Here is a 57,671-nt window from a genome sequence, read left to right as displayed (position 1 = left end):
TATTATAATAACATAAATTTACTTTAAATCTTTATAAAGTTGCATTAAGTGTAAAAAAATAATATAATTTAAGATATTAATAGTATGTAAAACATAATAAATGATAATATTTAATATTATATATTTCTAACAAATAAATTTATTTAGTTAACTTACAGATATTAATTTAATAAAGAAATCTAAGAATTTTATAGTATATTTTGTGAAAATATTTGGAGGGATAGGAAATGTCAAAAAAACCTGTTATGTTAATGATATTAGATGGTTTTGGGATTGCACCAAAATCAGAAGGAAATGCTGTAACTTTAGCGAAAAAGCCAAATTTAGATAAACTATTCGAAAAATACCCAACTTCACAATTACAAGCTAGTGGCTTAGCTGTTGGATTACCAGAAGGTCAAATGGGTAATTCAGAAGTTGGTCACTTAAATATCGGATCTGGTAGAATAGTATACCAAGAATTAACAAGAATTACAAAAGCAATAGCAGATGGAGATTTTTTTGAGAACGAATCATTAAAATTAGCTATGACTAATGCTAAAAAGACAGGATCGTCTTTACATTTAATGGGCTTATTATCAGATGGTGGAGTTCATTCACATATAGAACATTTAAGAGGTCTTTTAGAATTTGCTAAGAAAGAAGAAGTTCAAAATGTTTATGTTCATGCATTTATGGATGGAAGAGATGTGCCACCTTCATCAGGACAAGAATTCATTGAAAAAACTGAAAAGATGATGGCTGAAGTAGGGGTAGGTAAGATTGCAACTGTAAGTGGTAGATACTATGCAATGGATAGAGATAATAGATGGGAAAGAGTTGAACTTGCATATAATGCTTTAGTTTTAGGAAAAGGTGAAACTGCAAGTAGTGCAACTGAAGCTATAGAAAAATCATATCATGATAATAAAACTGATGAATTTGTATTACCAACAGTTGTAACTGAAAATGGTAATCCAACTGCAACTATTAAAAATGGAGATTCAGTTATATTCTTTAACTTTAGACCAGATAGAGCAAGAGAAATAACTAGAGCTATTAATGATAAAGAATTTGCAGGATTCAAGAGAGAAACTTTAGATCTTACTTTTGTAACAATGACTCAATATGATAAGACTCTAGAAAGAGTAAATGTTGCATATACTCCTCAAACTTTAAGTAATACTCTTGGAGAATATGTAAGTAATAAGGGCTTAAATCAATTAAGAATAGCAGAAACTGAGAAATATGCTCACGTTACTTTCTTCTTTAATGGTGGAGTAGAGAAAGAAAATCCAGGTGAAGACAGAAAAGTTATACCTTCACCAAAGGTTGCAACTTATGATTTGAAACCAGAAATGAGTGCATATGAAGTAACAGATGAATTACTAAATAGATTAGATAGTGATAAATACGACATGGTAATTCTAAACTTTGCTAATCCAGATATGGTAGGTCACACAGGAGTTGTTGAGGCTGCAGTTAAAGCAATCGAAACAGTTGATGAATGTGTAGGAAAGATTGCAAATAAAATTTTGGAAAAGAATGGATGCTTATTTATCACTGCGGATCATGGTAATGCTGAAACTATGATAGATTTTTCAACAGGAAACCCATATACAGCGCATACTACACATGAAGTACCATTTGTTTGGGTTGCAAATGATACTGAAGGTAATAAATTAAGCAACGGAAAACTTGCTGATATTGCTCCAACAATGTTAGTTCAATTAGGACTTGAAGTTCCTACAGAAATGACTGGAGAAAATCTAATAGTAAATAAGTAATTTTAATTAATAAAAAAGCTGCTTGAAATAATTTTTAAATTGTTTCAGGCAGTTTTTTATTTTAGAAAAAATATAATTTTTTGAAATTTCTTTATTAAAATCTGAGTTATCATTAAAAAAAGCCAATGTTATATACACTAAATTATAAGCTTAATTAATTAAAACTTATTATATATATTGCAAAAATAATTCTTTATGATAATTTTGAAAATATTGCAAGAATTTTATCAGTAATTGTGGATTTAAACATATATATGACTAAGTACAAATCTACTTAAATAAGGGAAGAAAAATAAGATTTTAAAGAAGGATTTACTCAGAATTGCATAAAATAAGCATAAAATTAATATATTAGTAAAAAAGATTTAGGATTGATAATATGAAAAAGAATTTTGCATATTCTGCTGATTTTGATGAGTATACAGAAAAATTATTTAGAGAGGCTAAGTATCTAGGTGAGGGAAACAATGGTGTGGTTTATGAGTTGCCAAATAAAAAAGCTATCAAAATATTTCTGAGGAAAAAGGTATGTAATGATGAGGGCAGTATTCTTGCTAAAACTAATGGGTCGAAATACTTTCCCTATATGTATAAGAGAGGAAAATTCTATGTGATAAGGGATCTTGTGGATGGAATAAGGCTTGATAAGCATATAAAGGAGAATGGGTTAAGTGAAAGATTAGTTAGAAACATATATGAATTATTATTAGAATTCAAGAGACTTAAATTTAAAAAATTAGATATCAGATGTAAAGATGTTTATGTCTCAGAGGATGAAAAACTTATGATAATAGATCCTAAAAAGGCGTACAGTAGAAAGGTTGATTATCCAAGACACTTAATGAAGGGATTATGCAAAGTTGGTGTATTGGATGAATTTTTTGAATGTATAAAGAAAATAGACGCAAAGAAAGCTGCATCATGGGAATTAAAATTTAGAAGATATTGTGGGGCAAAAAATTTATCGATATTAGATGATGATTAAATATATAAAGATATAGGAGAAGATAACTCAAAATGAATATTTAATGTAATGAGTTTTAAGTAAAACACTTATAAATTTTATGGCATTAGTATCATTTTGAGTAAATCTCTAATGGAATTTATATAAAAGATTATATGGGCTAATATGTTAAGAAGAATTGTATAAATTAAACAAATAAATTATGTTATGTAAGTTTGACTTTTGATCTAATTAAACCATATAAGTCAGTTTTATATTTACATAAAAAATAATATGAATATTCCTAAATTATTTTACCAATAATATTATGGTAAATGAAATAAAAAGCTTTTTATTTAGTAAATTATGTATTATAATTATATTGATAAGAATTCTCAATACAATTATAAAAATGAGGAGGTAATATTAAATGAAAGATTATTTAGAAATTGTAGATGTAGTTGCAAGACAAATTTTAGACTCAAGATGTTTCCCAACAGTAGAGGTAGAAATATATTTAGAAGATGGAACAATTGGAAGAGCAGCAGTTCCATCAGGAGCTTCAACAGGAATGTATGAGGCAGTAGAATTAAGAGATGGTGATAAAGATAAATTTTTAGGAAAAGGTGTTTTAAATGCAATTAGAAATGTAAATGAAATTATTGCAGAAGAATTAATTGGATGCAATGTGTTTGAACAAACTTACATTGATAAAATGCTAATTGAATTAGATGGAACAAACAATAAGAGTAAGCTTGGTGCTAATGCTATATTAGGAGTTTCATTAGCTGTTGCAAATGCAGCTGCAAATTCATTAGATATGCCTTTATATAGATATATCGGTGGAGTTAATTCAAAAGTATTGCCAGTCCCTATGATGAACATATTAAATGGTGGATCACATGCTGATAACTCTGTAGATTTACAAGAATTTATGATCATGCCAGCAGGATCACCTACATTTAGTGAAGCGTTAAGAATGTGTGCTGAAGTTTATCACACATTAAAGAAAATTTTAAATGATAAAGGTTATTCAACAGGTATTGGTGATGAAGGTGGATTTGCACCAAACTTAAAATCAAATCAAGAAGCTCTTGATGTAATAATTGAAGCAATAGGAAAAGCTGGATATAAGGCTGGAGAAGAAATCTTTATAGCAATTGATGCTGCTTCATCAGAATATTATAAAGATGGTAAATACGTATTAGAACATGAAGGAAGAACATTAACATCAGCAGAGATGGTTGATTTCTTTGAAGATTGGGTTAATAAATATCCAATTATCTCAATTGAAGATGGCATGGCAGAAGAAGATTGGGAAGGTTGGAAGCTTATAACTGAAAGATTAGGAAAGAAAGTTCAATTAGTTGGTGATGATTTATTTGTTACTAATACAGAAAGACTTGAAAAAGGTATTGATCTTGGTGTAGCTAATTCAATTCTTATTAAGCTAAATCAAATAGGTACATTAACAGAGACATTAAATGCTATAGAAATGGCAAATAGAGCTGGATATACAGCAGTTGTTTCTCATAGATCAGGAGAAACAGAAGATACAACTATAGCTGACTTAGTTGTAGCTGTAAATGCAGGTCAAATAAAGACTGGAGCACCAGCTAGATCAGAAAGAGTTGCTAAGTATAATCAATTGTTAAGAATTGAAGAAGAGTTAAATGATGTTGCTGAGTACAGAGGAAGAAAAGCTTTCTTTAATATAAAATAAATTATTATTAAAGATAATTTTTAAGTAAGAAGTAATGTTGCTTAAGGATAAATCATAATAAAGTTTATTAGGAAAAGTTATAGGAATATAGTTCTTATAACTTTTTTCTAAATTCTAAATAATTTGATCTTAATGTAATTTTTATTACATAAGTTGTAATAAGTAAATAAATGTGATATTATTAAACGTATGTTATTGATCATTATAGGAGGTGTTACCTATGCAAAATATATTATTAATTTTTGAAGGAATATTAGGCTTAGCTACTATTATAACTGTTTATATGCAACCTAGTAAAGCTGATGCGTTAAGTGGTTTAATACAAGGAGGCACAAAAGATACATTCTTTGCAAAAAATAAATCGAGAACTAAAGAAGTAATTCTTGTGAGATTAACAGTTATTTTTATGGCGTTGTTTGCAATTAATACAGTTTTATTAAATTTAATAAAATAATAACTATAAGCTACTTTACTTAGGTAGCTTTTTTTTATTTTTAAATTTTAGGATGTCCATATAATCATAGAAACTTATTATCATCATAAAATAATAAATTTAGTCAAATGGTTAATAAAGTGGTATATAAAACGTATTGACTAATTGCAACTATATGGAATATAATTAAATAAAAATAAATCGTAGTAATTTAATAGGAATAATATGAATAAATATTAATATAATTATAAAAGATTAATGCTATGAAGGGAACAAGTAAGTTAGTGGAAGTTTTTAGAGAGGAATTCTCAAAAGGCTGTGAGGAATTCTAAATTGAACCTAGTTGAATGCATCCTGGAGCACTAAGTTGAAGTTAAAAGTAGGCTTAGCAGGTGTGCCTGATATAGCACATAAAGATGTTGTTGAATAAAAATGCATTTAAGCATTAAGAATAACAATCAGAGTGGAACCGCGGAAATTTTCTGCCTCTGTTTTTTGCAGAGGTAGTTTATTTTTTTAGGAGAAATTTATATGCCAAATTTCTGGGGAAATATATGATTTGTAAATAATTATATATAGATAATTTGTATATATCAAATTGTGGAGGGGATTATATGGATATTAATAGTAAAGAAATTATGGAAAATAAAAAACTAGAGGAAATACTAAAGATGGTTGAAAAAATAAGATTTGGATCAATAACGTTAATAATACAGGATGGAGTAGTAATACAGGTGGACAAGAACGAAAAAATAAGAATGAGATAGTATTTTAGTTAGCATCTAGAGAAGTATGATTATATATTATGAGTATAAATATTAATGAGAGCTTTAAGCATAATAAACTCAAAAAAGAGATTGACAAATTTGAGTTTAGGGAATATATTATATAAAAACACAGCAATCTTATATGAATAAGAGGATATGGAAAAGAATAATATTTAAGTAAGTCTGACTGGAAAGCTAGAGGACATACTTCTAATTAATAGAAGTATGTCCTCTTTTCTTTTTTAAGAAAAATATTATTTTAAATAATTTAAGGAGGAAAGTCGTAATTATGGGAACAATTAATTTAAAAGAATGTTCAGTGACTATAAGGGAGACAAGGTTAGGTTCAATTACTGGCTTTAATGGATCAGCCAAGGAACTTGTCACATGTGCTCATGCGGGAAAATTGAAAGATAGTTCAAGAAAATTTTCTCAATGTATGGGATGTAACGCAGGTCATGCTTTTTGTCAATTATCTATGATAAGAGATGCAGTTGTTGTTAATCATGCACCTATAGGATGCGCAGGTGATTTCTTTGGATTTAATTTTACTTATAGAGTCGAACAGATGAAAAGAGAGCTTCCGGCTACAATAGGAAGATATTTTAGTACCTGCATTGAAGAAAAAGATACTGTTTTCGGTGCAGCTAAGAAATTAGAGGATACCGTAAGAGAAGCATATAAAAGAACCAAACCTAATGCAATCTTTGTTACAACTTCTTGTGCATCTGGGATCATAGGTGAGGATGTAGATGCGATAACTGAAAATTTGTCAAAAGAGCTAGGTATACCAGTTATATCATGTTCTTGTGAAGGGTTTAGATCTAAAATATGGACAACAGGCTTTGATGCTGCTTATCACTCAATTTTAAGAAAGTTAGTAAAGCCGCCTAGAAAGAAAACAAATAAAATCAATGTAGCTAATTTCTGGGGAAGTCATATTTTTGATGAATTTTTAAATAGATTGGGTTATGAAGCACAATATATTGTACCATTTTCAACGGTTGCAGAACTTGAGTATATTTCAGAGGCAGCAGCAACAATCCATATATGCCCATCCCTTAGCACTTATTTAGGGGCAGCTTTAGAACAAGAATATGGAGTCAAAGAAATAAAGTCTCCACCAGCCTATGGTATAGAAGGAACAGATATATGGATGAGAGAGATTGGTAGAGTATTAGGCAAAGAGGAAGAAATTGAAGAAATTATAAAAGAAGAGCATGAAAGGGTACTACCTAAACTTGAAGAATATAGATACAAACTAAAAGGGAAGACAGCATATGTAACAGCGGGAGCGGCTCATGGCCATGCAATAATAGCAATGCTTAGAGAGCTTGGGTTAAATGTTCAAGGGGCAGCAATATTTCATCATGATCCTCTATATGACAATAAAGATAAAACTTCGGATGCTTTAGCTCAAACAGTCAATATTTATGGTGATATCAAGCACTACAATGTTTGTAATAAACAAGCCTATGAATTGGTTAATATATTAAACAGAGTAAAACCAGATCTTATGATTGCAAGACATGGTGGAATGACTATGTGGGGGGCAAAGCTTGGAATACCAACTTTATTAATTGGGGATGAGCAATTTGGTTTTGGATATCAGGGAGTTTTAAATTATGCTTCAAGAATAGTTGAAACCCTTGATAATAGAGAATTTGTAAGTAATTTAGCCAAGCATAGTACTATGCCTTATACAAAATGGTGGCTAGATCAAGATCCATTTACTTTCTTAGGAGGTAATAGTAGTGTCGAAAATTATTGAACAACCTAGATTTTCCTGTGCTTTAGGAGCACAGCAAACAGTAATAGCCATAAAACGAGGAGTTCCTATACTACATTCTGGACCAGGATGCAGTAATAAAATTAGTTCTTTAATAGGACAAGGCGAAGGCTATGCTGGAGGAAATACAATTCCGTGTACTAATGCTACAGAAGCTGATGTAGTGTTTGGTGGGGAACGAAAACTTAAGAATGTTATTGATGGAGCTTTCCAAGTAATAGATGCTGATTTGTATGTGGTACTTACTGGATGCACATCAGATATTGTTGGAGATGATGTAGGAAGTGTTACGTCAAAATATCAAGAAGGAAACAAACCTATTGTATATGTAGAGACAGGTGGATTTAAAAGCAATAATTACGTAAGTCATAGTGAAGTTGTCAATGCAATAATAGATCAATATGTAGATAAATTCAAAAATAGCAATGGAGTAAAAAAGGGGCTCGTAAATGTATTTGTAACAGTACCTTATCAAGATCCATATTGGAGTGGAAATTTAGAAGAAATAAAAAGAGTTCTTGAAGGTATTGGTTTAGAAGTAAATATACTTTTTGGAAATGAATCTAATGGTATTGAAGAATGGAAGACAATACCTAATGCAGAGTTTAATATAGTTGCAAGTTCATGGGTAGGATTAAATATTGCAGAACATCTAAAAAATAAATATAAAACACCATACGTGCATTTTCCATACTTACCAATAGGAGCAATTGCTACATCGAAATTTTTAAGGCAAGTTGGTGAATTTGCAGATTTAGATAAGAATAAGGTTGAGAATTTTATAAAGAAAGAAGAAGAAAAATTTTATTTTCATATAGAAAAAACTGCGGACTTTATGCTTGAGTTTAGATATGGTTTGCCTAGAAAATTCTACAGCATTTTAGATGCATCGCATTCATTAGGATTTTCTAAATTCCTATTAAATGAACTTGGAATACTTCCAGGAAAGCAATTTATTATTGATGATACCCCAGAGCAATATAAAGAATCTATAATAAAAGAATTTGAAAGCATATCTGAATATAGATCAGCAGAAGTTGAATTTAATGTAGATGCTGGCGCAGTTCAATTGGAAATAGAAAAGGAAAAAGAAAAAGATTTTCAAGAAGGCAGGGCTTTAATACTTGGAAGCGGCTGGGATAGAGATTTAGCGGCAAAATTAAATGCAGATTTGCTTATCACTAGTGTGCCAGTAACATATAGACTTATATTAAATTGTGGTTACGCAGGATACAATGGGGGGCTTAGAGCAATTGAGGACATATATGATAGAGTGCTAAACACCTATAGATAAATATGAAAATATGTAAGAGTTTAAATATGTATATAGTTAAATAGAAAAAAATTTAACTATTTAAATATGTATCTAGATAAGAATTTAAATATAAAAATATATAAATATTTATAGATAAATAGCAGGTTTGAGATGGATTTAAGCCAACTAAATATAAAAAAAAGGGATTATATGGATTTATAGAGATTTTAAATATGAGCGTTTTTATAAAAATTATTAATGCAGATCAACATCAATAATTGATAAATTTGGAGGGAGAAAGATGAGTAATTACAAGTTCGATACTATTAAAGTTAGAGGAGGATACAATCCAAAGGAACATAATGATGCTGCATCAGTACCGATATATGCAACACCATATCTATTTAATCCTATTAAATATGGAGCAGATATAGTAATATACTCAGCAACAAAAGTCCTAAGTGGCCATGGAAACGTGATTGCAGGAGTAATAGTTGATAGTGGTAAATTCAATTGGCCTTGAGGATTCTGAAGATTTAATTAATGATTTAAGACAAGCTTTTAAGGAAGCTTTAAGCTAAGTATAGGGAAAGTTTAAAAATACTTTAGGTATATTAAAATAGAGAAATGACCAATTAAAAGAATTCATATTTTTATATGCCGATAAGTTTTAATAATTTATAAAAAAGGAGAATATAGCAATGGCAGAAAAAACTTTAAGACAAGTGGCAATTTACGGTAAGGGGGGAATAGGAAAATCAACAACAACTCAAAATTTAACAGCAGGGCTTGCAGAGCTTGGAAAAAATGTAATGGTAGTTGGTTGCGATCCTAAAGCAGATTCAACAAGATTATTATTGGGGGGACTAGCTCAAAGAACTGTTTTAGATACTTTGAGAGAAGAAGGAGAAGATATAGAGCTTGAAGCCATTATGAAGACAGGTTTTAAAGGTATAAAATGCGTTGAATCTGGAGGCCCAGAGCCTGGAGTTGGATGCGCAGGAAGAGGAATTATAACCTCTATTGGAATGCTTGAAAGGTTAGGAGCCTACACTGAAGATTTAGATTATGTATTTTACGACGTTCTTGGGGATGTTGTATGTGGAGGTTTTGCAATGCCTATAAGAGAAGGTAAAGCAAAAGAGATATATATAGTTGCAAGCGGTGAAATGATGGCATTATATGCTGCAAATAACATCTCCAAAGGAATTCAAAAGTATGCGCTAAAAGGTGGAGTTAGACTTGGAGGAATAATATGTAATAGCAGAAATGTTGATAGAGAGCTTGACCTGTTAAAAGCTTTTGCAAAGGAACTTGGAACACAATTAATTCATTTTGTACCAAGAAATAATGTTGTTCAGAGAGCTGAAATAAGAAAAAAGACTGTCATAGAGTTTAACCCAGAAGATAAACAGGCTGATGAGTACAGAGAATTAGCTAGAAAGATAGAAGAAAATGATTTATTTGTAATTCCAAAACCAATGACTCAAGACAGACTCGAAGAAATTTTAATAGAATATGGATTAATGGATTTAGATGAGGATTATATAATTTAGTTTAAAATCTTTTAGACATATTATAAGGAATAGGAAGACTTAAAACATCATTATTCGAGGTAATGGGAGGCAATTTTATGATAACTGTTAAGAATATAAGTAAAACATTTAATACTCCAACAGGAAAAGTTGAGGTATTGAGAGATATAAGCCTAGAAATAGCGCGAGGGGATATATTTGGAGTAATTGGTTTTAGCGGCGCAGGTAAATCGACATTAATACGTTGTTTAAATGGTCTTGAAAAACCCGATTCTGGTAATATAATCATTGGAGAAAATGAGATAACTAAGTTAAATGGAAAAGAATTAAGAAGTGCTAGAAAAAAAATAGGTATGATATTTCAACAATTTAATTTATTTGATTCAAAAACTGTTTATGAAAATATTGCTTTTCCATTAGAAATTTCAGGATATAAGAAAGAGGCAATAAAGAGAAGAGTTGAAGAGATATTGGAATTAGTTGAATTGTCAGAAAAAAGGGATTCATATCCACTTCAACTAAGTGGAGGGCAAAAACAAAGGGTTGGTATTGCAAGAGCTTTGGCTAATGATCCGGATGTACTTTTAAGTGATGAAGCAACTTCTGCTTTAGATCCACAAACCACCTTTTCAATTTTAGAACTTTTGAAAAATATAAACCAAAGGTTAAGCTTAACAATAGTGATAATAACACACGAACTAGATGTGTTAAGGTATTGCACTAATAATATGGTAGTTTTAGAAGATGGTCATATAGTAGAAGAGGGAAATACAGAAAACTTATTTTTAAATCCTAAAAGTGATACTTTAAAGAAATTTATAACAATAACAGAAGGATTTCAAAATAATAGGAAATTTTCAGGGGGTGAAGGAATATGAGCAATGATTTAGTTAAATTGCTTTTAGTTGGAACAGAGGAAACTTTATATATGGTATTGCTTTCATCCATAGTAGCCTTTTTGATAGGTGTGCCAATTGGAGTATTATTGGTTGTTACGGATAAAGGCGGAATTTTTCCTTTATATAAAGTTAACAAAATCGCTGGTTTCTTAATTAATGTAATAAGATCCACGCCTGAAATAATATTAATAATTATATTATTGCCATTATCAAAATTTATTGTTGGGACCACATTAGGTGCAAATGCAGCAATAGTATCTATTTCAATAGGTTCAGCTCCATTTATTGCGAGAATAATTGAAAACAGCTTAAAGGAAGTTGAATTTGGAAAAATAGAAGCTGCAGAATCAATGGGTGCAACTCCTATTGATATAATAAAAAAAGTTCTGCTTCCAGAAGCTCTTCCTTCAATTGTAAGAGGAATAACTATAGCAATTATAGGAATAATAGGCTTTACAGCTATAGCAGGTGCAATTGGTGCTGGTGGACTTGGAAGTTTAGCTATAAGATTTGGCTACCAAAGATTTCGTACAGATGTACTTATAGGGACTGTGGTTATTCTAGTTATTATAGTACAAGCTATACAGCTTATTGGAGATCTCATCGCAAAGTCAATTAATAAGAAGAGATTTAAGTTTGAATAAATATGGAGGGATTAAATTGAAGAAAAAATTATTATCAATAATTACAAGTGGATTACTTTTAGTAGGAGTATTTGCTGGATGCTCAGCTAACAAAGAAGATACAAGCAAAGCTACAAGTGCATCAACAACAACTGAAAAGAGCGAAGTGACTTTAAAAGTAGGTGCAGCATTAACACCGCATGCTGAGATATTAGAGCATATTAAGCCAAAACTAAAGGAACAAGGTATTAACTTAGAAATAGTGACCCTTGATGATGAAGGCCAGCTAAATCCGGCATTGGATGAAAAGCAAATTGATGCAAATTATTTTCAACATGTTCCTTACTTAGAGTCTGTATCAAAAGAAAAAGGATACGACTTTGAAGTGGCAGGAAAAATACACGTTGAGCCCATAGGATTATATTCTAATAAACTTAAATCAATAAATGATTTACAAGATGGGGATAAGATAGGTATACCTAACAACCCTTCCAATGAATATAGAGCTTTAGTTCTTCTTGAAAAAAATGGACTAATTAAACTAAAAAGTGGATTAGAAAATTATTCTGCGACACCAAATGATATAGCTGAAAATCCTAAACATCTTCAATTTGTAGAGGCAGATGTAGCACAATTACCTAGGTCTCTTGGAGATTTAGCGGGAGCAGTAATAAATACTAATATAATTTTAGATGCTAAAATTGATCCAAATACAGCAATTCTTAGGGAAGATGGAGATTCTCCTTACGCAAATGTAATTACGGTTAGAAAAGGAGATAAAGATAGAAAAGAAATCAAGGCACTTATTTCAGTCCTAACTACAGATGATGTTAAAAACTTTATTAAAGAAAAATATGGTTCTGCAGTAGTTCCAGCATTTTAAAGAGGAGGAAGATATGTCATACAAAATAGCATTTGCAAGCAGTGATGGAAAAGTTGTAAATCAACATTTTGGAAGAACAAAGCAATTCTTAATTGTTGAAGTGGATGATAAAGAATATAAGTATGTAGAGACAAGATTTAATGAGCCATCGTGCCAAGAATTTCAGCACACTGAGGATGCTTTAAGTAAATCTATTGAATTAATATCTGATTGTAAAGCAGTCTTTGTAGCGAGAATTGGACAAGGAGCCTTAGCTGAGGTTGAGGCGAAAGGAATAAAAGGAATTGAGGCACCTTATTTTATAGAAGATATACTAAAAAAAGTGCTAAATTCAAAAGTAAATATTTTAGATTTATATTAATAATCTAAGTTATAAGTATGATTCAAGTAACTAAATAGTATTTAAAGAATTCAATTAAATTAGGACTTAGATTATAAAAATAAACTTTGGATAGTGAATAAATTTTGATCAAAGTTAGAATAAAGGAAGTGAACTATATGGGGAATTTTGACCACCTTGTAAAAACTCATCCGTGCCTAGGTGGGGAGGCGCATTTTAAATATGGGAGGATACACTTACCAGTGAGTCCCTCATGTAACATACAATGTAAGTTTTGCAGAAGGGGATTTAATAAATCAGAAGTGCGTCCAGGTGTAAGTTCATTACTACTTACTCCAGAAGAGGCTGTAAAAACTGTTAGGAAAGCATTAATGTTATGTCCAGAAATTAGTGTTGTAGGGATTGCAGGTCCAGGAGATACGCTTGCAACTGATCATGCTCTTGAGACTTTTAAATTAGTAAAAAAAGAATTTCCTCATCTTATTAACTGCTTAAGTACCAATGGATTAAGATTGGAAGAAAAGGCTGAAAAGATTGTTGAAGCTGGGGTTGAGACAATAACTGTTACTGTTAATGCCATTGATCCAAAGATTCAAAAAGATATATGTTCTTTTGTAATTGATGAAGATGGTAAAAGACTAGAAGGGGAAGAAGGTGCAAAGAAGTTAATAAATGCACAACTTAGAGGTATTAAAAAGATTAGCGAATTAGGAGTTATAGTAAAAATAAATAGTGTCTTAATACCAGGAATTAATGATAGACATATCAAGGAGATAGCTAAAGTAACTAAGGGGTTAGGAGCATCAATATTAAATATAATTCCACTAATACCACAAAACGAACTTTCTCATCTTGAAGCGCCATCATGCCTAATGCTTGATAAATGTAGAGGAGAAGCAGGTGAGTATCTTGATGTATTTAGGCACTGCAAACATTGCAGAGCTGATGCCTGTGGAGTTCCAGGTAAAAATCAAGATATACATGGTCAATTATATGATAAAGAAGTTGTTGAAACTTTCTCTCATGGATAGGAAATTAGTTGATTAATATGAATAGAAACAAGTATTAAAAAATTATTAAGTATTCATAATGACAATCGTTAGGATAAATAAAATATAAATATTTTATTTATCCTAAAACACAGTAAACAAATAAGAATAATATGAGTAATATATAGTAATTTATATTTAGAAATAGTAGCAACCTTTATATATAAGAAATAAAGAATAGTGTAGAAAACTTTGCACTAGCGAAACCTTGAGGAGGAGAGAGAAATGAAAATAGAATCATTATTAGTTCATGGTGCAATTGATGGGGATGAGACAACAGGATCGGTGAATGTTCCAATCTATCAAACGTCCACATATAAGCAAGAACAGTTAGGTAAAAATAAAGGATATGAATATTCAAGGACTGGAAATCCGACAAGGGAAGCATTAGAGAAAACTATTGCCTTGTTGGAAAGTGGAAGCGGTGGACTTGCATTTAGCAGCGGAATGGCTGCTATTACGGCTGTTTTATCTTTATTTCATAGCGGTGACAAAGTGATAATTCCAAGTAATCTTTATGGAGGAACTTTTAGAGTAATTGATAAAGTATTTAAGAATTTTAATCTTCAATATGAGATAGTTGACTTTTCTAGACTAAATGATGTAAAAAGAATTTTAGAAAATGGAAAGGACAATGCAAGTATAAAGGCCGTTTTTATTGAAACTCCAACAAATCCGCTCATGGATATTACTGATATAGAAGAGGTTAGTAAGCTTGCAAAGGAATACGGAGCACTTACTGTTGTGGATAATACGTTTATGTCACCATATTTGCAAAGACCTTTAGAATTTGGAGCGGATATTGTTGTTCATAGTGCTACTAAGTATTTAGGCGGTCATAGTAATGTAGTAGCTGGATTAATAGCTGTAAATAATGATGAGCTTTGGGACAAGTTACACTTTATACAAAATTCAACGGGAGGAGTACTTGGACCATTTGATTCATTTATATTGCTTCAAGGCATAAAAACTTTAGGTGTTAGATTAGATAGGCACAATGAAAATGCAGAGAAAATAGCACAATTTTTATCTCAAAGTGAATATATAACTAAAATTTATTATCCAGGAATAAAGGATTCGAAAGGATATGAAATTCATAAGAAACAAGCATCTGGCTTTGGGGGAGTATTGTCTTTTGTTATAAATGAAAAAATAGATTACAAAAAGTTTCTAAGTTCACTAAGACTTATAACTTTAGGAGAAAGTCTAGGTGGGGTGGAATCTTTAATATGTCACCCAGCTAGCATGACACATGCAGCAATTCCATATAAAATAAGGCAGGAGGTTGGAATTGTCGATAATCTAGTTAGGTTGTCAGTAGGGATAGAAAATATTGATGATCTAATTGAGGACTTAAACAATGCATTTAAGGAGAGTTTGATATGAATTATGTAAGTGATGTAAAAGAACTTATTGGAAATACTCCGCTTATAAAACTCACACATATCAATGTTAAAAAAAATGTTAATATATTTGCTAAACTTGAATGTTTTAATCCTGGTGGAAGTATAAAAGATAGAATTGGAGTAACAATGATTGAGGGAGCTGAGAGAAATGGAAGCTTAAAGAGGGGGTATACCATAGTTGATGCAACAGCAGGAAATACTGGTCTTGGTATAGCTCTAGCGGCAATAAATAGAGGCTATAATATAATCTTTGTAGTACCAACCAAATTTTCAATAGAAAAGCAAAAGCTAATGAAAGCTTTGGGGGCTAAAATCATTAATACTCCAGATGAAGAAGGGATGCTTGGAGCTATAAATAAAGCTAATGAGTTATTAAAAGAGATTCCCAATAGCATTAGTCTAGGTCAATTTGAAAATGAAGATAATCCTTTAGCTCATTATGAAACAACAGGCCCTGAAATATATAAAGCATTAGATGGTAATATAAATTATTTTGTGGCAGGTGCAGGAAGTGGAGGCACATTTACGGGGATCATAAAATATCTAAAAGAAAAGGATAAGGATATTAAAGGAGTACTCGCAGATCCAGAAGGGTCAACAATGGTCGGTGGAGAGCATAAGAGTTACAAAATAGAGGGTATAGGAAATGATTTTGTTCCTAAAACAATGGATATATCTTTAGTTGATAAAGTTATAAAGGTTAATGATGATGAGGCTTTTAAGAATGTAAAGTTACTGGCTAAAAAGGAAGGTTTAATAGTTGGATCATCATCTGGAGCAATACTTGCAGCAGCATTGAAGTTATCTGAGGAAATCGATAGTGGAAATATAGTTGTTGTTTTTCCTGATAGGGGAGATAGATATCTAAGTACAACATTGTTTGATGACTAAGTAATATAAATAAATTAATGAGCTATGGAAATAAGAGATATAAGGACAAGATTTTGATTTTGGATGGGAAAAAACTTAACTATGATAACTTTATTAACGAAGTTGACTAGAAAACTAGAGACTGAGTTTCTTGATTATACATTATTTAGTATGCAAGAGACTCAGTTTTATTGTCCATAAAATAAAATTTTAGGAGGGATAAAAGATATGGCATATAAAAAGATCAATCTGGATATTCCAGAGGTTGAAAGTCGTGAACAAAGACTTGGAACTATTATTGCATGGGATGGAAAGGCATCAGAACTATCAGAGCAATCTTCTTATGAACGCAGAGGATGCGAGGGCAGAGGTAAACAATGCAGACTTTGTGAAATGAAAGGACCCTTTACACAAGGATCAGTTTGTAGCGAACAGATGGTTGAATGTCAAGCTGGAAACGTAAGAGATGCAGTGCTTATTCAACATTCACCTATTGGTTGCGGAGTGGGACAAGTACCTTATAATTCAATTTATCGAAATGGACTTGCACTTCGGAATTTACCAGTAGAAAACATAAGAATTATTTGTACTAACTTAGATGAAAGTGACATGGTATTTGGAGGTATTAAAAAGTTAAAACAATCAATTAAAGATGCTTTTGAAAGGTATAGTCCTAAGGCGATTTTCTTAGGTACGTCATGCGCGACAGGAATCATTGGAGAAGATATGGAGAGTGTGGCTGCGGAAGCAGAAGATGAAATTGGCATACCTGTAATTCCACTTGCCTGTGAAGGCTTTAGATCAAAACATTGGAGCACAGGTTTTGATGCTACTCAACATGGAATTCTTAGAAAAATTGTACGTAAAAATCCTAAAAAGCAGGAAGATTTAATTAATGTTATAAATCTTTGGGGATCTGATGTATTTACACCAATGCTAGGAGAGCTAGGATTAAGAGTAAATTATGTTGTAGATTTAGCAACGGTAGATGATCTTGCACAACTTTCAGAAGCAGCAGGAACAGTTGGGTTTTGCTATACCTTGTCATCGTATATGGCAGCAGCATTAGAACAAGAATTTGGGGTTCCAGAAATAAAGGCACCTCAACCTTATGGCTTTGCAGGTACAGATGCTTGGATTCGTGAAATAGCAAGAGTCACTCATAAAGAGGAACTTGCTGAAGAGTTTATCAAAAAAGAACATGAAAGAATAAAACCTAAGTTAAAAGAACTTAGGGAAAAACTTAAAGGCGTAAAAGGATATGTTGCAACTGGTTCAGCTTATGCTCATGGTTTAATTACTGTTTTAAGAGAATTAGGAGTTGAAGTAAATGGTTCTTTAGTATTTCATCATGATCCAGTTTATGATAGTGGAGATCCAAAGCAGGATTCTCTTAAATTTTTAATAGATAATTATGATGATGTACCTTCATTTAGTGTAAGTAATAGACAACAATATCAATTTTATGGACTCTTAAAAAAGACAAATCCAGACTTCATATTAATAAGGCATAATGGGCTCGCACCATTGGCATCCAGATTAGGAATACCAGCGGCTCCACTCGGAGATGAACATCTTGCTATTGGATATGATGGAATGGTTAATTTAGGAGAAGCTGTTTTGGATGTACTCGCCCATAGGAAATTTCATCAAGACCTAAAAGAGCATGTAAAGCTGCCTTATACCCAATGGTGGCTTGATCAAGAGGATCCTTATATTCTTGCAAAAAAACCAGAAATATTAAATGAAAAAATAATATAATTGATATTTTTTAAAGGAGGAAGTTATGGAGATTAACAAAGACGTAAATATTACTCAAACAAATTCTATAAATCAAGTGCGTTATGGTTGCGCTATAGGAGCTATTTACAGTGTATCATCAATTCCTGGAGCAATGCCTATTGTAAATTGTGGTCCTGGTTGTGCAGATAAGCAGTATACTGGTCTCGCATTTTATAATGGTTTTCAAGGGGGAGGATATAGTGGTGGAGCAGTATCGCCGAGTTCTAATGCAGGTGAAAATGAGGTTGTATTTGGTGGAGAAAACCGTCTTAGAGAATTGATTAAATCATCCTTAAAGATAATGGATGCAGAATTATTTGTAGTTCTTACTGGATGTATAGGTGAAATTGTTGGAGATGATGTAGGAGCAGTTGTTGGAGAATTTCAGAAAAAAGGAGCTCCTGTTGTATATGCGGAAACTGGTGGATTTAAAGGAAATAATTTTATAGGCCACGAATTAGTTACAAAGGCTATTATAGATCAATATGTTGGAGAATATGATGGAGAAAAAGAAAAAGGGTTAGTTAATGTATGGTCACTTTTGCCATATCAAAATACATTTTGGCGTGGAGATCTCACAGAAATAAAACGTGTACTTGAAGGAGCAGGGCTTAAAGCAAACATTCTATTTGGACCAGAATCAAAAGGAGTAAGCGAATGGAGAGATATACCTAAAGCACAGTTTAATTTAGTGCTCTCTCCTTGGCTTGGCTTAGACACTGCTAAGCATCTAGAAAATAAATATGAACAACCATTTCTACACATCCCTACTGTTCCTATTGGAGCAAAGGAAACAAGTGCATTTTTGCGTAAAGTAGTTGATTTCTCCGGAATAGATAAACAAAAAAGTGAAGATTTTATAAAAGATGAAGAAAAAAATTACTACTATTATTTAGAACACTTTTCAGATTTCTATGCTGAATATTGGTGGGGCTTACCGGCTAAATATGCAGTAGTGGGAGATAGCGCTTATAATTTAGCTCTAAATAAATTTTTAGTAAATCAGCTGGGATTAATTCCGGCTAAACAAATTATTACTGAAAATCCTCCAGAGCAGTATAGAAGAGCAATTGCGGGTGAGTATAGTAAATTAGCAGAAGATGTATCTGCAGATGTTGATTTTGCAGAGGATGGATATGTAATAGGACAATTGCTAAGACAGACAGACTTCGGGCATAAGCCGCCTATTATATTTGGTACTACATGGGAAAGAGATACAGCTAAAGAATTAAAGGGAGCAATTATTGAAGTAGGTTTTCCAGCCTCTTATGAAGTAGTACTATCAAGAACTTATATTGGATATAAAGGAGCGCTTAATTTATTAGAGAAGATTTATACTACTGCAATTAGCGCTAGTGCATAAATTTCATTGTAAAAATCTTTAAACATAAAATAAGTAAAAAAGTTTAAGAAAATAATACGAATTATTAAGTATATTTAAAATTTAAACAGTTTAATTATGAAGTCATTTATAGATATCCTTTTGATAAAAGAGGATATCTATTTTTGTTAAGTAATGCCTAAATATGTATATTTTAATTGAATTTTTTATTACTAGACTTATTTTAGCATTTGGAGTAACAGAATTTTAAATTAAATTTATTATTGAAACATAATATAAACAATTCAAATATTGCCATTTTTTAATTAACTAAACTATAGTATATAAATAAATTAGAATATATATGTCAATACTAATATTAAAATAAGATAAAATCTATATTGTACAAGGTTATTGTGGTAGTATATAGGTATATAGGAATAAAATATAGTAATAGTATAATGGAGGAAGAAATTATGGGAATAAAACAAACATTAGCAAGTTTTATGAAAGAACCTGCATATAGGCCAATGGACATTGAAGAATTAATTGCTGTATTTGATATAAAGAAAAATGAATATAATGCGTTTAAAAAGACTTTAAGAACTATGGAAAATGAAGGACTTATTATAAGAACTAAAAAAGACAAGTATATGATAGCTAATGCGAATCATGAAGAAGAAGGTCTTATTATAGGATCGCTTCAATCACATTCAAAAGGTTTTGGATTTTTAATTCCAGAAGAAGAGGGACAAAAAGACGTATTTATACCAAGCAATTGTATAAATGGAGCTATGAATGGTGATAAAATATCTGTTAGAGTAACAAGAGAAGATACAAAGACCAAGAAAAGAGAAGGAGAAGTAGTAGAAATTATTGAAAGAAACACTACTAGAATAGTAGGAGTATATGAAGATTCTAAAAATTTTGGTTTTGTAGTTTCTGAGGATCCAAGGATATCTAAAGATGTATTCATCTCAAAGAAGGATAGGAATGGTGCCAATGATGGAGATGTTGTTACAGTTAAGATAACAAAATGGCCTGAGGAAAATAGAAAAGCTGAAGGAGTTGTAACAGAGGTTTTAGGAAGAAAAGGTGACAGAGGAATAGACATTCTAATGATAATTAAAAAACTTGGACTTCCAGAAGAATTTAGTGAAAAAGTTCAAAAGTATGCTGAAGGTATTTCTGATGAAATTGATGAAGAAGAATATAAAGGCAGAAGAGATTTAAGAGATTTGAGAATGGTCACAATAGATGGTGAAGATGCTAAGGATTTAGATGATGCTGTATCTATCGAAAAATTAAGTAATGGCAACTTTAAACTAGGAGTTCATATTGCCGATGTAACACACTATGTAAAAGAAAATAGTCCATTAGATAAGGAAGCATTAAAAAGAGCAACATCAGTTTATTTAATAGATAGAGTTGTTCCGATGTTACCTAGAAAATTATCTAATGGAATATGTTCATTAAACCCTAGAGTAGATAGATTAACATTAACTTGCTTCATGGAGATAGATCATAAAGGAAAAGTTGTAGACCATGAAATTGTAGAATCTGTAATAAAAACTAATGAGAGAATGACATATAAAGATGTCACAAAGATATTAAGAGATAATGATGAGGAACTTATAAAAAGATATGACTATCTTGTTGATGACTTTAAAATGATGGAAGAGTTATGTGGTATATTAAGAAATAAGAGAACCAAAAGAGGTGCCATTGATTTTGAAATAGCAGAAGCTAAGATAACACTTAACGAGTTAGGAAAACCAATTGAGATTAAACCATATGATCGTGAAATATCAAACAGGATGATAGAAGAATTTATGTTAGCAGCAAATGAGACAGTTGCAGAGCATATGTTTGGTACTCATCTACCTTTTGTATACAGAATACATGAGAGTCCAGATGAAGAAAAATTAGCTAAATTTAAAGAATTTGTTTATAATTTGGGATATGCTATTCAATGGACAGAAGAAATAAGACCAAAAAGTTTTCAAGAGATTCTAGAAAAGGTTAAGGGAAAAAACGAAGAAACAGTTGTAAGTACACTTTTATTAAGATCTATGATGCAGGCAAGATATGCACCAGAATGTAGCGGACATTTTGGGCTTGCAGCTGAGTACTACTGCCACTTCACTTCACCAATAAGAAGATATCCTGATTTACAAATTCATAGAATCATAAAAGAATATTTGCATGGAGAAGTAGATGGAACTAGAATAAATAAATTAAAAAATATAGTAGGTTATGCAGCTAAACAATCTTCTGAAATGGAAAGAAAGGCTCAAGATGCAGAAAGAGAAGTTGATGATCTTAAAAAAGCTGAGTATATGCAAGAGAGAATTGGTCAAGAATTCGAAGGAATTATATCTTCAGTTACATCTTTTGGAATATTCGTTGAGTTACCAAACACAATTGAAGGTTTAGTTCATATAACAGATCTAGATGATGATTATTATATATTCAATGAAGCAAATTTAAGCTTGATTGGTGAAAGAACTAAAAAGTTATATAAACTTGGAGATAAAGTAAAAGTAGAATGCGTTAATGTAGATATAACAAATAGAGAGATATTTTTTAAGATTACACAAGAGCCAAAGAGAGAAGAAACAGATAAAGATTTTGAATCAGAAGGAAAAATTAGCGAAGTAGAAAAAAAGTTAGTTGAAGTATAAGATATGATTTTAATGTTCTGAAAGAGCAAAAATTTGTGCATATAAACTTATTTTGAGCGTTCATATCAGCAATGTTCAAAATAAGTTGATTTACAGAAATGGGTATAATATAATTTTAGTAGAAATATAACCATAGCGGGTGATTATGATGGCAAGAAAAAGAAATGAGAATTCATTAGCAGAAAATAGAAAAGCAAGGCATGACTATTTTGTAGAAGAGGCAATGGAAGCAGGTTTGGTTTTAGTTGGGACAGAGGTTAAATCAATAAGAAATGGAAGAGTGAATCTTAAAGACTGTTATGCAGATATATATAATGGTGAAATATTTGTAAAGAATATGCACATATCTCCTTATGAACAAGGAAATATATTTAATGTAGATCCATTAAGAGAGAGAAAATTACTTCTTCATAGAGATGAAATAAGAAGACTTGATGGTTTAGTGTCTAGAGATGGATATACCTTAATACCTCTATCATTGTATTTGAAGGACGGAAAAGTTAAAGTTGCGCTTGGAGTTTGTAAAGGTAAGAAAAATTATGATAAGAGAGACTCGATGTTAGAAAAAGCTCATAAGAGGGACATGGATAGAGCAATTAAGGAAAAGAATAAATATTAATTAAGCATGCTACCGAAAGTATAAAAATATTTTTGGTAGTTTTTTATTTGGTTAAAATACAAGATAATATGGGGTTTTTAGATAAAATTATTATAGAAATAATCTGAATAATAAATGGGTGACATTTACAATAAATATACTATTACAAAAATATGTGTCATATAATTTTTTGTAAGTAATAATATGTAAATGAGATTAGTATTAAGGGGGAAATAATTGTGAAAAAACTTCTAAAGTTCAGAAAAGTTATATCAATTTTTACTAGCTTATTCTTCATAATTACTTTATTTAGCTCGTTTTCTATAAGAGTTTATGCAACTGAGAATGAAAAAATGTTTGACGTTATCGAAATCACTGATTTTCATGGAACACTTAATGATTCATCAGGAAATCAAGTTGCAGGGGTTTTAGCAGATAGAATAGAAAAAGTGAAAGAGTCTAATAAAGATAGGACATTGATTTTAGGTGGAGGTGATTTGTATCAAGGGGCTGCAACATCTAATATCATGAAAGGGGTTCCTGTTCAGGAGACTATGTCTAAGATTGGAATGGAGATAACAACTCTTGGAAATCATGAGTTTGATTGGGGATTGGATACAACTACAAATACAACAATGAAGGGTGCAGCGTATTCAATAGTTTGCAGCAATCTTTACGATAAGAAGACTGGCAAGCGTGTATTTGATCCATATAAAATTATAACTAAAGATGGCATAAAAATCGCCGTTATAGGAGGAATAACAAGAGAAACAGAGACGAGTGTATCACCTAAATTTGTGAGTGACTATAAATTTACAGACCTTGCAAGTGAAATAAATCCTATTGCACTACAAATAAAGAAAGATAAATTGGCGGATGTAGTAATTGTATTGGTGCATGAAGGTGATAAGGGTGATAATGCAACAGGGCCAGTATTTGATTTAGCTAATAACCTTCAGAATGTAGATGCTGTATTTGGTGGACATAGCCATACTAAAACTGCTGCAATTGCTAAGAATACCAATATTCCAGTATATATTGGGGGATCAAACGGTAAAGGGTATATAGATGCTAAATTCAAGGTGACTAGTGATAATAAAATCGTATTTGATCAGCCAAATCTTGAAACAAGTTATGTGGCGCTAGATAATGACAAAGGATATAAAACTGGAACACCACAAACAGACAGTGATGTTGATAAAATTGTAGATAATGCCAATAAACAGATAGAGCCAATGACGAGTGAAGTTATTGGGTATAATACAGAAAAGGATTTAACAAGAAAATTAGATGCTTCTCCATATGGATCATCAGTTTTAGGAAATTGGGCATCTGACGTTACAAGAAATTCTATTAAAGCTGATGTTGGATTTCAAAATAATGGAGGTCTTAGAATAGATATTCCACAAGGAAATATTACAGTCGGAACTATGTGGCAGTTTATGCCTTTTGATAACACAATTTATAAATTAAGCATGACAAAATCTCAATTAAAAGAAGTTCTAGAGCAGGCTGTTGCGGATAACAGTAAGGGGTTACAGGTATCGGGAATTAAATTCGGCTATGATTCAAATCTTCCATCAGGTCAAAGAGTTAAATCTATCACAAAAGAAGATGGAACTCCTATTAGTGATAACGAAAGTTTATCTGTTGCAGTTCCAGATTTTGTGGCTCAAGGAGGAGATTCGTTTACTGCATTTACAAAGTACGGTGGATTAGATGTTAAAAATGATACTCATGTTTTAGTAAGAGATGCATTTATAGATTGGTGTAAAGAAAATAAAGATAAAAATGATAAAAATACAATACCTAATACTGATATACCAAGAATGGTTAATATGTCTAGTTCAATAACTTTATTAGCAACAACGGATGTTCATGGTACAGTTTTAAATTATGATTATGGAACAGGAAAAGCACCATCTAAAGCACAGGGATTAGCTAAAGTTTCATCATATGTTAAAAGTGTAAGAGAAAATAATAATAATGTGATGCTAATTGATAATGGAGACACAATTCAAGGAACACCACTATCATATTACTATGATATTTTAGACACTACTTTAGAGCACCCTATGGCAAAGGTTATGGGAGCTATGAAGTATGATTCGTGGACACTAGGAAATCATGAATTCAATTATGGATTAGATGTATTAAATAGAGTGATTAAAGACTATAAGTCAGAAGGAATAGAAGTACTTGGAGCTAATATATATAAGAACGATTCAACAAATTTTGTAGATCCATATATAATGAAAAGTTTTTATGTTAATGGTAAAGAAGTCAAAGTAGCGGTTATAGGTTTAGAAAATAAATGCATACCAAGTTGGGAAGATAAAAAACATTACGATGGATTGGTATTTAATGATCTTGTAGATGAATCTAAAAAGTGGGTTAAAGAAGTAAAAGCCAAGGGCGCAGATGTTGTTATAATTTCAGCACATAGTGGTCAAGAGACTGATGCAGATGTTATACCAGAAAATGAAATTAACGCAATAGCAACACAAGTTGATGGTATAGATGCAATTATAGCAGGTCACACACATTTGAAAGTAAATGATCTAACTAAGAAGAATCCAGAAGGTAAAGTTGTTCCAATAGTTGAGTCAACTAAGGGAGCTACAGGTTTGGCACAAGTTGATATGAACTTTGATGGAAATGCAAAGCTTATAGGAATTTCAACAAAAAACATTGTTATTGATAATAGCATAGTAGATGATCAGGAGATTGTCGATTTAATTAAACCTTATGAAGATACAACATTAAAATATGTAGATACAAAAATAGGAACTTCAACCGGAGAATTTACAGGAAGTGGACAATTAACTGAGCCTACTGCAATTATGGAGCTCATTAATAAAGTACAAAAAGAAAGTGCTGGGACTCAATTATCAATTGCGGCACCATTAAGTTCTGGAGCATATATACCTCAAGGCGATGTTACAATAAAAGATATGATGGCAGTATATGTATTTGAAAACTTTTTGTATGGAGTAAAAATGACAGGAAAGCAATTGAAAGACTGGATGGAATATTCAGTTAGATATTATGATCAAACAACAGGGGATAATGCAGCAGTAATAAAAGATCCAATATTAAATATTCCAGATTATAACTTGGATCAATTATATGGTGCAACATATGATATTGATTTAACACAACCTGCATGTACTATCGACAAGGAAACAGGAAGAGTAATATCAGGAAATAGAATAAAGAATTTAAAGGTTAATGGTGTCGAAGTAAAAGATTCAGATGAATTTACAGTTGCTATAAACAATTATAGATTTAATGGTGGTGGAGGTTTTATGAAGGCCGCTGGATTAAGTAATACTGATTCAAGTATTATTGTCTATGATTCAGGAAAAGCACTTGGTGATGATGGTCAAGTGAGAAGTCTAATGACTAGCTACATTAAAAAACATGGAGAGATATCTCCAGATTGCTCAAATAATTGGGAGATACTGAATGTAGATAAACAGAAAAAAGCAGCGTAAGATCTGAAGCGATTATTTTCAGGCATAAATAAATATATATATAAGTGATTCTAGTAAAAATGAAGCCATGCACATAGATAGATTTATCTACATGTGTATGGTTTCAAATTCTATTGAAGAATATTTATTATTTCTTATACTGATATTTTTATTAGCCTAGATATTGATTTTGAATATTTGATAGAAATATATAGCATATACAACAGATTTAACAATATAAATATAAAATAATTTAATATTTATACTATAAACTTAAATTTATTAATTAATTTCATAAAAAAATCTTGCAATATATGCAGAAAGTATATATAATAAAACCAATCCGATTACAATACTTGGATTTGAAAGAGCAAAAGGTTATTCTATAGATTTTGACAAATTAAAAAAAGTTGTATATAATTAGGTCAAAGCTAAATTAAATAATCTGAATATCTTATCGAGAGCGGTGGAGGGACTGGCCCTTTGAAACCCGGCAACCGAAATATTATTTTTTACTAAATGATATTTATATGGTGCTAATTCCAGCAGCTTTTAGCTGATAGATGAGAGGATAAATTTGTATGGTGTTTTATGCGCTAGAGATTTATTCTCTAGCGCTTTTGTTTTGAGGTGAACGTTAATAATTAAGTTAATTATTACATCACCTTAGTTATCCGGAAACTAACAAAACAAAGTCAAAGGAGGAAATGTGTTTGATAGAAATCAAAAATGTGGTAAAGAATTTTGGGGAAACACAAGTTATAAAAGATGTATCAATAAGCATTAAAGAGGGCGAAATTTATGGAATAATAGGACACAGCGGAGCAGGAAAGTCAACACTATTAAGATGCATTAATGGACTTGAATCTTATGATGGAGGTTCAATAAATGTAATGGGGAAAGAGGTTTCATCATTAGAAGGAAAAAGTCTTAGGGAATTTAGAAAAGATTTGGGGATGATTTTTCAAAATTTCAATCTTATGCAAAGAAAAAATGTTTTTGATAATGTTGCTCTTCCTCTTGAAGTGTGGGGGTACAACAAAAGTGAAATTAAGGACAAAGTATTAAGATTATTAGATTTAGTTGGATTAACAGACAAAAAGCTAAGCAAACCGTCAGAGCTTAGTGGTGGACAAAAACAAAGAGTAGCAATAGCAAGGGCATTAGCGTTAGACCCTAAAATACTACTTTGTGATGAAGCAACTTCTGCATTAGATCCTAAAATTACAAAAGACATTTTAGCATTACTTTCTAAAATAAACAAAGAATTAGGGATTACAATAGTAATGGTAACTCATCAAATGGAAGTAATAAAAGAAGTTTGTGAAAAAGTTGCATTGCTAGATGGTGGAAAGATAAAAGCAGAAGGAAGATCAGAAGATTTATTCTTACAACCAGGAAAATCATTAAAGAAATTCTTAGGAGAAGAAGATGAAGGAATATTACCAGAAGAAGGTGTTAATATCAAGATATTCTTCCCAAGTGATTCTTCTGAAAATGCACTAATTACAAAGATGGCAAGGGAATTAGAGATAGATTTTTCTATAGTTTGGGGAAAACTTGAAAAATTTAGGAGCGAAGTATTAGGTGGGCTTGTAATAAACATCAACGAAGAGGATAAGGACAAGGTTATAAAGTACCTTGAAAATAAGGATATCTTATTGGAGGTGATCGAATAATGAATCAGGTAATAGTAAAAGCTTTAATAGAAACTCTAGAGATGGTTTTTGCATCGACTATAGGTTCACTTATTTTAGGATTCATACCTGCAATAATATTAACAGTTACTGCAAAAGACGGATTAAAACCAAATAAAATAGTTTATACAGTTTTAGATTTAATAATTAATATATTAAGAAGTTTTCCAGTTATCATATTAATGGTAGCAATAATACCATTAACTAGATTTATTGCTGGTAAATCTATAGGTACAGAAGCAGCTATTGTTCCACTTACAATTGCAGCAGCACCATTTGTAGCAAGAATTATAGAATCATCACTTAGAGAAGTCGATAAAGGAATAATAGAGGCGGCAAGATCTTTTGGAGCATCAAACACTCAAATTATCTTTAAGGTAATGCTTAAAGAAGCAATTCCTTCAATAGCATCAGGAATTACTCTTACAATAATAAGCATTGTTGGATATTCTGCAATGGCAGGAACTATTGGGGGTGGAGGACTTGGTCAAGTAGCTATAAGCTATGGATATCAAAGATTCCAAACTGATTATATGGTAGTAACATGTATTGTGTTAATCATAGTAGTACAAGGACTACAGCTTATAGGCAATTATTTTTACAATAAATTATCAAAATAGGGGGAATAAATATGAAAAAGAAATCAATTTTATCAGTAGTTTTAGCAGGAGTAGTGACACTAGGATTAGTAGGTTGCGGGGGCACAGCTACTTCAGGAAGTAAAGATTCTAAAAATGACAAGGTAATAAAGATTGGGGTAACACCAAAGCCACATGAAGAAATAGTAAATATAGCTAAACCATTACTTGAAAAAGAAGGATATACAGTAGAAATAACAGAATTTAATGATTACAATCAACCTAACACTGCTGTAGAAGAAGGTTCATTAGATGCAAATTTCTTCCAACATACTCCATACTTAAATGAACAAAATTCATCTAAGGGATATCACCTAGTTTCAGTTGGTGCAATACATTTAGAGCCAATGGGATTATATTCTAAGAAGGTAAAAAGTTTAGATGAACTTAAAGATGGAGCTACAATTGCCGTTCCTAATGATCCATCAAATGAAGCTAGAGCATTAAAATTATTAGCAGGAAAAGGCTTAATAAAAATTAAAGATGGAGAACTAGTTACATCAAAGGATATTACTGAAAACCCTAAAAACTTAAAGTTTAATGAATTAGAAGCAGCAGCAGTTCCAAGAGCAATAGATGACGTTGATGCTGCAGTAATCAATGGAAACTATGCTATAGAAGCTAAATTTAATCCAGCAAAAGATGCAATTATTATTGAAGATAAGGCTTCAGAAGCTGCTAAACCTTATGCAAACATAGTTGTTGTAAAACAAGGTAATGAAAATCAAGAAAAAATCAAAGCTTTAGTAAAAGCTATGACATCACCAGAAGTAAAAGAATTTATAGAAAAAGAATATAATGGTTCAGTAATTCCAGTATTTTAATAGTTCATTTTGAACATATAGATTCAAAAAAGAAATTGAATAATAAGTAGTATTTGCAGCATAAATATGCTGCATTACAAGAAGAGAGGCTATGCCAAATGTCATTTAGGCAACAAAATGATATTAAGGCATGCCTTCTTTTTTTATCAGAAAGTTAAATGGGGGCTTTTGCTATTAAGAAAAATTGTAGATTCTATATATAACAATCTTTAATAATTTTCTGGAATAATGTATACTTTTAAGTATATTTAGGAAAATAATTTGATTTAATTTATATAAAAGTAAGAATTTACTCTAAAGGGGAATAAAAAATGAACATATCAGAAGTAAAAGTTAAATTAACTGGTAATGATATATTAAGTATAATCAATGAATTTGTTAAGGTTGATGGGTTGGATTTAAGAACAGTAACTATTAATGATGGAATAATATTAGAAGGAACTTTGAAAAAGGGAATAAATATAGACTTTAATATAAAGGTTCAATTAGTTGGGTGTGTTCATAACAAAATTACTGTAAAGATAGTTAAAGTTAAAGTATTAAATGTTGGTTTTCTTAGAATATTAAGAAGTTTTGTGATAAAGCAATTAGCAAAAGCTTTTAAAAAGTATGGAATAGATAGTGATAGGGATAAAGTAATAATTGATATAAATACAATACTTCAAGATGTACCATACATAAATCTAAATATTAGTGAGGTCTTCATGAAAAAATCAGAGGTATTGGCTGAAATTTCTAATGTTGAGGTTTCAATACTAGGAGAATTAATAAAGGAAAGTGATATTGAAGAAACAAGTGAAGAAGAAGAGATTGATGTAGCATCATTGGATCTTATAGATAAAACTAAAGATTGCTATTCTGTCGGAAGAAATAAAATTACAAATAAATTATCTGAAAATGTGAGAAATTATAAAGAGTATATATTTGTATTGCCAGATATAGCTTCTTTAATATATAGATTACTTAAGGATAAAAGAGTATCTATAAAGACTAAGCTTATAATGTCGGCAGGAATAGCATATGTAACTGTACCAGTTAACATAATACCTAATAGTATACCATTTATAGGTGTGATTGATGATATTGGAGTTATATTTTTTGTTTTAAATAAGATTATTAAAGATATACCATTATCGATAATAGTAGAGAATTGGGAAGGTAAAAATGATATACTTTTAGTATTAAAAAAAGGAATAGAATATCTAACTAACTTTACAAATGCTGCAAATATTGAAAAATTATATAGTGCTGTAGAAGAATTATCATCACTATAGAAAATATTATTTATAAATTTAATAACATATAGATTATAAGTTTATAAATATTCCATGAAAAGTATAATAATAAGTTAGACGGTCGGAGAAAGGAATAATATATGGCAAAAAAAGTTTATGCAATACAATATGGTTTTGATATTAAAAATAACAAAAAGGTTGAAAATGTAATAGTCAATACTTGGAATGAATGCTTAGCATATGTAAAAGGGGTAAAGGGAGCAAAGTATAAGAGTTTCGAAGACATAGAAGAGGCAAAATCATATCTAAACGAAGGAAATAGAATGCTAAAAAAGAGTGATGAAAGTTATCCAAAAGACTGTCTTCATGCATATGTTGATGGAAGTTATAATTCTTCTGACGGAAGATATTCTTATGGGGTAGTTTGTGTTAATGATGATGTTGTAGAATATATAGAAAGCGGAGCTGAAAAAGATAGCTCTTCTAAAAATATAAGACAAATAGCAGGCGAACTTAAGGGAGCTGTTAGAGCTGTTGAATATGCTTTAGAACATGGACAAAAAAAAGTAGTTCTATTTCATGATTACGAGGGGATAGCTCATCATGCAACTGGAGCATGGGAACGAAAAGAAGAATCATCTATGCAATATTATAAAAAGATGCAAGAGTTAATAAATTCTGGAATGGAAATTATATTTGTAAAAGTTGATAGTCATACTGGAGATTTATTTAACGAGCTTGTTGATGAGAAATGTAAAGAGTGCTTAGGGATAACTTCTGATAGAACCGTTGAAAAATGGTTAAGTAAAAATGTTATAAGAGTTTCTGGTACTAAGGTTAAAGAAGAAATCTTAAGCATAGCTCCAAGTCATTCAAATAATATAATTTTAATTGGCGAAGATGAAAATCTACAAATGGAAAATATATTGAATGTAGATAAGAAAGATGACAATGAAATTAGATTTGAACAAATTATTGGTTTATATAGAAATAACGCTATCGAAGGCAAAAAGATAATTTCTAAGCTATTAAGCAAAGAAAAAGAAAAATTAATTTTTTATCTTCTTAAAGAGTACATTGATAATAATTAAACCAGTATATATGTTGGAATAATAGATTCGCATTTAAAATGCAAATAAGAAAAATGCTTAATTAGGACTGGAATATAGAAAGCTGATTGTAATATGCATAGTTACTTTTTAGAATATTTTTAAAACTGTATATAATCATGGAATAAATTAACTTGGATAACTTTTTGATTAATACACAATATATTTATAGAAAATAAATTGATGTTAAAGAGGTGTTTATTATGGAAAGATTTTCCAAGGGAATGATGACTGGATTTTTAATTGGAGTTGCTGTCGAAATGTCTCTAATGCCACGTATGGATAGAAGGAGTCAAAAAACAATGAGAAGAGCAGGCAGAAGAATGAGGAATATGGCTGAATCAGTAGGTCATGAAGTTTATGATTGGATGAGATAGAATTACAAAAAGAAAGTATAATATGTAAAAATTAGGTATAACAAAAATAGAAGGGCATGAATTTCTTTCATGCCTTTTTATTTTTATTTATTGTATTTATACTTTTGTACATAAATATGGATAATAAAATTAAATTATATAAAATTTGGGGCACATTTATATTTTTATGCAGTTTTTTATAAATTTATGTTATAATTAAGGAAATTATATTAAAATAACTAAATAATTTGTTGAATAGAGAAGGATTAAAAAGATGGAAATTCTATCATTAGGAGAAAAGATCAAGAGAAGAAGAAAACAATTGAATATGACGTTGAAGGATTTGGCAAAAGACAGAATAACTCCAGGACAAATAAGTTTGGTAGAATCTGGCCGTTCGAATCCATCAGTAGATTTGCTAGAATATTTAGCTGATGCATTGAACACAAATGTAGAATATTTAATGGAATCAGAAGAAAGCCAAGCTGAAAAGATTAGTTTATATTACGAACAGGTAGGGGAATCATGCATACTCCAGGGAGATTACGAAAAAGGTCAAAGATATATTGATAATGCTCTATACTACTGTGAAAAATATAATCTAGAATATAGAAAAGCAATGATATATTTTATAACAGCAAAATCCTACATGTATAAAAGAGATTTTCCTATGGCTCAGAAGTTTTTTTTATCAGCAAATGTAATTTTTGTAAAAAATAATAATTATGAGCAGATAATAAAAACTTTCCTACATTTAGCTAATATTGCTTTAGAATTAAAGGCATATCATTCTTCTAGTAGTTACTTAAAACAGGCTGAAAAGGTATATATAGACAATAAGGTTGTAGATGAATTTTTAATGGGAGAAATATACTACAATATGGCTAGAACATATTATGATGTAGAAGAATTGGATTTAGCCTTAGAATATTCTTGTCTAGCAAGAAATAGATTTGAACAAGTCTATAATGATGAAGATTATGCGAGAAATCTATTCTCTTTAGCAGAAGAATTTAATAAAAAAGGTGACTTGCCGAATGCAATAAAGTATTCAAAGAAAACATTAGAAGTATATAAAAAGATACAGTATAACAAGAGCATAGTTAATATAGAACATAATTTAGGAAAGTTATTTTATGAACTAGGAAATTTAGATGAATCTCTTAAGCATTATGATATATCAAAAAGTATTAGTACACAAAATCGTGTAGGATGTATAAATGATATACTAATAGATATTTGTAAAAGTTATCTGAAGTTAAAGAATACTGAACAATGTAGCAAAATACTAAAAGATATAGAAAATAGAATTGAAGAGCATGATATAGACAGAAAAATCGAATGTAAACTAATAAAATATACTATGTTCAATATTGACGATAAACCAGAACAAGCAGAAAGTGTATTGATTGATACATATGTGCTAGCAAAAAATAGCGGAAAATTGTCGAAGGCTGCTGAATTAGCTATGAGAGTCGGAAAATATTTCATAGATAAAAAAGAAGAAGAAGAGGCTTCATATTACTTAAATCAAGGAATAAAGTTATTTGATGAAGCAGAAAAGTTAGAAAATTACAAATTATAAGTAAGTGGGTGAGATATTTGGAAATACTATCTACTGGCGAAAAGATAAAAAGAGCTAGAGTATTTAAAGGTATAACATTGAAAGAATTATGCGGAAATAAGATTTCAATTGCCAAGATGAGCTGTATAGAAAATGGAAAGATTAAGGCAGATACCGAATTACTGAATTATATAGCTGAGAAGATAGAAATAGATGTAGATTATTTAATAGAAGACGTATATGAACAAATTTCAAATAATCTAAATATAATAAAGAGGAATGTATCTTCCGATACTGATTCTGAAAGTAAGTTGAAAGATAACCTAAGCTATGCACTAAAATATAAATATTATGATTTAGCTTTTGAATTAATACACATATTATTCTCGTATTATGTAGAAGAAAATAAGGTTGAAAATATTCAGCTTATAGTTTCTCAATATTATGATTTATATCAAAGAAATAATACGGAAGAAAATACAGCTATCTACTTTAAAGATATGGCACGTTATTTATCTCAAAATGGTGAATATATTGAGGCTATTTCTTACTACAGCAAGCTTAGAGAAATGTTTAGATTGAAAGAAGATGGATTTGATAGTTCAGAGTACTGTTTAATAGGCTACAATGAGGCTCTGTGTTATCAGAATTTAAGAAAATCTGAAGAAGCATATAGCATTTTATCAGAAATCATAGGATATGTTGATGACCTTAAAACAGATGAAAGCAAGGGAAAAATATATCATATATATGCTACAGTATGCATTAAGCTTAAAAAAGATTATGTTGATGAATATAAAATGAAAGCATTTCAATATCAAAAATATAATCCTATTTCTCTGGCAGCATCTCATGGAAATTATGGAAAGTATTATTTTGAAGTAGAAGAAAAGGAAAAAGCAATCTCTGAAATAGAAGATGGAATAAAGATATTTCCACAAGATAATGTAGAAAAATATGTGGAGTTTTTGAATTATTGTACAAGAATATTAATTGATAATTCAGAGTATGAGATAGCTTATAGGATTACAGAAGAATCATTAAATTTAGCTATTATGACTGATAATATAAAGTTAATTGAGAAGTCATATTATTTTAAAGGTATAATTCTTCAGAAAATGGACAAACATTTGGAAGCCGAAAAATATATGAATCTATCATTAGATTCGTTGTTTAAATTTGGTACCAGAGAAGAAAGAAGAAATAGATATGTAGATATGGGTAAGCTTTATTATAAGCTTGGACTTACAGCGGATTCGCTAAAATACTTTAATCTTGCATTAGCTGTTGATAAAAAAATCTAATTTCTCGTAAATATATATAGAAGGGCGATATTTTGTTAATTCGATTATAATGGATTAACAAAATATCGCCACTTCTATTTTTTTATATTCACAATTAAGCCTTTAAGATCAGTAATGATATATTTAAGCTATTAAATTCATATGGATATTATTGTTACTAATTTTTTGAACAAGAGTCAATGAAGTAATCTAATAAATCATCTATATTAATAACTCCTACAATTTTTTCGTCTTCAATAACAGGCATTGTTATAATATCATTTTCTCTTAGACGCTTAGCTACAGTGAGTAGATCTTCGTCAGATTGCGCAGAGATAACTGATTTTGACATAACCCACTCAACTGGACAGCTAACATAATGTCCTGGATGTATCATGAATCTATATATATCAGCTTTTACTATCATTCCTACTACAATTTCTTTATCATCTACTACTGGCATTCCATTAATATTAAGTTTGTCCATAAAATCTAAAGCTTTATCTATAGTATCGTTTACATTAATTGTATGGAAATTTGGTTTAATGATAGAACTTATTTTCATAACATCACCTCTTTTAAAAAAGTTTAATATCGTTAAGCTGTAAAATAACAGGCTAATAATATTTATATTACTATTTTACTATAAAACAACAAAATTTAAAATAAATCTTTAGATGATAAAAAAATTTAAAAAAAAGACTGAATAAACTTTGACTTTCTTTGACCTATGTATTATTATATAGATAAAGAGGAATTATTTAGGTATAGTGATAAACTAGTTCTAATAATGATTTCGAAATTTAACATAGAGATTTAGGAGGAATAAGTATGAATATTGATAAAATGACGTTGAGAGTTCAACAAGCATTGAATGATGCCAATGTTACAGCTGTTAAATTTAATCATCAGCAAATAGATTTAATTCATCTTTTTTCAGCTCTTGTAGAGCAGGAGGACGGGTTAGTTCCTAATATTCTTACTAAAATAGGTATATCAGTAAAGAATTTAAAAGCGTCAGTAAATAAGGAATTAGATGCAATGCCAAAGGTTTTAGGAGAAGGAGTTGGCAATGTATATATAACTAGAAAAGTAGAGGAAGTGTTAATTAAAGCTGAAGAATTTTCGAAACAGTTTGAAGATTCATATGTTAGTGTTGAACATTTAATGCTTGCTATTATAGAAATAGATAACAATCAAGTTTCTAAAATATTAAAGCAATATAATATAACCAAGGATAATTTCTTAAAAGTTCTTTCTGAAGTTAGAGGAAGTCAAAGAGTTGAAACGCAAGATCCAGAAGGAACATATGATGCATTAGCAAAGTATGGAACTAATTTAGTTGACCTTGCTAAAAAGCATAAGTTAGATCCTGTTATAGGAAGAGATGAAGAAATAAGAAGGACAATAAGAATTTTATCAAGGAGAACCAAGAATAATCCAGTATTAATAGGTGAACCTGGTGTTGGTAAAACAGCAATTATTGAAGGATTAGCTGAAAGAATAGTTAGAGGAGATGTTCCAGAAGGCCTTAAGGATAAAATTATATTTGCTTTGGATATGGGATCTTTGATTGCCGGAGCTAAGTATAGAGGTGAATTTGAAGAAAGATTAAAAGCAGTATTAAAAGAAGTTCAAAGCAGTGAGGGTAGAATATTACTATTCATAGATGAAATTCATACAATAGTTGGAGCTGGTAAGACTGATGGAGCAATGGATGCTGGTAATTTGATTAAACCATTATTAGCAAGAGGAGAGTTACATTGTATAGGTGCTACAACTTTTGATGAATATAGAAAATATATTGAGAAAGATAAAGCTTTAGAAAGAAGATTCCAACCAGTAATTATAGATGAACCTACAGTGGAGGATACAATTGCAATACTAAGAGGATTAAAAGAAAGGTTTGAAATCCATCATGGGATTAGAATTCATGATTCAGCTATAGTATCTGCTGCAAAGCTTTCTGATCGATATATTCAAGATAGGTATATGCCTGATAAGGCAATTGATTTAATTGATGAAGCTGGAGCTATGATAAGATCTGAGATAGATTCCCTCCCAACAGAACTTGATATTATAAGAAGAAAAATATTTAAGTTAGAAATAGAAAAAGAAGCCTTATCAAAAGAGAAAGATGAGGGTTCAAAAAATAGGTTAGATGATCTAGAGAAAGAACTTGCAGGATTAAAAGAAAAGAATGATGAAATGACTGCAAAATATACCAAAGAAAAAGAGCAAATTACAGCTATTAAAACCTTAAAAAGTGAGTTAGATGATGCTAGAGGAGAAATAGAAGTAGCTCAAAGAAACTTTGACTATAATAAAGTTGCTGAGATTCAATATAGTAGGATTCCTGCGTTAGAAGAAGAAATTAAGCAAAAAGAAATTGAATTAAAAGAAAACTATGAAGGTGCTTTATTAAAAGAGGAAGTAACTGAGCAAGAAGTATCTGCTGTACTTTCCAAATGGACTGGAATTCCTGTAACTAATTTACTTGAAGGAGAAAGGGAAAAACTTTTAAGACTAGAAGATGATATGAGTAATAGAGTCATAGGGCAGGGTGAGGCAATAGAAGCTGTAACTAATGCAATACTCAGGGCAAGAGCTGGGCTTAAAGATATCAATAGACCAATAGGATCATTTATATTCTTAGGGCCAACAGGAGTTGGTAAAACAGAGCTTGCAAAAACACTAGCTAGAAATTTATTTGATTCAGAAGAAAATATTATTAGAATTGATATGTCGGAATATATGGAGAAGCATTCAGTGTCTAGATTAGTTGGAGCGCCTCCAGGATATGTAGGTTATGATGAAGGTGGTCAGCTAACAGAAGCTGTAAGAAGAAAACCATATAGCGTAATTTTATTTGATGAAATTGAAAAAGCGCATGAAGATGTGTTTAATATATTCCTTCAAATATTAGATGATGGTAGATTAACTGATAATAAGGGTAAAACTGTAGATTTTAAAAATACTATAATAATTATGACTTCAAATATCGGAAGTAAATATTTATTAGAAAATACTAATGAAGATCACGTTGATGAAGAAATAAAATCAAAAGTAATGAGTGTTTTAAAATCAAGATTTAAACCAGAATTTTTAAATAGAGTAGATGATACTATAATGTTTAAACCTTTGACAGAGTCTGGCATTAAGAAAATTATAGATATATTCTTAAGAGAAGTAAGTTTAAGGTTAAAAGATAAAAATATCGAAATAGAAGTTACAGATAAAGCAAAAACAATAATGGCAAGAGAAGGTTATGATGTGGTTTATGGAGCAAGGCCGTTAAAAAGATATATACAGAACACTTTAGAGAATAGACTCGCTAGGATGATAATTAAGGGTGAACTAGGCTATGGATCTAAGGTTGTGATTGATAATAAAGATGAAGAAATAATAATAAAACCACTTTAGTAAAAAATAAGTTTTGTAAAATTCCTGTAGATAAATGTGATCTATAGGAATTTTTATTCTCTAGAAAATTATAATCAAAAAAATGTGAGTAACTTTTTAAGTAGTAAATAGGAATCGGTATATTTGTATTATATACCATATTTTAATTCTTCATAATAGTTTTATATGTAACCAATAATTAAAACAAGAAAAGAGGCAGCTTTTAGCAAGTGCCTCTTTATAATTTATATTCTTTAAAAAATATTTTATTTTACTTGTTTAGAGTTTAGTTAAATTTTTTTCTTAATTCTAAATATAGCTACAATTACAGGGACTGATATTACAGCACTCACTATAGCTTCAGGAACTCCATTTGTTAAACCAATGGTTGCAATTGCAATTCCAGCAGTTTGTGGATTTATCTTTAAAATAGCAGAGTATCTTTCTAAGTAAAATACGTAAGTTAAACCCAAAACACCTATAGTGTTAATTAATGTAGCACAGATTGATGCTATTGCAATACTAATGCTTTGATTTTTAAATCTCTTTCTAAGAAGTATATACACATAGTATGCTACAATTCCAATTAGGACTCTAGGAACTAATGCAATTATAGGATTCCAAAATATAAATGATGTTGGACCAGGAGCGGTAAAATTTTGATACATTGAGAATAAACCAAAAACTAATCCAACTAGGGATCCAACTATAGGTCCTTCAACTATCGCACCTATAATAACTGGGATATGCATTATAGTAGCTTTTACAGGTGGAATTGGTATGAACCCAAGCCCGGTTAATCCTAAGAAAATTGAAATTGCAGAAAGCATTCCGATCATTGCAATCTGTCTAACTGAAAATTTAGATTTAGTATAGTCTCTTTCCATAAGGTACCTCCGTTCTTATTCCTTGATATATGGATATAATTCGGAAAAATATATAATATATACGAATTTCCGTTCAGCTTCTAATTGAATACCGACACATATTATTTTACCACGTTAGAAAAAATGTTCAATTATATTTTAAAAATATAAACTTAAATATAGTAATAATAATTACTGATTCTATATTTAATTCTACGAACTTAGAAAAAAGTTGATTTCCATACAAAATATGAATAAATTTACAAATCTAATTTATGGATTTAATCCATAAAAATTTGAATTATAAGAAATAAAATGATAATATATAACCATAACAGAAATTGAATAGTATAAAAGGCTAGGGGTGCCAATTTAATTGGCTGAGAGAAGCTTATTTGCTTTAACTCTTTTGACCTGATGTGGCTAATACCACCGTAGGGAAGCAATAAATATTTTAGAAGATTTATAAGACTTACCTTAGGGTAAGTCTTTTTATTATCTAGTAATTTATTGATGGAAGGCGAATAAGTAGAGGTTCTGCCCATTGGTCGTACAAATTATGAAAAAAGACTGCTAAGAAAATAATGAGTAAATAATGAACAGATATATTAAGTTTTAAAATTTATTTAGATTGGGGATATTAGTTTGAAAGTTTTAGTAAATGAAAGAGAAATATATATTGAGGGAGAAATTACTGCATTTGAAGTTAGAAGCAGGATAAAAAGTGATGCGGATATAGTTATTTTAAATGGTTTTCCAATTAAACAAGATTATTCTCTAAATGAAGGCGATAAAGTTACTTTAATTAAGAGAGGCGAGGTGCCTAAAAAAGAAGAGTTAGAGGCACTAATGGTAAGTAGACATACTCCAAAGGTTCATGAGAAAGTTAAGAAGGCGAAGATAGCTATTGCTGGACTTGGTGGACTTGGTTCAACAGTAGCATTAGCGTTGGGAAGAGTTGGGGTTGGACATATAAAAATAATAGATTTTGATGTGGTTGAACCTAGTAATTTAAACAGACAACAATACTTTATAAGACATATTGGAATGAAAAAATGCCACGCATTAAAAGAAATATTGTTAGAAATCAATCCGTTCATAAATATCGAAGTTGTTGATACGTATGTAGATAAGGATAACATTAAAGATTTATTTGAGGATATGGATATTGTAATTGAAGCATTTGATGGGGCAGAAAATAAAGCGATGATAGTTAGAGAAGTTTTACTTCAGACAGAAAAACCAAAGGTTATTTCAGCCTCAGGTATGGCAGGATATTATTCTAACAATCTAATAATCAGCAAAAAAATAAATACAAGGCTATATATGTGTGGAGACTTTAAAAATGAGGCAAAAGTAAATGAGGGGCTAATGGCACCTAGAGTTGGTATCGCAGCATGTCATGAAGCAAATATGGCTCTTAGATTAATATTAGGAGAAGAGGTATAAACTAAAGATGTCTGTAATTGGAATAACAAATAGAAAACTTTGTAGGGACTTTTTTGATCAAATAAAAAAAATATCAGAATCTAATCTAGATTTCTTAATTATACGAGAAAAAGATTTAAGCAGTGAAGAGCTAATGATATTAGTTTTGAAAGTAAAAGAGGAACTGAAAAATACAAATATCAGAATAATACTAAATTCCAATATAGATATTGCTAAAAAGTCCAATGTTAATGGAATTCAGTTATCATTTAATGATTTTATAAATATTAGTAACAGGTTATGCACAGGAAGAGCAATAAATTCTAAAGAAATGGTGGATAATTTTCATTTTAGTGGGGATAAATATAAAATATATAAGATGATCGGCGTTTCAATACATAGTTGCGAAGAAGGTATACAAGCGGCTAAATTAGGAGCAGACTATGTTATTTATGGCCATGTGTTTGAAACTGATTGTAAAAAAGGTCTTCCTCCTAGAGGAATTAAGGAAATAGAGGCTCTTTCCAAGAAGATTAACATTCCAATTATCGGAATAGGCGGAATAAATCAAGATAATTATAAGAAAGTATTGGATGCTGGAGCAAGTGGAATTGCTATAATGTCTAGTTTGATGAAAGACAAAAACCCTGAAGAACTAGTGAAATCTCTTTCTAAATAAACATTACTTTGATATATGAAAATCAAAGTACGAATACGAATAATTAAAATCAGCTAATATTAAAACCTAAAAACACTTGTAAATCTTAAGTGTTCATTATAAACTCTTTAAAGAAAGATATATTCAAGAACAATTAGTATCTATGATCTGGATACTATTAAGATAATAAGGAGAAATGAAATAATGAGTACAATTGCAGGAAAAGGCTGTCCAAGAATTATACCAGATGGAGAAAAAAAGCCACTAGAAGAGATTGAAAAAGCTATAATTAAAAGCTATAGAAAGCATATTTGGTCAAAATTTGTTAAGGCAATTAAAGAATATAATTTAATTCAAGAAGGAGATAAAATTGCTGTTGGAATTTCTGGAGGAAAAGATAGTATACTTATGGCAAAATTATTTCAGGAGTTGCAAAGACATGGTCAAGTTAAATTTGAATTAGTATTTTTAGCTATGGATCCAGGGTATCATCCAGATATAAAAAATTTACTAATAGAAAATTGTGAGCATCTAAATATTCCGATTCACATGTATGAATCAGGCATTTTTGATGTTGTTGATAAAATGGCTAAGGATTACCCATGTTATTTGTGCGCAAGAATGAGAAGAGGCTCTCTTTATGCAAAAGCAAAAGAATTTGGATGTAACAAACTTGCATTAGGGCATCATTATAATGATGTAATTGAAACAACTATGCTAAACATTTTATATGGTGGTAATTTTAAGACAATGTTGCCTAAACTAAAGGCCAAAAATTTTGAAGGTTTAGAATTAATTAGGCCTATGTATTTTATAGAGGAAGAGTATATAAAAAGATTTATAAATTATAGTGGTATATGGCCATTGAATTGCGCTTGTATGGTTGCAGCTGAAAGAATAGGTAATAAGAGATATGAAATAAAAGATCTTATTAAAGAATTAAAGAAGAATTTTAGCGGAGTTGAAAAGTCTATCTTTAAAGCAGCTGAAAATGTTAGTATGGATTCAATATTAGGTTGGCAAAAGGGCGAAGAAAAGCATTCTTTTCTAGATTATTACGATGAAGAGTAGACTTAAGTAACTAAAAGTATTTATTAATTTGGAAATGTATGTTATGCTATAATTAACCATATACCAATAGATGAAAAGGAAGAGTAGAGATGGAAAATAATCCTATGGGGATCAGTGATCCAAACATATTGTTAAGTGTAATAAACATGAAATTAAGAGATCAATATGGTTCATTAGATATTCTTTGTGATGATTTAGAATTATCTAAAGACGATATTATAAATATATTAATAAGTATCGGATATAAATACGAGGAAGAAGAAAATCAATTTAAGAATTAGAGTCTTAATAAATAATTATTCATAAAGTTAGGAAGGTGATGTTATATGAATTTAAAAAAGACAGGCAAATTAATTACTGTTATAGCAGCAACAGCAGCTTTAATAGCATCATTAGCAAATGATAAGAAATCTAAAGATTCTAACAAACAGGAATAGTACAAATTATAGAATTATGTGAAGGATTGTATATATATGATTAGGGAGGAACTTCAATTAAATCATGAGGAAATATTTGATTCTATACCAATTTTGGGCGTTAATATAATTTGGAATCAATCAGAGCTTAAATTAATAATTGATGATACAATGAAAAGTTTTTTTGAAGAGTATGATACTAAGAATGAAACTTTAGATCAATTTATAAATTTTGTTGGTGAAGAAGATAAACAAAATGTTTTAAGCTTTTTCTCTCAAGATTTAAAGAGACACTATATAAATAGAGAACAAATGCAGCTACAATACAAGATGGAAAGTCCTAGGGGTAACATTGTTGAGTTTATTCTTGTCGGGAAGTCAATTAAAAGTAATGAACAGTATTACTTTACTGGAACTAGTTATTGCTTTAAGGACTTAGAGAATGAATATGGTGATATAGATTCTTTGACGAAAAATTGGAAAGAATCTATGGTCAATAAAACAATAGATTCAATAATTCATAGTGATAGAATTACAGGGCTACCTAATAAATATTTTTTCAAGAACACGGTAGCCAAAATGTTACAAAATGTTGTTAATAGTAATACTAGAGCCGCGATGCTGATAATAGATTTAGATAATTTTAAATATGTAAACGACTCCTACGGGCATGATTTTGGAGACTTAGTGTTAAAAGAAGTGGGCTATAATATAGTCGAATCTGTTACAGAAGATATATTAGTATCAAGATATAGCGGCAATACTTTTCTGCTATTTAAGCCAAATATAATTGATATACAAGAAATTATAACTTTGGGTAATGCTATAGCAAAGTCTTTTGAAAAACCTAATATAGTGAATGGAAGAAAAATATACTTAACAGCAAGTATTGGTGTTTCTCTATCTCCAGATCACGGAATAGATTATAATACATTACTCAAAAATGCAGATGCAGCAATGTATGAAGCAAAGAAAAATGGTAAAAATGAGTGTGATTTTTTTGATGATAGCCTTTCTGATGAGCTAAACAGAGTTTATAGCTTGCAGAAAGGGTTGAGAACTGCACTGAATAATAATGAATTATATGTTATGTTTCAACCTAAAGTATCACTCGATGATTCTTTGGTAAACGGATTTGAAGCTTTAGCAAGATGGGAAAGTCGTGAATTTGGAATGGTAAGCCCGGCGGAGTTTATTCCGATCGCAGAAAGTTCAAAAATGATAATTCCAATTGGAAGTTTTGTTTTGGAAGAAGTATTCAAAAAGACGAAATGTCTTTTAAACGAGGGAAATGATAATTTTAAGATAGCAGTTAATTTGTCTGAAATGCAGCTCAGAGAGGATGTTGTTTTATCAGATTTTAAAAAACTAATAAAGAAATATAAAATTCATCCAAAGTATATAGAAGTAGAAATAACAGAAAGTATGCTAATGAAATCATTTGATAGAAACGTTAAGATCCTTCAGGAGATAAAAAAATTAGGAGTAAGCATTGCTTTAGATGACTTTGGGACGGGATACTCTTCACTTAACTATTTGACAAAATTACCTATAGATGTGCTAAAGATAGATAGGAGTTTTGTAATTGATTTGATGAACAATCCTAAGAGTAAATGTATTGTAGAGAATATAATAAACTTATCACATCAATTGGGGATAGAAGTAGTGGCAGAAGGTGTTGAAGAAAAATCGCAAGTTGAATATTTAAGAACAATATTATGTGATGTTGTTCAAGGATACTATTTCAGTAAACCAAGAATGTTTGACGCAATTAAGAATATAATCGGTAAGGAAATTTTATAAAAGTGTTGACAAACACTATTTGAGGATATAATATAAGATTATAAAATAAATCCTACGAAGAGGGATAGTAATCATATAACAATGTTAAAGAGAGCTGAAGGTGGTGAGATTTCAGTACGGTAGTTAATGATGAATGGGCCTTTGAGGAGCGAGATGAAATCTTTTGAGAGTAGTTTAGCCGTAAGTCGCACGTTATAGCGAATAAGATATGTTTGTATCTGAAATGAGAGGCATTTTATGCAATCTAGGTGGCAACGCGGATAATATCCGTCCTATTAATTATAGGACGGTTTTTTTATATTCTTTTTTAGTAGTTGTTAACCAAAAGACTCTATATTTGGAAGCATAACAAAGAAATATATTTAAATATTGGGGCGTGATAAGTATGTTGTGAAAGAAAGTGGTTTCGACTTAAAAATAAAATAAGCAAAGATTAACAAGGGGGATTTTTATTATGAATACAAAGAAAATGGCAACAAATGCAATTTTAATAGCAATAGGAGCAATATTACACCAGGTTACACCACCATTCGGTATGCAGGCAGATTTCTCATTGGCAATGTTATTTATAATAATAGTGTTTAATAAAGATTATAAAACAACATTACTATGTGGGATTATTATGGGAGTGTTTGCAGCACTAACAACTAAAACACCAGGAGGACAATTACCAAATATTATAGATAAATTTATAACTTGTAATGTTATGTATTTGATATTAATGCCTTTAAGAAATAAAGTTAATAAGTTAGTGCAAGTATCAATATTATTACCTTTAGGAACTTTAGTGAGCGGAACAGTATTTTTAACTTTACTAGCGAATATAGTAGGATTACCTGGAGGATTATCGTTTGATGTACTTTTCATATCAGTAGTCGTGCCAACAATAATAGTGAATACAATATCAGGAATTATAATGTTTAAAATTGTTGAAAAGATTACATCGGTAAATGGAAGCTATGCGGTAGAATAGATATTTTGTATAATTTAAAGAGGCTATTTCAAAAGGATTAATTTTGAGATAGCTTCTTTATTTTATCCATTATTATTTTTTCATGAAATGATATTCTTCATCAGTATTTTCATCGATTGCTTTAAATTCATAGCCATTATCTTTATAATATTTAATTACACTAGGTAAAGCCGTTACTGAATTTTTACTCATATATGCACAATGCATTAATAGTACTACACGCTCTTTGTCACTTTTGGAATTTTTAATAAATGTACTTGGACTAGCATTAGGGTGAGCACCATCACCACTATCTGTATTCCAATCGTAAATTTTTAGGTTATTTTGATGAAGTAAATCCACCATAGACTGCGAAATTTTATAACAGTTATTATTACAACCAAAAGGGAATCTTAGTATAGTTGGCTTAATACCAACTATGGAATTAATTATTTGCTGGGTATCCAACATCTCTTTTAGAAATTCTTCATTAGAGTGATAAAGGATATTTCGATTATGACTCATACTATGAAGACCAAGGGCATGCCCTTCATTATACATTCTTTTAACTAAATCTTCTTGTCCTTTGATTTGACTTCCTATTAAGAAAAAGGTTGCAGGAACAGATTCTTGTTTTAATATGTCCAAAACATTAGTGGTCACCTTTCCAGCTGGGCCATCATCGAAAGTTAGATATATTATTTTTTTTTCATCAGCAAGAACCGTATGCATAAGAAGATTTTGATAATTAATTATAGTTATTATAATCAAAACAAAAGGAATGTATTTCTTTAGCGATTTTAGATTCATATTATCACCTTCCTAAATGTTTTTACAAAAAGTATTATGTCCTAAAATTAAATTTATATTATAAGCCTTTATATACTTTTGGTTCCAATGATAATTAAGAAGATATAATTATAAAAATATGAATTTATGTAAAAAAGTAGATAATTAATTGAATTAGATATAATAGTGTTCAGGATTATGCTAAAATATGGTATAATTTTAGATAGATTGGTAAACTTCAAGTTAGTGAAGAAAAGGGATGAATTAGAATTGAGAAATGTAAATAATAAATATCTAATAGAGCATGAGATAGTTATTGAAGAGAATTTTTCAAATTATATTGTTACAGACATAGAGAGAGACGCAAGATATGTTCTATGTATTTTGAAAAATGGTTTTACATATGAGAAAACAAGAGAATATTTATTGAGTAAATTTAAGACTATTAAAAATCTTAATTTTGAGAACGTTACTAACATTATAAATATTGAAATAATTTATAGTATTAATGGGATAAAACTTGACACTCCTCAATATGGGTATTTAATGGAGTATGTAGAGGCTAAACTGGATACACAAGATTATTTTAATAAATGTGACTTTCATAAGAAATTAGATACATTTATGGAGATTTGTGCTGCTATCAATACGCTAAACATGCAGGGATATATATTTGATGATATTAGTATGAAGGATGTAATATTAATTCCCGACTCTAACAATAATGTGAAAGTCAAAATGAAAGATTTGTTAGCAAATGAATTAAGAAAGTTCAATTTAATAAATTCATTACCTTACCAATATAACATCGAAACAAGAGAAGATATAAATTCAAATAAAGATAATATTGTACAAGTTGCAGAACTGTGCAGACAAATATTCACAGAATCAGAACTTGAAACAGGATTTAAAGGATTAGAAGATATAAAAAATATATATAATCGAGTGAATACTATAAATAAATCGTTTAAACTTAAATATTTTATACAAAATATAAACAAAAAAATGAAGAAGAACTATAGAGTGTTTATTAGTGAGGCTTTAAATAAGATTAAAACGGATTTAGATATAATAGGAATGACAGAAGAAATAAAAATAGTGGAAAAAAATTTTCAGAGGATATTGGAAAACAAGCAGAGAAATAAGTTTATAAATTTCAATGGTGAAGATGGAAGTGGAAAAACCAGACTTTTAGAAGAAATTAAATATAGATTTGAAAATAAATACTTCAAAGACATTATATATATTGATGATTTTAATAATAAAAATGCAAGCAACGAAGAGCAATATAATACAATACTAAATTACATTTTAAATAAAGTAGATAAGAATCTGAGAGATAAGTATGAAATTTATATAAAAAAATTTATTTCTATATTATTTGAAAAAAATTCTACAAATAGTGAAAATAATAAACAAAAGCTTCAATTGATTAATAGAATGGGGAAGTTCATAAGTGAGTATACAATGACTAAGCCATTTATAATGATAATAGATGATTTAGATAAAAAAAATGAAGTTTTCAAACTGTTTATTAAATATATAATCTTTTTAAGAAATAACTTAGAAAATGTTATGATAATATTTTCTATGAATGAAAGCAGTGTTGATGAAAATTTCATAAAGTTCATAAATGAACTAAAACAAGTGGAGAAGTACGAAGAATATAAAATAAATTATTTTAATCAATATAATACTACTAAGATGATTAGAAGTATGCTTAATACAGGTACTGATGTTAATAAGTTAGCGGTAAAGATATATTCAGAAACGCTAGGGAATCCACAGTATATAAGTGGAGTTATAAATGAATTATACGGTAATGGAACCTTATATTTTGATAGCAATAATGGAGAATGGAAGACTAATATTAAGGTTCAAGATATACTTATACCCAAATCTCTAGAAAGAAGATTAGAGGCAAGTATTTTTTCATTAAATGAAGAAGAAATTAATATTTTAAAGGAGTTAGCTATATTTAAAACGCCTTTATCAGAAAAAATAATTTTAGAATATGTAATAATGGATTCTGATAATATAGAAATTTATGATAATTTAAAATCAAAAGGCATTTTGACTGATAAAATAAGTGATCAAGGTATACTTATAGGTTTTAGAAATAATTTATTAAGAAATATATTGTATTTAAAGCTAAGTGAAGAAGAAAGAATTAAATTACACTCTAAGGCATCTATTTTTATGGAAAAAATTTTACTTGATACAGATTATTATATAGAAGAATTATTATTGCATTTAGAAAAAAGTAATAGTTACGAAAAAGCATATTTTTATACATTAAAATACGCAGAAGCTCAGGATCTGTTAGGTGATATATCGAAGGCAATATCATATTATAAGAAGGTATTAACATATCCTAGTGATTCAAGTGGAAGTGAAGTGGCAATTAAGATTGCAAAGCTTTATGAAAAAAAATCTAACCATGAAAAAAGTTTTGAACATTTTGAAAAGGCAAATCAAATAGCAATACAGAATGACGAAATTGAAATTGAAATATATACGCTGCTTGAAATGATAATAATAAAAATTAATAGTATTACAGATATAGATACAGGGATAGATTATTCTTTAAATTGTGTACGAAGATTGCTAGATAAAGAACACTATCCTAAGGGAGAGGTTTATTATTACTATGCACTTTCATTAAAATATAGATTAGAATATAACAATAAATTAACGATGCTTAATGCACAAAAAGCAATAATTATATGTGAAGAAAATAAGATAAAAGAGGATGTATATGGTTGGGCAGTGAGTATCCTTATTAATATATATATAAAGAAGGGGAATTATAAAGAGGCCAAAAATTTATGTTTATATGCAAGCAGTATATTTATTAATAACAATAATATTAATGGTCAATTATATATTAAACTATTAGATGCATCTGTCTGTAAGGAAGAAGGAAGAGATAACAAGGAGATTTTAGAGCAATATTTGGAAATAGCTAGAGAAGGAAATAAACAGAAAGTATACAAGAGGGAAATATTGAGTCTAATTTGCATAGCAGATATTTATAGTCAGGAAAAAAGATATTTAGAAGCAGAGAAATATCTATTAAGAGCACTAGAAAGAGAAAGAGAAGAGGGGATAGACTCTTATTCATTTAATATTTGCAATGAACTTTGTTTGTTATATATAAAATCAGGAAGGATAAGTCTGGTAGTAAAGTATCATAATTTAATAATGCAAATGCAAAAAGGATTAAAGCTATTGGAAGATAGAATTATAAATACAAACTATACATATGCTTTATATAATTTGATGATTTGTAATTATGATTTGGCATATGACCACTTGAAAAAAATATATGCTCTAATATTTAATAGCAATAGTTCTAAGTATAAAATAGTTGTTTGCAATTACTTTGAGCTTATTTTATATAAATGTAAAAATGAGAGTGATATAAGAAATGTATACAATAAGTTAGAGAAAAAAATTAAGCTATTACAGGATGTAGATACATGTCTTGAAATAAGGATAAGTGCTATTAGAAGAATTTTAACACTTGGATATAAGGGATTGGCTAAAGAATTATTCTTTGATCTCAATGGATATCCTAAAAATTATAATGTTGAAGGAATTTATGTATATCTAGAACTCAATTTTAGAAATAGAAATCAATATAATTTTCTGATAAATAAGGCACTAAGAGTATGCTCTTTTGTGGATAATCAGGAAATTAAAGCTGATATATATTCTGCGATTGGTGAGAAGTATAATGAACTTGAATGTAATGTATTGGCATTGAATTATTATTATGAATCTATAGCTTTATATATAGATACAATAAATTTATTACCACAAAATGATAAGTTATCATATGCAAATAATAGTAGGTTTTTGGAAACACGTAAGTTATTTGTAAAATGCTTAAATGAAGATTTGGGTATAAATATGAGTTTTAAATCAACACAATTTATAAAAACAATTGAGGATTTAGAGCAAATATTAAAAGAATTAGATTTAATGAATATACTAGATAATGAAGATACATTTAAATTGGTTCAATATTTATATGAAAAATGCTATTACAATGATTTTAGAGATATATTTAAAGTCTTTGAGAAGTTTTCTAATAATACTATTGATGATATAAAAAATGTGATGAAGTATATGGCTAGATTAATTTTAGCAGATAAGGCTATGATTGTTACAGAGAACGAGCAGGGAGAAAATGATGTTATATGCACATATAGAATTAGCGACAAAAATGAAATAAATAGATACCTCTCACTAAAAGTTGATTCAGATGAAGATACATTCGCAATTTGCAGTAATGACCCTAGATTCTATCAGTTAGATGATAAGGTACTGAAAGATGGAATAAGATCTTGTATGTATATGAAAATAATAAATAGAGAAAAACACATAAATAGTAGTGCAGGAATTAATGCAAGATTAATATTTATTACTAACAACGCATTAAATTATATAAATAATGAATCAAAGAAAACAATAGAGAAATTTAAACCTTTCTTAACCTTTTTATTAGAAAAGTATAATCTTACAATAAGCTCTACACTAGACAAGCTGACAGGTGTTTATAATAGAAAATATTTTGAAGAAGCGTTACTTTTTTTATTAGATTCTGCGAAGGCAAGAGAAAGTGAATTTGCTGTAATGATGTTTGATATCGACGATTTTAAAGGCGTAAATGACAAGTATGGACATCAAACTGGAGATGAAGTCTTAGTTAAGGTTGCAGATGAAGTTAAAAAGTGTATGAGCAAAGGTGATATTATTGGAAGATATGGAGGAGAGGAATTTATAATTCTCTTGCCTAATGTTAATTGTGAAGCAGCTATAAATTTAGGGGAGAGAATAAGAAAAAATATAGAGGAAGCAAGGATTCTAGGAGATAAAAGAAAAGTGACTGTAAGTATAGGAATAGCAATGAGTTCTTATGAATCTCTTAACAATGAAGAAATTATAAGGAGAGCTGACCAAGCTCTATATAAGGCTAAACGTGATGGAAAAAATAGATGCATCGTTTGGGAAAATGAGTGCGGAGCAAGTGGAAATACAAATGACGAATTAACTGGAGTATTATCAGGAAATGCGGCTAAAGATTATAATTTTATGTTAATGCTCAAAGAAATAGCTGGTATTGCCAAACGTAGATGTAGTAAGGAAGAAAAGATTTATAATCTTATTTTAAAGATTATGCAGACGATTGAGTGCGATGTAGCTACAATTTTTATTGTAAAAGAGAAGAAAATAGTTAATACGTATAGTAAGAGAAGAAATAAGGATAATTGGAATTTAGATGATAGGTTTAATTTTAAATTAGTAAATCAAGTCATTGAAGAAGAAAAAGGTTTATATTTAGTAGATTGGGAGAGCATGGACAGTCACAATAGTTATGGGCTTCCTGACTGGAAATCAGTCTGTATAGCTCCAATAATTTGTAACGGAGAGCTATTAGCAGTTATATACCTTTCAATTTCAGTAAATGAGAAAGAATTTATTTGTAATGACTATAATGTGCTGAATTTTTTAATAGAAATAGGTAGTTCCATTTTTCTTGGTTAAACTAACAATACATTTTAGAATGTTTTCAATTCATAATCACATAAAAGTTTATTTATCATATTATATAAAGAGAACCAATTTTTAAGAGGAGCTTTTTATGAGTGATACTGTTCCTAGAAATTATGAAAAAGAAAATATTAATGATATAGTATCTGTAGAAAATAATACCAATTATAAATTTGAAATATCCGATGATAATAAGGAGAAAAGAGATAATAAAGAGTTCATATTAAATGAGAAATCTGCAAGTCCCCAAAGAGTAGAAGAAAAAGATTGTAATGGAGGGGAAATTATTGTTACATCAATTTTGGAATGTGAAGAACACGAATATTTAAAAGGTGTAAAAATTAATTTATATAAAATAAATGGATTATCTCCTGTTCTTGTTAAATCGAAAGTTACAGATGAGGAAGGAAAAGTTATTTTTTCTGGAGTTGAGGAAGGCTGTTATAGGATAATTGAGATTATTGATAAAAGATACTTTGAAAAACCTAAGTATATAAATTGGAACGAAATAATAATAGACAATACTAATAAGAAACAAAAAATAGTAGTAGTTAATAAATTTAAAAAATTTATGGCACAAAACAAATATAAGAATTAAATAAAGAATGAAGGTTATATTTAAAAAATAAATTAATTTATTCGTAAATATAACCTTTTGCATATGTTTAATTAAGTAATAAAAATTATAGAATACTTTAATTTAAAGAAAAGAAGTGGATTTTTGTATTGGAAAATTATATAATCATAATATTATATAATCTTTAAGTAGGTGTTAGAATGGATAATTATATTTTAAAAATAAAAAAAATCGATGATAAAGCTGTGATACCTAATTATGCTCATGAAGGTGATGCTGGATTAGACCTATATGCAGTTAAAGAATTAACTTTAAAGCCGGGAGAAAGAGGATTAGTACATACAGGAATACAAATTGAACTCCCTAAAAATACTGAAGCTCAAATAAGACCAAGAAGCGGTCTTGCATTAAAAAATGGTATAACTACGTTAAATTCTCCTGGTACTATAGATGAAGGGTACAGAGGAGAAATAGGAGTTATTCTAATTAATCATGGAAGCGAAGTTTTCAAAGTGGAACCAGGAATGAAAATAGCTCAAATGGTTATAAAACCTGTAGTTAAAGTTGACATAATAGAAATAGAAGAACTATCTGAAAGTGAAAGAAATCAGAATGGATTTGGTTCATCAGGAACAAGGTAAATGGACAGGTATTGAGAGATACCTGTCTTTACTTATCAATTAAACTAATTTTAGAGATACATTGAACCTGCATGGATTATAATATCCATCAGTTATTTTCCAGTCTTTAAAGTCATTTTTATCATAAAGTAAGTGCTCTTTTCTGTGTGAAGTCATAGGTAGGTCTCCAATAAATATAGCCTCCTTAGCAACTCTTTTCAATTCTGAAATTGCTTGTTTAGCATACTCTTGATTAGGAAAATAGTGAAATGCTCCAAAGCAAAATACTTTATCAAAAGTTTTATCTTTAAAGATTAGATTATTTGCTTCTCCGTGAAGAACTGAATTGTTAAGTAATTCTATGTGCCTTTTTACAAGAGAAGAGGAATAATCTACTCCTACGTATTCACCACATTTTATATATTGAGCTAGTCCACCTGCTCCGCAGGCAACTTCTAATATTCTATCTGTTTCCTTAATGTCTAATTCTTTAACAATTTGTTTAGCTATTTCTTTTACATCAGCAGTAGTATCTTCGTATCCGTCTAATTCCTCTAAACATGTAGTATTTCCATTTCCTTTTCTTTCCCAAACTTCTTTCCAATAAGACATATCTTCCATAATTCTCTCCTCCTGAAATTTATTAAATTGAATAAAAATAAGAAATGTTTTATTCATATAAACGAGTTCAATTATTGAACAGTATTATACTAACATTGTTCAATGTTCAGTACAATAAGTTCATGCAGAATTTACCATAGTATTTCAAAATGAGAAGAGGTAATAGAAAAGTATGTAGTAAGAATACAGTGCTGAGACTGAAGTGAAAATATTCCTATGAATAAAAGATATATATACAATTCATTAAATTAAAATAGATATATATATAATTATAAATTAATTTGAATATATATTTAATCATATTTAAATTTTAAATGTAGAAAAATACCGATTTTTGCATTAGTATATAAAATTATACTTAAGACTAAATTAATATTTATAATATATTAAAGAAAAAGCATCCTATTAATAGTTACTTATTAAGGCACTTTTTTTATAATAATCATCTAATTAATGTTGGAAAAATATTTTTACAAATTATGCTTATTAACGACTTGGAGATGAATAAATATATGTTGAAAATTAGCAAATAAGGGACTATAATATATTTAACATATAGAAAAATATATAAAAAGAGAGATAAATATGGTAAAGAGTATTTCAAAAAAAATTATAAATAGTATATCTACAAATGATAACTATAGTAAAGACCAGCTAGAACAAATGGAATATATTCTAGTTAGTATTTTATTTGAGACGATAAAGCTATTTTCTGTTATAGTTATATTTTCATTGTTTGGATATTTCGACAAAATTATTATAATTTTAGCAGTCATGAGTATGACTAAGATTTTTATAGGCGGATACCATGAAGATACTCAGGTTAAGTGTTTTATAGCCACAGTGCTATTAGCAATTGGAATATTGGTGTTAAATTCTCAGTGCACTCTCTCATTTGTAGGTAACTGTATACTAATTATCTTAAGTATATTTTGCCTATGGCATCAGGTTCCAATAATAAATCCTAAAATGCCAATTACGCGCCAAGAATTAATAAATAAAAACAGAATAAGAGGTCTAAGTATTGCAACAATACTTGGTATGACATCTATATGTCTGTACAATTTTAGCAACTATTATTCGCTTATAACATGGACAATCCTATTTAACACCATATTAATGTTTAATAAAAAAGATGCTTAATGTTTTGAAATATTAATGATGAATTTTAAGCAAAATTGAAAGGGGAATGGATTTTATGAAAATTAAAAATTTATTAGGTAAGGTATTAATGATGTTATCACTTTCAATGATTATATTTGCTCCAGCATCAGCAGCTACAGCAGGAATTGAAGAAATGCCTGAATCTATGAAAAAATTGAGATAAGTCACTTTCACGTAAATTTAAGGAGGAATTTTTGGTGCGTTTATTGGCAGATATAATAGTCTCTATGATTCAAGCTATAATTTTCGCGTATTCAACAGAATGCTGCTTGAAGAGTGAAAATAAATTAAACAAACTTAAAGTGGTTTTAATAACCATAGTTACTTTTATTATAAACAGTAGCTTTACAAGTATATTTGGAAACATATCTATCTGTGTGTTTATAATACATATATCATGTTTAGTTGTAATGATTTTCTCATATAAAGATAACAAACTAAAGTCAATGATTCCCTATACATTGACATATTCTTTTATGGGGGTATATGGAATTATATCATATAATTTATTTTTTGGTTTTATAGAAGGTATGATACCAATAGAATATGCAGATATAGCTAATATTTTGATTATATATGTTCCTTATATTTTATTCTTATACTTATGTATAAAATACATGGGCAAGTTTATAGAAATGTACAAGCTAGCAGTTAGTGAAAAGATTAATATGATCGTGATTATAACAATAAGCTTCTGTCTAGATTTCGTTTTGGCCTTTTATTTAATAATCTATAATGATGAATCTAAAATGTTAAAAAATATGATAATCACAATCTTGTGCGTATTTTTAGCGTTTATCATAAAATATTTTGCAAATATAAAGAAGAAATCAGATCAAATATTTAGATTAAATGAAGCTCTAGAAGAAAAAAATAGCGAACTTAGAAAGATTAAGCATGACTACGGAGCACAGATATCGTATTTATATGGACTTTGTCTAATGGAAAGATTCGATGATTTAAAAAAATCTCTAAAAGATATTATAAATAAGAATGACTCTACGCCAACAGCTGTAGAAGTTAGCGAGAATAGAAATTCTATATTATCCCTTGCATTAAAACCGGCTATTGATATGGGAATACATGTAATAATAGAAGAAAATTGTGATTTCTCTGTAGTGAGTATTACTGAAATGGAGTTTTATAGAATAATATCTAATATAGTAAATAATGCAATAAAAGCAATGAACGGCAAAGGTATAATAATTGCAAAGGCTTATGAATATTTAGGAAATGTAATAGTAAGAATAGAGAATAATGGCCCTAGAATTCCAGAACAACATCTGAATGATATATTTAAAGTTGGGTTTACTACAAAGGAAAATAGTGATCAAAGTCATGGATACGGGTTAAGTATTGTAAAGGATTTAGTAGAGAGTCATAATGGTAAGATATATGTGAAAAGTAGCGATGTAGTTACTGAATTTAAAATAGTATTTCCTATAAAGAATTTTGTATAATATTTAGTATACTTAACTAATGGCTATACTTAGTTTAGAATAATCTCACCAATTAAATAATCGAAAGTTAGAGTATGCTATTGTTTATATACAAGACAATAACATACTTTTTTTATTTAATATATGAGCTAATATCATATATTAAATATTAACTAAATTAGGACTATTTTTGGAAAAAATATAAGATGAAGGATTTTTAGTGGTGAAAATATTGAATATTGTAATAAAAAGGATTATTATATAAATATATACTTAAATTGAAAATAATATGAGAGTGATATTAATATGGTAGATAGTATTTCGAAAAAAATTATAAATAGTATATCAACTAATGAGAAATATAACGAAGATAAACTTGAGCAGATGGAATATGTATTAAAAGTTCTTCTAAATGAATTAATAAAAACAATATTAGTGATAACAATTTTTTCAGCATTTGGATATTTTAAAGAAATAATTATTATTGATTTGACTATGTGTGTTATTAAGCCTTTCATTGGAGGGTATCATGAAAATACACAGATTAAATGTTTTGTAGCTACACTCATATTGGAAATTGGGATCTTGATTTTAAGTTTACAATGTAATATTGGTTTTATAAGTAATTGTATCTTAATTTCTTTAAGTATATTCTGCATATGGAATCAAGCTCCAATAATCAATTCTAAAATGCCAATTTCGCGTCCTCAATTACTAATGAACAATAGGATTAGAGGTTTAAGCACTTCAATATTTTTAGGAGCATTGTCTGTGGTTTTGTATAATTACAGTATTTATTATTCTTTAATAACATGGACAATTTTATTTCAAGCTATACTAATGTTTAATAAGAGAGAAAGTTAAAAATTAGGCACTATATTAAAAGTAATAAGCAAAGGGAGATGTTTTTATGATTAAAAAATTAATAGGTTTGTTGTTAGAAAAAATGTCAAATTCAATGGTTACGTTAGCTCCAGCATCATTTGCCAGATTTGGTGTTGAAGATATGCCTGAATCAATGAAAAAATTGAGATAACTTAATTTTTTAGAAAAAAGAGGATGCGAATAGGAATTGATTTTATGTACATAGCGACTTTTGTATTATAATGATTAGTAGTGGCTTTGAAATATGCATTATAGATTGTCTTATGAAAATAATAATGTTTTGAATTGTTAGTTTTTATGTACCTAATATAAGTTTGATAAAATTATAAAAAGTTATGGTAGAAGATTTTGATCATCAACCATAACTTTTTTATTGATGGAAATTTTTAAAATATATAAAAACTATTTTAAAAATTCAGAATAATGGTGTAAACTATATATTAAGTGATAAAACTTAACATAATTAAAAGGGGTGCGATGGCATGTATAAAATAGTGAACAAAAAGGAGCTAACAAATAATATATTTTCAATGGATATAGAAGCTCCAAGAGTAGCAAAATCTGCAAAGCCTG

The 57,671-nt window shown here is 29.4% G+C and carries 47 protein-coding genes, 2 pseudogenes, 2 riboswitches and 2 other annotated features; of the genes and pseudogenes, 45 read left to right on the top strand and 4 right to left on the bottom strand.

Annotation, left to right across the window (positions count from 1 at the left end):
* Positions 1 to 227: 227 nt before the first annotated feature.
* From gpmI to L3B96_RS18190, 29 genes and pseudogenes are all read left to right on the top strand, one after another.
* A complete protein-coding gene (gpmI, locus tag L3B96_RS18330; RefSeq protein WP_238948264.1) occupies positions 228 to 1,766 on the top strand; it encodes a 2,3-bisphosphoglycerate-independent phosphoglycerate mutase in 1,539 nt (512 codons plus the stop codon).
* Between the two features lie 379 nt (positions 1,767 to 2,145).
* Entirely contained in the window at positions 2,146 to 2,751 is a 606-nt protein-coding gene (locus L3B96_RS18325; RefSeq protein ID WP_011967949.1) for a hypothetical protein, read from the top strand.
* A 388-nt stretch (positions 2,752 to 3,139) separates the two neighbouring features.
* Positions 3,140 to 4,432 carry a phosphopyruvate hydratase gene (gene eno, locus L3B96_RS18320; RefSeq protein WP_238948263.1) on the top strand — a complete coding sequence of 431 codons (1,293 nt, stop codon included), beginning with the start codon at positions 3,140 to 3,142 and terminating at the stop codon, positions 4,430 to 4,432.
* Positions 4,433 to 4,652: 220 nt separating this feature from the next.
* The gene (gene secG / locus L3B96_RS18315; RefSeq protein WP_238948262.1) at positions 4,653 to 4,886 is read left to right on the top strand and encodes a preprotein translocase subunit SecG; all 234 of its coding nucleotides are present in this window, start codon (positions 4,653 to 4,655) and stop codon (positions 4,884 to 4,886) included.
* Positions 4,887 to 5,119: 233 nt separating this feature from the next.
* Positions 5,120 to 5,358: a binding site (T-box leader), on the top strand.
* Between the two features lie 121 nt (positions 5,359 to 5,479).
* Positions 5,480 to 5,632, top strand: coding sequence for a YezD family protein (locus tag L3B96_RS18310; protein WP_023973655.1), 153 nt, complete (start codon positions 5,480 to 5,482; stop codon positions 5,630 to 5,632).
* 289 nt (positions 5,633 to 5,921) lie between these two features.
* Complete coding sequence (locus L3B96_RS18305) at positions 5,922 to 7,403, top strand: nitrogenase component 1 (protein ID WP_238899294.1); 1,482 nt, start codon at positions 5,922 to 5,924, stop codon at positions 7,401 to 7,403.
* Entirely contained in the window at positions 7,387 to 8,715 is a 1,329-nt protein-coding gene (locus tag L3B96_RS18300; RefSeq protein ID WP_238948261.1) for a nitrogenase component 1, read from the top strand. Before L3B96_RS18305 ends, L3B96_RS18300 begins: the two co-directional genes overlap by 17 nt.
* 349 nt (positions 8,716 to 9,064) lie before the next feature.
* Positions 9,065 to 9,193 (top strand): annotated as a pseudogene (locus L3B96_RS18295) (PLP-dependent transferase); the annotation flags it as partial.
* 184 nt (positions 9,194 to 9,377) lie between these two features.
* Positions 9,378 to 10,232, top strand: coding sequence for a nitrogenase iron protein (gene nifH / locus L3B96_RS18290; RefSeq protein WP_011967971.1), 855 nt, complete (start codon positions 9,378 to 9,380; stop codon positions 10,230 to 10,232).
* A 77-nt stretch (positions 10,233 to 10,309) separates the two neighbouring features.
* Positions 10,310 to 11,089: an ATP-binding cassette domain-containing protein gene (locus tag L3B96_RS18285; protein ID WP_039773286.1), complete on the top strand. Its 780-nt coding sequence runs from the start codon at positions 10,310 to 10,312 to the stop codon at positions 11,087 to 11,089.
* On the top strand, positions 11,086 to 11,754 hold the full coding sequence (locus tag L3B96_RS18280; RefSeq protein WP_011967973.1) for a methionine ABC transporter permease: 669 nt from the start codon (positions 11,086 to 11,088) through the stop codon (positions 11,752 to 11,754). Before L3B96_RS18285 ends, L3B96_RS18280 begins: the two co-directional genes overlap by 4 nt.
* Before the next feature lie 16 nt (positions 11,755 to 11,770).
* Entirely contained in the window at positions 11,771 to 12,616 is an 846-nt protein-coding gene (locus L3B96_RS18275) for a MetQ/NlpA family ABC transporter substrate-binding protein (RefSeq protein WP_238948260.1), read from the top strand.
* A 13-nt stretch (positions 12,617 to 12,629) separates the two neighbouring features.
* Complete coding sequence (locus L3B96_RS18270; protein ID WP_011967975.1) at positions 12,630 to 12,977, top strand: NifB/NifX family molybdenum-iron cluster-binding protein; 348 nt, start codon at positions 12,630 to 12,632, stop codon at positions 12,975 to 12,977.
* A gap of 137 nt (positions 12,978 to 13,114) precedes the next feature.
* Positions 13,115 to 13,987 (top strand): radical SAM protein, encoded by an 873-nt coding sequence (locus L3B96_RS18265; RefSeq protein WP_039773288.1) that lies wholly within the window; start codon positions 13,115 to 13,117, stop codon positions 13,985 to 13,987.
* 243 nt (positions 13,988 to 14,230) lie between these two features.
* Positions 14,231 to 15,391 carry a PLP-dependent aspartate aminotransferase family protein gene (locus tag L3B96_RS18260; protein ID WP_023973646.1) on the top strand — a complete coding sequence of 387 codons (1,161 nt, stop codon included), beginning with the start codon at positions 14,231 to 14,233 and terminating at the stop codon, positions 15,389 to 15,391.
* Complete coding sequence (locus L3B96_RS18255) at positions 15,388 to 16,302, top strand: cysteine synthase family protein (protein ID WP_238899300.1); 915 nt, start codon at positions 15,388 to 15,390, stop codon at positions 16,300 to 16,302. Before L3B96_RS18260 ends, L3B96_RS18255 begins: the two co-directional genes overlap by 4 nt.
* Positions 16,303 to 16,509: 207 nt before the next feature.
* Positions 16,510 to 18,042, top strand: a complete 1,533-nt coding sequence (locus tag L3B96_RS18250; RefSeq protein WP_238948259.1) for a nitrogenase component 1 — start codon at positions 16,510 to 16,512, stop codon at positions 18,040 to 18,042.
* Positions 18,043 to 18,067: 25 nt separating this feature from the next.
* Positions 18,068 to 19,426 carry a nitrogenase component 1 gene (locus L3B96_RS18245; RefSeq protein WP_238948258.1) on the top strand — a complete coding sequence of 453 codons (1,359 nt, stop codon included), beginning with the start codon at positions 18,068 to 18,070 and terminating at the stop codon, positions 19,424 to 19,426.
* A gap of 434 nt (positions 19,427 to 19,860) precedes the next feature.
* Complete coding sequence (rnr, locus tag L3B96_RS18240) at positions 19,861 to 22,068, top strand: ribonuclease R (protein ID WP_038457150.1); 2,208 nt, start codon at positions 19,861 to 19,863, stop codon at positions 22,066 to 22,068.
* Positions 22,069 to 22,216: 148 nt separating this feature from the next.
* A complete protein-coding gene (gene smpB, locus L3B96_RS18235) occupies positions 22,217 to 22,687 on the top strand; it encodes an SsrA-binding protein SmpB (RefSeq protein WP_011967982.1) in 471 nt (156 codons plus the stop codon).
* A gap of 218 nt (positions 22,688 to 22,905) precedes the next feature.
* The gene (locus tag L3B96_RS18230) at positions 22,906 to 26,163 is read left to right on the top strand and encodes a 5'-nucleotidase C-terminal domain-containing protein (protein ID WP_238948257.1); all 3,258 of its coding nucleotides are present in this window, start codon (positions 22,906 to 22,908) and stop codon (positions 26,161 to 26,163) included.
* A 430-nt stretch (positions 26,164 to 26,593) separates the two neighbouring features.
* Positions 26,594 to 26,712, top strand: a riboswitch (SAM riboswitch).
* Between the two features lie 143 nt (positions 26,713 to 26,855).
* Positions 26,856 to 27,821, top strand: coding sequence for a methionine ABC transporter ATP-binding protein (locus L3B96_RS18225; RefSeq protein ID WP_011967984.1), 966 nt, complete (start codon positions 26,856 to 26,858; stop codon positions 27,819 to 27,821).
* On the top strand, positions 27,821 to 28,459 hold the full coding sequence (locus tag L3B96_RS18220; protein ID WP_017212473.1) for a methionine ABC transporter permease: 639 nt from the start codon (positions 27,821 to 27,823) through the stop codon (positions 28,457 to 28,459). Before L3B96_RS18225 ends, L3B96_RS18220 begins: the two co-directional genes overlap by 1 nt.
* An 11-nt stretch (positions 28,460 to 28,470) precedes the next feature.
* Positions 28,471 to 29,301, top strand: coding sequence for a MetQ/NlpA family ABC transporter substrate-binding protein (locus L3B96_RS18215; RefSeq protein ID WP_011967986.1), 831 nt, complete (start codon positions 28,471 to 28,473; stop codon positions 29,299 to 29,301).
* Positions 29,302 to 29,612: 311 nt separating this feature from the next.
* Positions 29,613 to 30,575, top strand: a complete 963-nt coding sequence (locus L3B96_RS18210) for a DUF1232 domain-containing protein (RefSeq protein WP_238948256.1) — start codon at positions 29,613 to 29,615, stop codon at positions 30,573 to 30,575.
* A gap of 101 nt (positions 30,576 to 30,676) precedes the next feature.
* A complete protein-coding gene (locus L3B96_RS18205) occupies positions 30,677 to 31,627 on the top strand; it encodes a ribonuclease H family protein (RefSeq protein WP_238948255.1) in 951 nt (316 codons plus the stop codon).
* Positions 31,628 to 31,848: 221 nt separating this feature from the next.
* Positions 31,849 to 32,022 (top strand): hypothetical protein, encoded by a 174-nt coding sequence (locus L3B96_RS18200; protein WP_011967989.1) that lies wholly within the window; start codon positions 31,849 to 31,851, stop codon positions 32,020 to 32,022.
* Positions 32,023 to 32,275: 253 nt separating this feature from the next.
* Positions 32,276 to 33,586, top strand: coding sequence for a tetratricopeptide repeat protein (locus tag L3B96_RS18195; protein WP_011967990.1), 1,311 nt, complete (start codon positions 32,276 to 32,278; stop codon positions 33,584 to 33,586).
* A 17-nt stretch (positions 33,587 to 33,603) separates the two neighbouring features.
* A complete protein-coding gene (locus tag L3B96_RS18190; RefSeq protein ID WP_011967991.1) occupies positions 33,604 to 34,869 on the top strand; it encodes a transcriptional regulator in 1,266 nt (421 codons plus the stop codon).
* 157 nt (positions 34,870 to 35,026) lie between these two features.
* Here the strand turns inward: L3B96_RS18190 and L3B96_RS18185 are convergent, their stop codons facing one another.
* Positions 35,027 to 35,413 carry a CBS domain-containing protein gene (locus L3B96_RS18185; protein ID WP_011967992.1) on the bottom strand — a complete coding sequence of 129 codons (387 nt, stop codon included), beginning with the start codon at positions 35,411 to 35,413 and terminating at the stop codon, positions 35,027 to 35,029.
* Between the two features lie 266 nt (positions 35,414 to 35,679).
* Between L3B96_RS18185 and clpB the strand changes: the two genes are divergently transcribed.
* On the top strand, positions 35,680 to 38,271 hold the full coding sequence (clpB, locus tag L3B96_RS18180; protein ID WP_238948254.1) for an ATP-dependent chaperone ClpB: 2,592 nt from the start codon (positions 35,680 to 35,682) through the stop codon (positions 38,269 to 38,271).
* Between the two features lie 269 nt (positions 38,272 to 38,540).
* On the opposite strand, the gene L3B96_RS18175 is transcribed toward clpB, so the two are convergent.
* Complete coding sequence (locus tag L3B96_RS18175; RefSeq protein WP_238899306.1) at positions 38,541 to 39,137, bottom strand: ECF transporter S component; 597 nt, start codon at positions 39,135 to 39,137, stop codon at positions 38,541 to 38,543.
* Between the two features lie 329 nt (positions 39,138 to 39,466).
* Positions 39,467 to 39,574, top strand: a riboswitch (TPP riboswitch).
* Between the two features lie 187 nt (positions 39,575 to 39,761).
* On the opposite strand from L3B96_RS18175, the gene thiF reads away from it, so the two are divergent.
* The 6 genes from thiF to L3B96_RS18145 all read left to right on the top strand — a co-directional run bounded on the left by thiF (position 39,762) and on the right by L3B96_RS18145 (position 45,465).
* Entirely contained in the window at positions 39,762 to 40,565 is an 804-nt protein-coding gene (thiF, locus tag L3B96_RS18170; protein ID WP_238948253.1) for a sulfur carrier protein ThiS adenylyltransferase ThiF, read from the top strand.
* Between the two features lie 7 nt (positions 40,566 to 40,572).
* Positions 40,573 to 41,223, top strand: a complete 651-nt coding sequence (locus tag L3B96_RS18165; protein ID WP_238948252.1) for a thiamine phosphate synthase — start codon at positions 40,573 to 40,575, stop codon at positions 41,221 to 41,223.
* Between the two features lie 183 nt (positions 41,224 to 41,406).
* A complete protein-coding gene (locus tag L3B96_RS18160) occupies positions 41,407 to 42,273 on the top strand; it encodes a tRNA 2-thiocytidine(32) synthetase TtcA (RefSeq protein ID WP_011967997.1) in 867 nt (288 codons plus the stop codon).
* An 89-nt stretch (positions 42,274 to 42,362) separates the two neighbouring features.
* A complete protein-coding gene (locus L3B96_RS18155; RefSeq protein WP_011967998.1) occupies positions 42,363 to 42,554 on the top strand; it encodes a DUF4250 domain-containing protein in 192 nt (63 codons plus the stop codon).
* A 192-nt stretch (positions 42,555 to 42,746) separates the two neighbouring features.
* The gene (locus L3B96_RS18150) at positions 42,747 to 44,492 is read left to right on the top strand and encodes a bifunctional diguanylate cyclase/phosphodiesterase (protein ID WP_011967999.1); all 1,746 of its coding nucleotides are present in this window, start codon (positions 42,747 to 42,749) and stop codon (positions 44,490 to 44,492) included.
* A gap of 45 nt (positions 44,493 to 44,537) precedes the next feature.
* Positions 44,538 to 44,770, top strand: a binding site (T-box leader).
* 176 nt (positions 44,771 to 44,946) lie between these two features.
* A complete protein-coding gene (locus tag L3B96_RS18145) occupies positions 44,947 to 45,465 on the top strand; it encodes a tryptophan transporter (RefSeq protein WP_238948251.1) in 519 nt (172 codons plus the stop codon).
* A gap of 72 nt (positions 45,466 to 45,537) precedes the next feature.
* On the opposite strand, the gene L3B96_RS18140 is transcribed toward L3B96_RS18145, so the two are convergent.
* Positions 45,538 to 46,254, bottom strand: a complete 717-nt coding sequence (locus tag L3B96_RS18140) for a polysaccharide deacetylase family protein (RefSeq protein ID WP_017212459.1) — start codon at positions 46,252 to 46,254, stop codon at positions 45,538 to 45,540.
* Positions 46,255 to 46,431: 177 nt separating this feature from the next.
* Here L3B96_RS18140 and L3B96_RS18135 point away from each other — a divergent pair, with 177 nt between their 5' ends.
* From L3B96_RS18135 to dut, 3 genes are all read left to right on the top strand, one after another.
* Positions 46,432 to 51,786, top strand: a complete 5,355-nt coding sequence (locus L3B96_RS18135) for a diguanylate cyclase (RefSeq protein ID WP_238948250.1) — start codon at positions 46,432 to 46,434, stop codon at positions 51,784 to 51,786.
* Between the two features lie 97 nt (positions 51,787 to 51,883).
* Positions 51,884 to 52,390, top strand: a complete 507-nt coding sequence (locus L3B96_RS18130; RefSeq protein WP_011968003.1) for a prealbumin-like fold domain-containing protein — start codon at positions 51,884 to 51,886, stop codon at positions 52,388 to 52,390.
* Positions 52,391 to 52,569: 179 nt separating this feature from the next.
* Positions 52,570 to 53,010, top strand: coding sequence for a dUTP diphosphatase (gene dut, locus L3B96_RS18125; RefSeq protein WP_011968004.1), 441 nt, complete (start codon positions 52,570 to 52,572; stop codon positions 53,008 to 53,010).
* A gap of 39 nt (positions 53,011 to 53,049) precedes the next feature.
* Here dut and L3B96_RS18120 read toward each other — a convergent pair whose 3' ends face one another.
* On the bottom strand, positions 53,050 to 53,610 hold the full coding sequence (locus L3B96_RS18120) for a class I SAM-dependent methyltransferase (RefSeq protein WP_023973628.1): 561 nt from the start codon (positions 53,608 to 53,610) through the stop codon (positions 53,050 to 53,052).
* A gap of 585 nt (positions 53,611 to 54,195) precedes the next feature.
* Here L3B96_RS18120 and L3B96_RS18115 point away from each other — a divergent pair.
* The 6 genes and pseudogenes from L3B96_RS18115 to L3B96_RS18100 all read left to right on the top strand — a co-directional run.
* The gene (locus L3B96_RS18115) at positions 54,196 to 54,753 is read left to right on the top strand and encodes an accessory gene regulator B family protein (RefSeq protein ID WP_238899309.1); all 558 of its coding nucleotides are present in this window, start codon (positions 54,196 to 54,198) and stop codon (positions 54,751 to 54,753) included.
* 55 nt (positions 54,754 to 54,808) lie between these two features.
* Positions 54,809 to 54,937 (top strand): hypothetical protein, encoded by a 129-nt coding sequence (locus tag L3B96_RS27320; protein WP_017212455.1) that lies wholly within the window; start codon positions 54,809 to 54,811, stop codon positions 54,935 to 54,937.
* Between the two features lie 34 nt (positions 54,938 to 54,971).
* Positions 54,972 to 56,234, top strand: coding sequence for an ATP-binding protein (locus tag L3B96_RS18110; RefSeq protein ID WP_238899418.1), 1,263 nt, complete (start codon positions 54,972 to 54,974; stop codon positions 56,232 to 56,234).
* Positions 56,235 to 56,519: 285 nt separating this feature from the next.
* The gene (locus tag L3B96_RS18105; RefSeq protein WP_011968008.1) at positions 56,520 to 57,077 is read left to right on the top strand and encodes an accessory gene regulator B family protein; all 558 of its coding nucleotides are present in this window, start codon (positions 56,520 to 56,522) and stop codon (positions 57,075 to 57,077) included.
* A gap of 46 nt (positions 57,078 to 57,123) precedes the next feature.
* Complete coding sequence (locus L3B96_RS27315; protein ID WP_257792344.1) at positions 57,124 to 57,249, top strand: hypothetical protein; 126 nt, start codon at positions 57,124 to 57,126, stop codon at positions 57,247 to 57,249.
* Between the two features lie 331 nt (positions 57,250 to 57,580).
* Positions 57,581 to 57,671, top strand: a pseudogene (locus L3B96_RS18100) (NAD-binding oxidoreductase); the annotation flags it as partial.

The organism is Clostridium sp. YIM B02569 (genome assembly GCF_022320765.1).
Taxonomy (GTDB): domain Bacteria; phylum Bacillota; class Clostridia; order Clostridiales; family Clostridiaceae; genus Clostridium; species Clostridium beijerinckii.
The sequence above is the reverse complement of the archived record's forward strand: the minus strand, read 5'-3'. Positions and strand labels throughout refer to the sequence as shown.

Bases quoted from the DNA above. Each gene is read 5' to 3' on its own strand.
- L3B96_RS18200 (WP_011967989.1), top strand. From the start codon at position 31,849: ATGGAAAGATTTTCCAAGGGAATGATGACTGGATTTTTAATTGGAGTT.
- L3B96_RS18250 (WP_238948259.1), top strand. From the start codon at position 16,510: ATGGCATATAAAAAGATCAATCTGGATATTCCAGAGGTTGAAAGTCGT.
- L3B96_RS18210 (WP_238948256.1), top strand. From the start codon at position 29,613: ATGAACATATCAGAAGTAAAAGTTAAATTAACTGGTAATGATATATTA.
- L3B96_RS18155 (WP_011967998.1), top strand. From the start codon at position 42,363: ATGGAAAATAATCCTATGGGGATCAGTGATCCAAACATATTGTTAAGT.
- L3B96_RS18175 (WP_238899306.1), bottom strand. From the start codon at position 39,137: ATGGAAAGAGACTATACTAAATCTAAATTTTCAGTTAGACAGATTGCA.
- dut (WP_011968004.1), top strand. From the start codon at position 52,570: ATGGATAATTATATTTTAAAAATAAAAAAAATCGATGATAAAGCTGTG.
- L3B96_RS18105 (WP_011968008.1), top strand. From the start codon at position 56,520: ATGGTAGATAGTATTTCGAAAAAAATTATAAATAGTATATCAACTAAT.
- L3B96_RS18325 (WP_011967949.1), top strand. From the start codon at position 2,146: ATGAAAAAGAATTTTGCATATTCTGCTGATTTTGATGAGTATACAGAA.
- L3B96_RS18270 (WP_011967975.1), top strand. From the start codon at position 12,630: ATGTCATACAAAATAGCATTTGCAAGCAGTGATGGAAAAGTTGTAAAT.
- L3B96_RS18185 (WP_011967992.1), bottom strand. From the start codon at position 35,413: ATGAAAATAAGTTCTATCATTAAACCAAATTTCCATACAATTAATGTA.
- L3B96_RS18135 (WP_238948250.1), top strand. From the start codon at position 46,432: ATGCTAAAATATGGTATAATTTTAGATAGATTGGTAAACTTCAAGTTA.
- L3B96_RS18145 (WP_238948251.1), top strand. From the start codon at position 44,947: ATGAATACAAAGAAAATGGCAACAAATGCAATTTTAATAGCAATAGGA.
- L3B96_RS18280 (WP_011967973.1), top strand. From the start codon at position 11,086: ATGAGCAATGATTTAGTTAAATTGCTTTTAGTTGGAACAGAGGAAACT.
- L3B96_RS18285 (WP_039773286.1), top strand. From the start codon at position 10,310: ATGATAACTGTTAAGAATATAAGTAAAACATTTAATACTCCAACAGGA.
- L3B96_RS18115 (WP_238899309.1), top strand. From the start codon at position 54,196: ATGGTAAAGAGTATTTCAAAAAAAATTATAAATAGTATATCTACAAAT.
- rnr (WP_038457150.1), top strand. From the start codon at position 19,861: ATGGGAATAAAACAAACATTAGCAAGTTTTATGAAAGAACCTGCATAT.
- L3B96_RS18305 (WP_238899294.1), top strand. From the start codon at position 5,922: ATGGGAACAATTAATTTAAAAGAATGTTCAGTGACTATAAGGGAGACA.
- L3B96_RS18245 (WP_238948258.1), top strand. From the start codon at position 18,068: ATGGAGATTAACAAAGACGTAAATATTACTCAAACAAATTCTATAAAT.
- L3B96_RS18140 (WP_017212459.1), bottom strand. From the start codon at position 46,254: ATGAATCTAAAATCGCTAAAGAAATACATTCCTTTTGTTTTGATTATA.
- L3B96_RS18120 (WP_023973628.1), bottom strand. From the start codon at position 53,610: ATGGAAGATATGTCTTATTGGAAAGAAGTTTGGGAAAGAAAAGGAAAT.
- L3B96_RS18260 (WP_023973646.1), top strand. From the start codon at position 14,231: ATGAAAATAGAATCATTATTAGTTCATGGTGCAATTGATGGGGATGAG.
- gpmI (WP_238948264.1), top strand. From the start codon at position 228: ATGTCAAAAAAACCTGTTATGTTAATGATATTAGATGGTTTTGGGATT.
- L3B96_RS18255 (WP_238899300.1), top strand. From the start codon at position 15,388: ATGAATTATGTAAGTGATGTAAAAGAACTTATTGGAAATACTCCGCTT.
- L3B96_RS18165 (WP_238948252.1), top strand. From the start codon at position 40,573: ATGTCTGTAATTGGAATAACAAATAGAAAACTTTGTAGGGACTTTTTT.
- nifH (WP_011967971.1), top strand. From the start codon at position 9,378: ATGGCAGAAAAAACTTTAAGACAAGTGGCAATTTACGGTAAGGGGGGA.
- L3B96_RS27320 (WP_017212455.1), top strand. From the start codon at position 54,809: ATGAAAATTAAAAATTTATTAGGTAAGGTATTAATGATGTTATCACTT.
- L3B96_RS18195 (WP_011967990.1), top strand. From the start codon at position 32,276: ATGGAAATTCTATCATTAGGAGAAAAGATCAAGAGAAGAAGAAAACAA.
- L3B96_RS18310 (WP_023973655.1), top strand. From the start codon at position 5,480: ATGGATATTAATAGTAAAGAAATTATGGAAAATAAAAAACTAGAGGAA.
- eno (WP_238948263.1), top strand. From the start codon at position 3,140: ATGAAAGATTATTTAGAAATTGTAGATGTAGTTGCAAGACAAATTTTA.
- L3B96_RS27315 (WP_257792344.1), top strand. From the start codon at position 57,124: ATGATTAAAAAATTAATAGGTTTGTTGTTAGAAAAAATGTCAAATTCA.
- L3B96_RS18150 (WP_011967999.1), top strand. From the start codon at position 42,747: ATGATTAGGGAGGAACTTCAATTAAATCATGAGGAAATATTTGATTCT.
- L3B96_RS18265 (WP_039773288.1), top strand. From the start codon at position 13,115: ATGGGGAATTTTGACCACCTTGTAAAAACTCATCCGTGCCTAGGTGGG.
- clpB (WP_238948254.1), top strand. From the start codon at position 35,680: ATGAATATTGATAAAATGACGTTGAGAGTTCAACAAGCATTGAATGAT.
- L3B96_RS18130 (WP_011968003.1), top strand. From the start codon at position 51,884: ATGAGTGATACTGTTCCTAGAAATTATGAAAAAGAAAATATTAATGAT.
- L3B96_RS18160 (WP_011967997.1), top strand. From the start codon at position 41,407: ATGAGTACAATTGCAGGAAAAGGCTGTCCAAGAATTATACCAGATGGA.
- L3B96_RS18205 (WP_238948255.1), top strand. From the start codon at position 30,677: ATGGCAAAAAAAGTTTATGCAATACAATATGGTTTTGATATTAAAAAT.
- L3B96_RS18220 (WP_017212473.1), top strand. From the start codon at position 27,821: ATGAATCAGGTAATAGTAAAAGCTTTAATAGAAACTCTAGAGATGGTT.
- secG (WP_238948262.1), top strand. From the start codon at position 4,653: ATGCAAAATATATTATTAATTTTTGAAGGAATATTAGGCTTAGCTACT.
- L3B96_RS18215 (WP_011967986.1), top strand. From the start codon at position 28,471: ATGAAAAAGAAATCAATTTTATCAGTAGTTTTAGCAGGAGTAGTGACA.
- smpB (WP_011967982.1), top strand. From the start codon at position 22,217: ATGGCAAGAAAAAGAAATGAGAATTCATTAGCAGAAAATAGAAAAGCA.